Here is a 57,671-nt window from a genome sequence, read left to right on the forward strand (position 1 = left end):
TTCCTGCTGTGCAATGTGCACAATCTCCCCGCCACGGTTAAATAGAATAGCTCGGGAGCTTGTTGTTCCCTGATCCAGAGCCAATATATATTTTTCCATACAGCCAACCTCCTGTTGTGGGTTCTTTTTAAGGTGTAAGCGATTTCTCGAAGTGTCGGATCAGATCTGCGTTGGATGTGGTCACTGCCGTAGCCCCGACGCCAAGCGCAAGTTCAACCTCTTCCGGTGAACGGATCAATCCCCCTGCAATAATGGGTATCCCTGTACGCGCAGATACTTCCGCAATAATATGCGGAATGACGCCAGGTAATACTTCAATATAATCCGGTTGGGTTTTGGCCAGCAGCAGATAACTTTTCTCCAGTGCATGGGTATCGAGCAGAAAAATACGTTGAATCGCTGTAATGCCTTTCTGCTTTGCCTTCTGAATGACACTCGCTCGCGTAGAGATCAGTCCTGCCGGGCGAATATGCTGACACAGATACTCTGCCGCATACTCATCATTCTTCAATCCTTGGACCAAATCTGCATGCAAAAGTATCTTTTTATCATACCGCCGCGCCTCGTTCATTACACTCTGAAGCTGTGCAATATGGGTTTCCAGCATCACCCCATAGGTATAAGGGCCTTCAATCATCGCTTCAAACTGCTTCATGCTCTTTGCAGCCGGCAATATACGTTGTCCCTCAAATGGCACCTTGGTTCCTCCCGCATTCATCAGATGACTATATTGTATAATCCGCACTGCGGGAACGGCAAGCCATTCCGTGAATCAGGAAAACCTGATCGCTACCCTATCATCCATAGCAAAAAGCCGCTGCTGTACTTCTCCATAACGGAGAGTACTACAACGACTAATCCACTAATCGATTACGTCTATTAATAATGATTAAGCCTGCGCATGTGGAAGCAGCGTCTCTGCCCCAGCCCATCCATCACTTTCTGCCAAGTGACCGGAACGATTCACTTTCGTTTGCAGGTACTTCTCGTTGAAAGCAGAGCGATCTCCCCATAGTGGCACACGTCCGCCCACATTCAATCCCGCTTCCTGCAAAGCAGCCAGCTTCCGTGGATTGTTGGTGATCAATGTAACCGGTGCGGAGCGAAGCGCACGCAATACGGCAATCGCATCGTCATAATTGCGGGCATCGTCTGTGAATCCGAGCTGCAAGTTTGCATCTACCGTATCCAGACCTTCTTCTTGCAAAATGTACGCCATGGCTTTGCTGAACAGACCAATGCCACGTCCCTCATGGTTCGCAAGATAGAACAGTGCACCCGCTCCATGAGCGGCAATCATTTTCATGGATTGCTCCAATTGGAAGCCGCAATCACAGCGTTTGCTGCCAAAGATGTCGCCTGTATGACAGATGCTATGCATCCGAATCAGCGCTTCTTGTGCTTCAGCAAAGTCACCATACACCAGAACACTGGATTGTTGGCGCTCTGCCAGTTCAGCCTCAGCAAGAGATTCGATTAACTCGCCGCTCTCCATCGCTTTGTCAGATTTCATCCAGCTATACCACTGGAATGTCTTGGTCTCCCCATCGAGGTTTACCGGGAGTTTTATTGGTCCCACCAGGTATATGAACTCTTTTCCACTCGGAAAAGTCTGAATTTTGGGGGCAAGCAGTTGAATAATATGTGAATTGATCATTGTCGTTCCTCCTGTTTAGGCCAACTTGTATGTTGATTGATTCGCATCCAGCGTGAAATTGGATCACTTGGATGTTATATAGTACGTATCTATATTATTCTCATCATCATTAGTTACTTTATGTAAGTTAGTTTAGAATAAAAATTATAATGTGTCAAGTAACTTTTATTTTTAAAGTAACTACCCAATTTATGTTACGCAATCGACACAAATATGTGTTTCATTTTAGGAATATTGGGTATGAGTTTATAAACTGCTCATACACTAATGTTGTAGTCCAAAGCACTTCATGCCTCGAACTTAATGATGAGGGGGTAATGCACATGATCCGCCGGAAAAGAACATGCTGGACAGCCATACTGATGGTCTGCGTCCTGCTCATAAGCGGATGCTCCATCTGGCCCGGACAGGACGATTCAGCGAACAACAAAAAGGTAGCGCTTACATTATGGTACTGGAATCGTTCCATTGATGATAAGTTGATTGCCAGGGCTAAGGAAAAGTTCCCCAATATCGAACTGACAGCTCAGAAAATCGGCGGTGATTTCAAAGCAAAACTCAAAACAACACTCGCTGCACGCTCAGGTGAACCAGACATTGTGGCATTGAACGACTGGATCATGGAGCTATTCCCCAGTGAGGACCGTTTCTATAATCTGTATGATCTCGGTGCAGGAGATATTGAAGACCAATATCTGCCGTGGAAATGGAAGCAAGGCGTTACGCCAAGCGGACAGATGATCGGTTTCCCGATGGATACGGGCCCAACAGCCCTCTTCTACCGAGAAGATCTGTTCAAGGAGGCCGGATTGCCATCTGATCCCGAAGACGTTACACGCCAGATCAACAGTTGGGATGCATATGCTGCTGCCGGAGAACAGCTCAAGGAAAAATTCGGAGGCAAGGTTTTTCTAACCGACAATATTGCAACCGTTTACAATCAAGTCATATCGCAGTCTGCGGAGCGTTATTTCCGGCCGGACGGCTCCTTTATCGGCATGGATTCCCCTATTGTGGGCAAGAGCTGGGATACGGCCGTTGCTTTCAAAGAGAAGGGACTGCTAGCCAATGCAGATGGCTGGACTCCAAGCTGGAACGCCGCGATGAATAATGGCGAAATCGCCTCTTTCGTGGGCGCTGTCTGGATGAAACAAGTTCTTCAGGAAGCCGCTCCGGATACATCCGGGAAGTGGCGGGTCGCTCGGGCACCAGGGGGAGATGGCAACAACGGAGGATCATTCCTGTCCATCCTGAAGTCGAGTGAACATCCTCAGGAAGCCTTTGAACTGGTTCGCTGGCTGCAAAGTCCCGAAAATCAACTGGAGCAATATCAGACATTGAATCTGTTCCCTTCTGCACCAGGTGTGTTTGATGATCCTGCCATGAAAGAAAAAGAACCTTTCTTCGGTGGACAGGCGACAGGGCCTGTATTTGCCGAATCGGCACAGGATGTGCCGGATGCTTTCTTTGGCGAAAGATATCCATCCGTACACAACATTATCACCCGGCGGCTCAATGATGTCGCGAAGCAAAATGCCGATCCACAGCAGGTCTGGACAGATACGGTACACCGCGTCGAGCGGGAATTGCAGCGTTAACCTGAACAACGTGTGGTTTCGTTATCCGCAAAGGAGGAATTCATATGGCTGTAACTGAACCTCGTCTTACTCCCGATCCCGGAAATGCAAGACCTGATCTGGATCGGCAGAAGTCACTGTGGGCCAGAATGTGGGAGCATCGTGCACTCTATGTTGCGATATCGCCGTTTTACATTCTGTTTGCGGTATTTGGGCTGTTCCCGATCGGATTCTCACTCTATCTGGCTTTTCATAAATGGGATGGCATCGGTGTCATGACGTTTAACGGACTCAACAATTTCAAATACATGCTGACCGATGCCGAGTTTTGGCAAGCCGTGGGCAACACGTTCATGATCTGGATCTATTCGACGATTCCGATGCTCTTCTTCGCCCTGATTATTGCCTTTTTGCTGCATGCACCATTTGTGAAGTTCCGTACCCTGTTTCGGGTCGGTTATTTTCTGCCAAACGTCACATCCATTGTAGCGGTAGCCATTATCTTCGGTGCTTTATTTGCCAACAATTATGGCTTTCTCAATTATCTGTTGCAGTCGGTTGGGCTACCTGTTGTGGAGTGGCTTAATGCACCATGGGGCATTAAAGTCGCAATCTCCTCCATGGTGGTCTGGCGCTGGACCGGATATAACGCCGTCATCTATCTGGCCGGACTTCAGAGTATTCCGCAGACATTATACGAAGCGGCCAAGATTGATGGCGCATCAGCGATACAGTCCTTTTTCCGAATTACAATTCCGATGCTGCGTCCTGTGATCCTTTTCACGGTCATTACGTCAACGATCGGCGGTATGCAGCTGTTCACTGAGCCTCAAGTATTGGTAGGTAATGATGGCGGCGCTGGTGCAGCAGGCATGACGATTGTATTGTACCTCTACCGCGAATCCTTCATTAACAATTACTTCGGATATGGCGCTGCCGTTGGTTGGGGCATGTTCCTCATTATCGCCCTGTTCTCGATTGTGAACTGGAAGCTTGTTCAAGGCAAATCATCCTGATGTGATAAGGGGGAGCGCACATGGCGACCAAACACCTCAAATCGCTGGTGTTGTATACCGGTCTTATCGGGGGCATGCTCATATCCATGTTCCCGTTCTATTGGCTGATTGTAATGTCTACCCGGACAACGTCCGATATCTACAAGTTTCCACCCCAGCTCTGGTTCGGGGGCGAATTGTGGAATAATATTACGCGGGTGTTACAGCAGATTGACTTCTGGGGAGCTTTTCTGAATACGTTGTTTGTGTCGGGCTTAGTCACGATCCTGGTGCTGTTTTTTGACTCACTGGCGGGATTTGCGTTTGCGAAGTTTGAATTTCCCGGCAAAAAGTGGCTCTTCATCCTGCTCCTCGCGACCATGATGGTACCTTCCCAGCTGTCGCTGGTGCCTTCCTTCGTGCTCATGGCTACGTTCGGCTGGGTCGGTTCCTTCAAAGCTCTCATTATTCCGGGCATGGTGAACGCCTTCGGTATCTTCTGGATTCGCCAGTATGCCACAGAGTCGATTCCGAACGATCTGCTGGATGCGGGCCGCATCGACGGCTGTAATTTCTTCCGACTCTATTGGAACGTAGCGCTGCCAATTCTGCGACCTGCCTTTGCTTTCCTCGGCGCGTTCACCTTTATCGGCGTATGGAATGATTATCTGTGGCCTTTGATCGTCCTGACGGATGAACGCAAGTATACGTTGCAGATTGCGTTGTCTCAATTAAACGGACTATATAACACAGACTATGCCATGGTTATCGCTGGTACGTTGCTTGCCGTCATTCCACTCATCGTTATGTTCCTGTTCATCAGCCGTCAGTTTATTTCGGATATTGCCGCAGGAGCAGTGAAGGACTAAGATTGTGGCATTTTGATCCATCCCTCAAGTCTGATATTCTTATCTATAGATGAAATAACAGATGCCATATAAGTTGGATGAATAGCGCCACGTGCACGAAGGGGACAGAAAGGGCCTGAAGAAATGGAATGTTCGCATTTATAACCAAATTTCTCCCTTTGAAGAGGGAATCAAGAAATTTGGGGATAACGGCGATCGGAAGGCTTTCTGTACCCGAAGTGTTAACGTGTAACAGCATTCATTTCACTTATATATTTAAGAAAGAGGGATGACAAAATGGCTTCTTCACCCTATATGATCGGCGTAGATATCGGCACGACCTCCACCAAGGCCGTCTTGTTCGAACAGAACGGAACCATTGTGGCTCAAGGCAGTGCAGACTATCCGCTATACACCCCCACACCTGCGATTGCGGAGCAGGATGCGGAAGATATTTTCAAAGCAGTCATCGAGTCCGTTAAACAGGCCACTTCCAAAGCGGGAGTGAAGCCAGAGGAGATCCTGTTTGTATCGTTCAGTTCGGCCATGCACAGCATTCTGCCAGTCGATCAACACGGCAAACCGCTGATGCGGGCCATGACATGGGCAGATAATCGCAGTGCCGAGTGGACGGAAGTACTCAAATCCGAGATGAATGGTCACGAAATATACCTGAGAACAGGTACGCCGATTCATCCGATGTCCCCTCTCACCAAGATCATGTGGCTCACCCGGGATCAGCCTGAATTGTTCAGACAGACGCACAAATTCATATCCATGAAAGAATATGTTTTCTATAAATTATTTTCTGAATACGTCATTGATCACTCCATGGCCTCCGCCACCGGACTCATGAATCTGGAGAAACTCGACTGGGATGCAGAAGCACTGCATGTGGCGGGCATCACGCCGGAACACTTGTCCCGATTGGTCCCAACCACACATGTGCTGAAACATGGGTTGCACCCGGAGTACGCCAAGGAGATGGGCATTGCGGTCACCACACCATTTGTCATCGGTGCAAGTGATGGTGTGCTCTCCAATCTGGGCGTGAACGCCATTGATCCGGGCGTCGTGGCCGTGACCATTGGTACCAGTGGAGCGATTCGTACAGTCGTAGATAAACCGGTGACCGATCCCAAAGGACGTTTCTTCTGTTATGCGCTCACGGAGGATGCCTGGGTCATTGGCGGACCGGTGAACAATGGCGGTGTTATTTTCCGCTGGATTCGGGACGAGTTTGCAGCTTCCGAGGTGGAGACTGCGAAACGACTTGGCATCGATCCATATGAAGTGCTCACTCGTGTCGCGGAAAATGTACCTCCGGGTTCGGAAGGTCTCTTGTTCCATCCGTATATGACAGGTGAGCGGGCTCCGCTCTGGAATCCCAATGCACGGGGTTCGTTTTTCGGCCTGACGCTGCATCATAAGAAAGAACATATGATTCGCGCCGCGCTCGAAGGTGTGTTGTTTAACCTGTACACGGTCATGCTGGCAATCGAAGAAAAGATTGGCCGTCCGAAAAAAATTCAGGCGACAGGCGGCTTCGCCCGCTCTGAGTTGTGGCGCCAGATGATGGCCGATATTTTCGATCAGGATGTCATCATCCCCGAAAGTATTGAAAGCTCCTGTCTCGGCGCAGCCGTACTGGGCTTGTACGCTCTTGGCCGCATCGATTCCCTGAGTGCCGTCTCCGGCATGATCGGATCAACGCATCGTCACCAGCCTGACCCGGACAGTGTCCGCGTCTACCGGGAGCTGCTCCCGATCTTCATCCGCATCTCCCGTAAGTTTGAAGAAGAGTATGCGGATATCGCTGCCTTTCAGAATAAGACGATGCAAGAGTAGAGAAGGCGTGGGATGGCATGCAAGATAACCGGAGGATGGGGCGGTTTAGGTTCTGAGAGTTGAAGATTTGAGGGTTACTAGCCTAAGATGTTACACGTAGGAGGGTCAAATCGTTGAACATGGAATAGCTAACGAATCGTAGACGTCTTATATGATGTTTATAGCATGTTTTCGAATCTAACGAACCTGAGACACCTTATATCGGATTTTAGCTTTGAAAAACTGCCTGAAAGTGAGAATGAACGGAAATAACGTCTCTACGGTTCGTTAGAATCTGAATTATGCCGATTTTCGGCCAATAGCGCGTCTCAGGTTCGTTAGAATTGACAGACCATTGTCACCATGCAGAAAGTCACCATCTCCTAAGCTGCGTCTGGCTCAGAATAACCTAAGGCTCTAGCGACTACGTCTTATGCACGTTCATGAGGACCGTCCGCCATGTTTAAAACATGTGGGAGGGTCTTTTTCATGAACAGATTTTTATGTACAGATCTTCATGTACAGTTTTTGTGTACCAATTTCCCTGTAGAAACTGTGCTATCAGAGTGATGAAGCCCTCGTCCCCAGCGCCTTTAAAATCACCTAAATATGCGAACAAAAAAAGCCCCACAGCTTGAAAGACTGCGGAGCTTCGTTTCCTAACGTTTCATTATTACCATTTATACTCCGCTATTACTGATTATACTTGCTAAACGCATTCTGGTCGGCCTGTACATTCTCCAGATACACAATCTGTCCCGCATCATTTACACGTGCGATATCGATGCCTGCTTTGGCATATACCGTTCCGTCTGCCGCTTGTCCGCATACCGCCCAGTTCGTTTGGTAACTGCCGTCGGGCTGTTGCACCCACGCATCCCACATATGTTTTACATCCTTATTGTATTCGTAGAAAGCTTTCATAAAACCATCGAATCCTGTTCGGCTGGTGCCGTTAAGCACAATCTCTGCGTCCGGTGTAAACAGGGACAATAAGTCCTGCATGGCGCGCTCGTCTGTACGTGAAGCATCAAATAAACGGAAATAGTTGTTCAACAGTGTAGTGGTACTCATAGTACTCATTTATATTCCTCCTAGAATAAAAAGCCGTTTTCCAATCTTTCAGTTCGAATATTTTCGAACTAATTGAAAAGAAATGTATCATACTTCTTATACTGCCTGCAAGAAATATATAAGTTGAGACCGACTTTTACACTAACACGGAGAGTGCAGAACCAATCTGAAGAAGCGAAGCGTTCGCCTTTATCACCGGATTTTTCCCTTGGACCAAGGGAATAAAGAAAATCTGGGGATAAGAGCGATCGAAAGATGGTACTGCAATCGGAGTAAACAAGTGTAATAGTTACAAGTTCAACTTCTATAGTTCGAAATATTTCAAACATTGAAAGGTGTGGCCGAATATGCTAACGTCATAGATATGAGAACTCCAACGATACCTATGGCTTCGGAATTGAAGCTGACCACGGTCTGCAATGCATTGGGCGATCCGATCCGCATGAAAATTGCACACTGTCTGGCCAGTTCTGGCGAGAAAAACTGCTCCGCCTTCGAAGTTGACCATATTTCCAAATCCACGTTGTCCCATCACATCAAAATTTTACGTGAAGCTGGCGTGATCCAGCCACGCATTGAAGGTAAACAGCACTTTTATTCCCTACGAAAGGAAGAATTAAACGTACGTTTTCCAGGCCTCGTCGACATGATTCTGAATACAAACGAGGAATACGTAAATTAAAGTAAGCAGGTCTAAGATTGAAGAATCACAATGATCATAATCGCAATTCCCATAAAGGAGGCTAACCAATGGACAAAAAGGCAGCAAAGATACTGCTGAGCACCTTCTGGGGAGGTGGTGGCTGGAAAACAACCTCTCTACCCTTCTCCGGGGAGGAATTTGAATATGCCAAAAGCAAAGGTGTCATGTTCGATCCACTCACGATCACGCATGACGAGATTGTCCAGCGTCTATACGACATGCATCAGGATGACTCGTTTAAGGAACGGGTGATTTCGGCATTTCTACATAGTCTGTCCACCAAAAAAGTCTATCTGCGAAGCGCATTATCCAGCTGGGCTTTAACATCGAACATGCCTTTACACACCTATGCGGAGCGCCCTGCCCTTCACCCTAACACCAGTGCCTGTGGAGATTGTAACTTCCTGCGTTTGCAGTCAGACAAGGAATATTCCAATGTAGACTTAAACGTCCTTAATTTTGAACGGATTAAGTGGGGCGGCGTGCGTCACGGCTGGCTTATCTATTGCCTGATGGATCTGGAATTACTGCTTCAGGACAACGATGCAAACTATGAAGTAACCCCTGAAGACCAAGCCATCCTGGTCAACCTGCTTGAAGCAGCTCAGACGGAAGACCCCAAGGACAGTGCTCGCTCACTTGAGAAAAAGTGGAAGGATCTCTTCCCTTCCAGCAAACAGGAGCGGGATGCCCTGCTGGAAATCTGGGCGGCAGCCGGCATACTGGCTCCTGGAGATAAACCGAGAAAACGCAAAGGTGGTTCCAGCGATTTTGTCTTTGCAGCAACCTGGCAAGGTGATGATGGCTATCATGCAGAAGCCGTAAAACATTATTTCTGCTCCTATCTTCCTCAAATACAATAAAACCTGAACTTTTGCTCACCTTTGCGTACGTCTGGTTACAATAATGACATCGACAGATTTCCTGTTTAACTCGTATAATAAGGGGAAATTGGTAGATGGGAGTGAAACAAGCGAGTTTATGGTATACATACTGGCTTTTATAGTGTCTTTTGCTGTCGTGGTTCTGCTTATTCCACCGCTTGGTCGATTGGCTCACCGGCTCGATTTTGTGGACAAGCCTCGGGAAGATGTGGAGCGTAAGCTACACAGGCAACCTATCCCGCTCACGGCGAGTTACGCGATATTTACTGGATTTTTCCTGACATACATTGCTCTTACGAAAGAAATCACATGGGAAACAGCGGCTCTGGTTGCTGGTGGTATGCTTCTGCTAACGATTGGTACCGTCGACGACTGGTACAAAACAAAAGGCAAAGATTTTCCTGCCCTGCCCAAAATGCTCGTACAGGTCTCTGCGGCAGTACTCGTATTTGCTTCTGGCATTGCGTTTACCGGATTCGTGAATCCCTTCAACGCGGAATATGTCATGCTTCCAATCTGGCTGCAATTCATTCTCACGATCCTGTGGATCTTCGGGGTGACAACAGTCATCAACTTCTCGGACGGCATGGATGGACTGGCTGGCGGGTTATCGGCCATCTCGGCAATTACCCTGTTCATCGTGGCGCTTGCCAAAGGTCAAAGTGATTCCGCACTCATGTCGATCATTCTGGTCGGTGTAACGATTGGTTATCTGAAGTACAACAAAGCTCCTGCCAAAGTGTTCATGGGTGATGCAGGCGCTACGTTCCTTGGCTTCATTCTGGCGGTTATCGCTCTGGATGGTGCATTCAAACAAGCAACCATGTTGTCCATCTTCATTCCGATTCTGGCGCTGGGTGTACCGATCTTCGACAACATATTTGTCGTTATCAAACGTTTCATTCAAGGTAAAGCGATCTATCAGGCCGATGCAAGTCAAGCTCATTATCGGTTGCTGCGTGCCGGATTGAATCAAAATCAGGTGGTGGGTGTGCTGTATCTAGTCAGCACATGTCTGTGTCTATCCTCCATTATTCTGATGTTAGTGGAGTTATAAAACCAAAATAACGATGAAAATAATAGAAGCCACCTTCATTGCGTTGAGGGTGGCTTTCTTATGATGTTTTTTTGGGTCGCTTGCCTTTTTTTCTTTTCAGTTAAAGCGGAGTGATTCTAACTTACGATTTAACAGCCCCTGCCATAGCACCTCCAACAATGAAACGTTGCAAAGCAACGTACAGGACAACCAGTGGCAAGGTAACAATCAGAATGCCACACGCGAGCAGCGGCCAGTTGTTCATGTACTGTCCATAAAATGTAAAGAGTCCTTTGGTTACCGGCTGATAATTTGGATCAGATAAATAAATGGTCGGCCCGATAATATCGTTCCATACACCAATCGCGGTAAGAATAATACCTGTTGCCAGGATTGGTTTCATTAACGGAACAAGGATGGTGAACAGATAACGTGTATATCCACTTCCGTCCATGGCCGCCGCCTCATCCAGTTCACGCGATATTGATTTGATATAACCCACAAACATGAGAAAGGCAATACCCGTACCTGTCGTCTTCAATAAGATGTACCCGATTTGGGTGTTGTAAAGACCCAGATTATTGATCAGGGAAAACTGCGGAATGAGCGGGTTGGGAAGGTACATGGAAATCAGAAAGAAAATATAAATGATTGTGCTGAATTTAACATATCTGCGTGCGAGCGGGAATGCAGCAAATATAGATAAAATCAACGTCAGCAGGGTGGACATCCCTGTATAGAGCACACTGTTCCACATATACTGAGAGAAGTTCCCTTTGTTCCATGCTTCGGAAAAGTTCTCAAGCCGGATCCCTTCAGTAAGAGCTACAGGATCGAGCAGATACTCTGTCTGTGTCTTCATGGATACATTGAACAGATAGAATAGAGGGAAAACGTACAACGCAAGCATGAGCAGAACGATAACGTAGCTGACCATTCTGGACGTTTGGCTCTGTTTCATTACGCTTCCACCTCTCTTCTGCGAAGGTAAAATAAAGCGACCATCGATATGGTAAATACAAAGAGGAACTGAATCATCGCCACAGCAGAAGCCAAACCGTAATCAGCCGTTCCTGTGCCAAATGCCGTAGCATAAACATCAAACGCAAGCGTCGTTGTATTGAACTTGCCGCCTGTAAGTACATAGATAATATCAAAGGTTTGCAATGCCCCTATGATAGACAAGAGCATGTTAACGGTGAATGCAGGAGCAATCATGGGGAATGTAATGTTTGTAAATGCTTTCCACCCCGAAGCACCATCCATGTAACCCGCCTCATACAGATCGCTCGGAATAGACTGCAGACCTGCAAGAAAAATCGTCATGGAGTAACCCATGTACATCCAGATTTGAACAAAAATAATCAATTCGAAGGCGATATTATAATCGCCAAAAAAGTTGGAGCTGGTACCCAAGAAATTCAGAAAGGACTGGGCTGGTCCGCCCAGCGGATTTGCAACGAGTTGCCAAATGAGTCCAGACACAGTAACCCCCAGCACCACTGGCAAAAAGAATACCGCGCGATATAATTTATCGCCTCTAAGCTTTTTATTGATCAAAATCGCTATAAACAAACCCACTGCATTTTGTATGATCACAACAGCAAACGCAAAGTATAAGGATCGCCCAATAGCATCCATCCGGTCTCCAGCATTGGATGCACCAAAAAATGTTTTATAGTTTTCAAAGCCGATAAAGCTCCATTCCTGGCCCCGAACACCAGTAGCATCTGTAAACGAAAACAGTATCGTCACAAGTGATGGACCGAAGCCAAACACGACATAAAGTAACAACGGAATGCTCAAATACAGATAAGGAATAAGTCTTGCCTTACCTTTCCCAAACGGATACATCGTCCTCACACCTTTCATGGGGTAAAACTAAGACATAAGAAAACCGGAATAACAGCCTTGTCTGGCCTGAAGGCTCAGACCCGAGCGCTATTCCGGCGCATGCGGCCAACTTGTGCCATGAATATGAATGATTATGAATTACTTTGGAGCAGCAGCATCCCAGTCCGCTTGGGATTTACCTGCAAGCTCTTCCGGTGTTGCAATCGGTCCGGCCGGCTTGAGCATCTCTGCGTGAACGCTGGCCTCCGAAATGTACTGTCCTACATTCTGACGGTTAATGAACAACTGATCCCAAGAAAGTTTAAAGTCCTCCAGGTAAGGCTGAATGCCTTGGATAAACTCACTTGTCATCTCCACATCAGGCTGTGTAGGCAGGAAGCCGGCTGCATTCACAAATTCCGTGTAGTTCTCTTTCTCCGATAACATATCAAGCCATTTCATTGCGTAATCCTTGTTCGGTGAGTTATCCACCACCATCCAGGTCATATCGTATTTACCCGCCAGATTTTTGTTCTTGGCTGCATCATTGCTACCTGGAGTTGGGAAATATCCAAACTTCAGATCAGGGTTGGCCGTTTGAATTGTTGTTGCATCCCAAGTGCCGTCAGCAATCATAGCCACCTTGCCTGTAGCGAACAAACTGGGCAATGTTCCGTAGTCAATACCCATGAAACCAGGCATTGCATTGTTCATCAGATCCTGAGATTTCTGCAAGACTTCAAGTTGAACCGGATCAGTCAGCTTGGTTTCACCAGTCCATAGACCTTTGATATAAGCAAGCTGATCTTCATGAATAGAGGCCTGAAGCCCTTGCACCGCAAGACCTATTGGCCATACATCTTTACCCGCCAGACCCAGCGCTTCGACACCATTGTCTTTGAACACTTTGATAACATGTTGCAATTCATCCCAGGTTGTAGGGATTTCCAGATTATATTTTGCGAAGAGTTCCTTATTGTAAAACAGTCCTGTGAATGCCACCTTGCCCATGTTTACACCGTACACCTTATCGTTATACGTCATTGCGTTCTGTACATCCGCTTCATTGTAGTTTTTGATAAAAGATTGATCCGACAGATCACTGATTAACCCGGCATCGATCCATTGCTTCCACATCGGATCAGCAGCACCACTGGACCATTCCTGCGGAGCGCCTACAAAGCTTGATTTGAGTGGAATGATATCTACGTCCCCATTACTTCCGGCGTTCATCCGTGTTTGCATCAACTGATCGTATGTCGCGTCTGCCGGAACCGTAGTATATTCCACCTTTACGTCCGGATATTTCGCTTCAAATTTCGTATTAAACTCTTTGATGTAGTTGTTAATATTCTCTTGCTGCCAGTGAATGATCTTCAAGGTAACTTTTTTGCTGCTGTCTGTAGCCTGAGTTCCTTCTGATTCCGAAGAGCTGCTACTACAAGCGGCGAGCACACATAATAAAGCGGTTACAAGTAGAATGGCTAAAGTCATTTTCTTCATTTTCGTTGTCCCCCATATTTTTGAATTAAATCTACGAAATTAGTTTCGTTAATTTCACCCTTATTATGACTTCAGATCTTTATTTTGTAAATAGTCATTTTGTTTTTTTGATTTCCATGCTGCAACCCGCTTGATAAAAGCTTTATTTATTGCTGTATACGTTGAAATCAAGGTAACCTTTACGATAGTTACGAAAGTTACGAAACACAGCACATGACATAATTTCATTTACAGCCCCAGATAACCCGGTATTCCTTTAAATGGACTCAAAATCTGTAAAACAATTAAGATTATGAGCTAAAATTCGTCCTTATTTTCGCGACAAACCTCCTTGATCACTTCAAACCTATGGATGCATATCATTTCAAGTGTGAAACCCTCTCTCTGCTGTTGACTCTCCGGTCTATGTAGCATAGAATACTTGCAAGAAAGCGAAAAAACCGATACAGCCCCAGTTTACGAAACCAGTTTAGGAATCCGAGGGATGTTTATGAATATCAAAACGATAGCGAGTTTAGCCGGCGTATCTGTAGCCACGGTGTCCAAGATTATCAATAACTATCCAGATATTAGCGAGGAAACGCGCCAGCGTGTGCTTAAAATTATGGAAGAGACAGGCTATCGTCCATCTTCTTCAGCCAAAACACTGGCAACCAAAAAATCCAGCCTCGTTGGCGTTGTGTTTGCAGGGAAGCTGAACGTGGATTTCAGTCACCCTTTCTTCGTACAGGTTATCAATGCGTTTAAGAAACAAATTGGCTTGCTTGGATACGATCTACTCTTCTTCTCGAATGAGAAGTTTCTGGATCAGGGTGAGGACTACTTGGCGAGATCCAAGTATTTTCAAGTGGATGGCTGTATTATTATTGCGGGGGATGAGGTCGAGAGCAGCATATTCGACCTGGATGCCAGCCTGATTCCTTGTATAGGAATAGATATCGAGCTAACAGGACAAAGCTCCTGTTACATCATGTCCGATAACGATAAGATCTCAACCAAAGTTGTAGAACAATTTTATATGAACGGTTATCGAGATGTTGGTTTTATCGGGCTGGAGCGCGCCTCTCTTGTGATGCAACAGAGAGAGATGGCTTTCAAACGTTCACTAAATCAGTTTAGTCTTGATGAAAAGCCCGAGTGGGTTGTATACAGCAAAGATTATGCCGCAGCGGATGGATACGAAGCGGCCAAGAAAATGCTCGCCTGCAAGACTCTGCCACGTGCCGTGTTTGCAGCCACAGATCTACTTGCCTTTGGAGCTATTCGCGCCTTTAAGGAAGTGGGGTTACGCATTCCAGAAGATATAGCTGTGGCAGGTTGTGACGACATCGAGGCCTGCCGTTATACCGATCCACCGCTCACAACTGTCAAGCAGGATACGGACAAAATTGGACGCCTTGCTGCCATGATTCTGTTTGATCTGATGAACAAACAAATGGATAATCGTTGCATTAAAGTAGAGCCGGAACTGGTTGTACGTCAATCCTGTGGCACAGCCATGCTGCTGGCACAGGAAATCTGAGCGTTAAGCCTTTGGGACTGGCTGCTGCAGATCAATTCACATCATAGACATAGCGATTTTTAATACTATATAAATTGAACTAAACATTTACACGAGAACGTAAAGGACAGAAATAACCTGAAGAAGCGGAGCGTTCGCCTTTATCACCAGATTTTCTCCTTTGTAAAGCCGAATATAAAAAATCTGGGGATAACAGCGATCAGAAGGTTGTTCTGTCATCGGAGTGGCAAGTGTAAATATTCTTTAGTTCAATTTATATAGTCCACACCAGGAAGCGAAAAGGGGATGTCCCATAAGTCATGAATATGACAGGGGACATCCCTTGTTTGTGTTATTTTGTTTTTAATAAACTTGAGACACGCTATTCGCTTCCATTTGCCGAGAAAGTTCCTGCTATCTGGAAGCGGCAGCAGGCAGCTTGCCCTCTACTGTCTGCAAGTCAGACCACCCCGGCCGATCAAGTTCAATGAGACGGCGGTATCGCTCTTCCCCAGCCAGCAATTGTTCGTGAGAACCCTGCATGGCAATCTTTCCATTTTCCATAAAAATAAGTTCATCCATCTGTTCCGCACCAATCAGGTGATGGGTCACCCAGATCATCGTCTTGCCTTGCAAGCTATCCAGAATGGTGCGCATCAACTCTCGTTCCGTCAACGGATCAAGCCCTACGGTTGGTTCATCCAATATAATAACAGGTGTCTCCCGAAGCAGTACCCGGGCCAGAGCGATCCGTTGCCTTTCCCCACCGGAGAAACGCAGGCCCGTCTCCAGCATTGGCGTATCATATCCCTGCGGCAAAGATTCGATTAGACCGGATAACCCTACTTGGGCGGCCACCTGACGAATCTCCTCATCCGTTGCATGTGGACGACCAATCCGCAAATTATTGGCTACCGTGGTGTCGAACAGGTGTGGGCTCTGATTCAGTACTGCGATGACATCAGTGACACTCTCACCCAAGGTCTGCACAGGCATATTATTGATCAGAACTTTCCCCGCAGACGGAAGTAATGCCCCCTGAATCAGCTTCAACAAGGTTGATTTGCCGCCGCCGCTTCGTCCAAGAATAGCTAATCGTTTGCCTTGTGGCAGATGAAGGGATACCTCCTGTACGGCGTAGGAATCATCCGCTGCATAACGATAACTTACGAGATTAATCTCGATGTCTGCTCTGAGTTTGGGTGGAATACGAAGACGAATTCGTCTGTCCGGGATAACATTCGCAGCTGGCAAGGACTCCGATGTCTGTCCGGCCATCACGTTGCCGTTTTTTACTACAGAGATCGATTCGCCCGTTCCATCCGCATCACCAACTCCATTCTGCAACGGAAGATACCCTTTCCCTTCGAGCTGTTTCAAGCGATCCAGCGATTCTCGATACTGGGGAAGATGCTCCACCGCATCCCCTACAGGCAGAATTGATTCCGTGAGCGGAAATAATACCAATACAAAAGCAGCAATCATCACGGCAGGCAATTGCCCGATAGAAGCGGCATTTCCGGCCCATAACGTAACCGATACCACCAGCAGGCCAATGACAGACTGAGCCATCAGATCACGCCAGCGTGTCCAGCGCCGCAACTTGCGACGAATCGCGTCGACCTGTTCCTCCGCTTCTTCCTGCTGCTGAACAAATTCGGCCGCTCGTCCACTTGCAAGCCAATCTCCCAGTCCAAGTACACCGTCGGTCAGACGGGTATACAACCTGCTGTTTTCCTTTTTCAGCCGTACACGCCATTTCCAAGTCACTTTCAGGGAGATCGCAGGTAACACGGCAACGAGAAATAACATATACAAACCCATCCACACCGCAAATCCCAGATCAACACTGCCAAAGGCAATCACAGCCCCACCGTACATCACGAGCGCGGTAACGGCGGGGAAGACTGTACGCAGATAGATATCCTGCAGCCGCTCCACATCATCGGCGAGTGCTCCAAGTACATCCCCGGTCTGCATACGAGAACGCAGGAACAGGGCCTGCGGCTCCAGAATGCGATATAGCTTCACCCGCTGATCGGCCAACGCCCGCAGTACGGCATCATGTCCTGCCAATCGCTCGATATATCGAAACACGGCGCGGAATATCCCAAATGCACGTACACCAACAATAGGTACATACACCATCAAAATATTTTCAGGACGCAGCGCAGACTTGGAGATCAGAAATCCGGAGGTGAACAGCAGCAGTACCGCACACAGTGCAGCGCATGTACCCAGCGCAATAACTGCGATGAATCTCCAGCGGTACTGTGCCACATACGGAGCAATCCAGCTATTTTTTTCTTTTTCGTTACGGACGGTCTCCATATGCTCATATCCGGACTTCATTTTATATCGCCTCCATCTGGGCCTGAATCATCTGATAATATACGCCTTGTCGTGCCAGCAATTCCTGATGTGTTCCCGTCTCTGCCACTGTGCCGCCATCCATGACAATAATTCGATCCATATGCGGCATCCAGTGCAGACGATGGGTAGCCAAAAATACAAGTTTTCCTTCAAACAGCGGCAGCATCGTCTGTTTCAGTTCATACTCTGTTTCCACATCCAGATGTGCTGTCGGTTCATCAAGCAACAGGATGTTTCGTTTACTAAGCAAGGCCCTTGCCAGCGCCACGCGTTGCTCCTGCCCACCACTGAGCTGTCTGCCGCCAGCCCCAATTAGCTCATGCAGCCCACCGGATAACGAAGACAGTAGCTTGGTTAATCCAGCTGCGCTAATGGCCTTGGCCACTTCCGCATCCGAAGCCTCCGGCATGTAAAAACGAACGTTATCAGCCAGACTTCCACTAAAGATATACGGATGCTGCGGGATAGCTGCCGTCTGTTTTTGCCAAGATTCGAGCATATCTGGTGTAACCGGCTGGCCGTTAGCCAGTACTTGACCTGAAGAAGGCAGCTGAAATCCAGCCAATACGTCAATCAACGTGGACTTTCCTGCTCCGCTGGCACCAATAACACCAATTTTGCCAAGACCCGTGATCTGAAATGTGACATCCTTTAGCGAATAAGGACCTTCATCATCATGCCGTACCTGTACATCCGTTAGTGCCAATCTGCTATTCTCATTCCAAGAGAACACCGAGGAAGAGGAAGAAACAAGCTCAGGAGTAGTAGAAGCAGAAGCAGGAGCAAGATGCCCCGCAGCCGCTTTATCATTCAACACGACACGTATGGTCGAAGTAGCGGCTTTCCTTTTACCCAAAGACAATGATGCAGATCCCGTCCCATCCTCTGCCATGTCCACATGCGCAACAACGTTTGCATAAGCTTCTTTCTGTTTCCGTTCAGCAGCTTTCCCCCGTTCAATCACTTGGTTGATAGCCGCTCCAGCTTCCTTACCGTCCAATGTGGCATGATAATCAGCGCCGAGCATACGTACAGGCAGGAAATATTCGGGTGCCAAGATCAGTACCGTCAGCGCAGGGCCAAGCAGCATATGCCCTTCTGTCAGACGTAATCCCAGACCAACTGCTACGGAAGCAACGGACAACATCGTAAAGAAATCGAGTGCAAACGAAGAGAGAAAAGCCATGCGCAGAGTAGACATCGTTGCTTTCCGATACCGCTGACTGACGCGTAGAATGGACCCTTCATGTGTTTTGCTCTGTCCCAATGTTTTTAGCGTTTCCAGCCCCCGCAGGGTATCAACAAAATGGTTAGCGAGTGCTCTGTAGGATCTGAATTGTCCGTCTATCTTACGCTGAGCTGCGAGGCCAATCAGAATCATGAATACGATCAGGATTGGGAGTGTCAGCATCAGAATAACCCCGGACATCAGATCCAGCTTGAACACATACAGCAAAATGACGATGGGTGTGAATCCTATGCCCAGCACGCGAGGAATGAATAGTTCCAGATACGTCTTGTATTGAGCTGTTCCCTCACGTGCCAGTGTGACCAGATGGCCTGTGCCCTCTGTCTTGGCATAACGCGGCCCGAGCCTGAACCACTGCTCCACCATCTGTCTGCGCAGATCAGTCCCTGTCTTCTCCGCATATCGTGAAGTCACGAGTTGTAACCAGAAGGATAGGGCGTAGCGGGCGGCAAAAGCAGCCAGGAACAGCAGCAGTATCGGGTACTGCTCCGTTACGGATGAACCTTCAAACAATGCCGTGATGGCCTGTGCCAGCCATTTGGCTTGCATAATGATCGTCATCGCCTGTAGCAGCACCAGCGCTGATGCCAGCGCAAGTACCGGCCGGATGCCCGGCAGCTTCATTAGCCCCCGTCCCATATCAGTACTCCAGGTGGTGCTGCTCGTTCAGACGTTTGCGGAAGATATAATAACTCCAGATCTGATAGCCAAGAACAAACGGCAGCAATGTGCAAGCTACAATGGTCATTACTTTCAATGAATACGCACCCGATGCGGCATTGTATACAGTCAGGTCATACGCCGCTCCAAAGGAACTCACCATCACTCTTGGGAAAAGTCCGATAAAGACCGAGGCAAAGGCAATTGCAATCACTGCCCCAGTCATACCAAAAGCCCAGCCTTCACGCTTCTGACGAACAAAGTAGGCCGCAAGTGCAAGCGAGACTGCACCAAGTACAACCATAATCCAAAGAGCCCAACCGCGTACGGTGAATACATCGGTCATGAAATACGTCATTAATGCGTAAACAGCGAGCAGTGCAGCCAGCGGCAGCATCAATTTTTGAGCTGTCTTCAAGGCACGCTCTCTGAGATCACCTACTGTTCGTAGTGATGCAAACAGCAATCCATGAACCAGACACAGCAGGGTTACACTCAAGCCACCAATCACGGTGTACGGATTAACAATATCGAGGAATCCTGCACGCAACTGCATCTCCCCATCAATGGGCAGACCCTTCATCAGCGTGGCAAAAACCACGCCGAACAGGAAAGGCAACAGCGCGCTGGAGACAACAATGATGATGTCCCATGTTTTGCGCCAGCGCTGCTGTTTCATTTTACTGCGGAATTCGAACGCAACTCCGCGGCCAATCAAGGCGAGTAACACCACCACAAGTGGCAGGTAAAAACCACTGAACAACGTGGCATACCAGTGCGGGAAGGCAGCAAACATCGCGCCCCCTGCCGTAATCAGCCATACTTCATTACCATCCCAGAACGGACCGATTGAGTTAATCAGGGTCCGGCGTTCACGATCTGTTTTGGCAATAATGCCTGTAGACATCCCCACACCAAAATCAAAACCTTCCAAAAAGAAGAAACCAACAAACAATACGGCAATCAGCAAAAACCACAACTCACTTAGTGACAACGGAATAACCTCCATCCACGCCGAACGGATCGGCCGATTCATCGTGATCTTCTGGCTTCTCGACCGCAAACGGTCCTGCTTTGATCTCACGTACGAACAGGTATACCATCACGATTCCGAGAACCGTATACGCAGCGGTAAAAGCGATGGTCGAGAACAGGATCATGCCTGCGGATACGTTCGGCGAGACCCCGGCTTCGGTTGTCATATAGCCAAATACTGTCCATGGCTGTCTTCCTACCTCGGTCATAATCCAACCTGACGTATTGGCGATAAACGGCAGGGAGATGGCGAACACCATCAGACGCATAAACCACTTTCCAGCGACCTCCAGCTTCTTACGCATGGCTAGGAACGTACCGTATAGCGCCAATGCAATCATTAAACCACCCGCTGCGATCATAATGCGGAAACTCCAGAATGTTGTCCGTACCGGCGGGATGTAGTCCCCCGGTCCATACGTCTGTTCATACTCAGCTTGAAGCTCCTTCATGCCTTTGACACTACCGGAGAACTTGCTGTAGGACAGATAACTGAGCAATCCAGGGATTTTGATCTCACCCGTACTCTCCTGTTTATCCGGGTCAATAAAAGCGACCACCGTCCATGGCGCCGGATCTTCTGTCGTTGTCCATGTGCCCTCACTGGCTGCCATCTTCATCGGCTGTGTCTCCACCAGATATTGCGCCTGGAAGTGACCCGAGAATGCGACGCCGAATGAAGAAACAAGAGCGATAATGATCGCAATATTAAACGATTTGCGGAAGATCTCCACATCCTGCTTTTTCATCAATTTGTAGGCACTGATCCCGGTTACGACGAAGGCCCCTGTCATCAATGCCCCAAAGATTGTATGTGGGAACTCAACGAGAAGCTGACCATTTGTGATGAGTGCAAAAAAATCATTCATCTCGGCTCGGCCGTTGTTAATCTCAAACCCAACAGGATGTTGCATAAATGAATTGGCTGCCAGAATCCACAGCGCGGACAGGAATGTGCCGACAAACACCAGCCAGATGCAGGCCAGATGCACTTTTTTGGACAAACGATCCCATCCAAATATCCACAATCCAATAAATGTAGACTCCATAAAAAACGCCAGTAGCGCTTCAATAGCCAGTGGCGCACCGAACACGTCCCCGACAAATCGGGAGTACTCGGACCAGTTCATACCAAACTGGAACTCTTGCAAAATACCTGTGACTACCCCGACGGCAAAGTTAATCAGGAACAGCTTGCCCCAGAACTTGGCCATCGTTTTGTAGATCTCCTTACCCTTAACAACGTACAACGTCTCCATGATTGCAACCAACAGTACAAGACCGATGGATAGCGGGACAAAAAAGAAATGGAAAATCGTTGTAAGTGCATATTGGATACGCGATAACATAATCGGATCCATACCGTTACCCCTTCTTTCTGTTCACTTCGCAGTATGCGTATTTGGCATTGAAGCTGCACCTTCGCTGTCTGTCCGCCAAATACGTTGATGAACGTATTGTGCCAGATTACCTATTTTATACATGTGAGAATTATCACAATCTTCGTCTCTAGAGCAAAAAAAAGTGATCCTGGTCACACAAAAGATAAAATTCAGCCTATTATCACAGCATGCCAACTGCATCTATTCATGGAAGATACTCATGTTTGGGACGGAATGCCCATATGTTAGTCTCAGGCATATCATGCGAAGTACCGTGAGGGCTTTACATATGAAGTGAAAGCATGAAGCACATGCAGAGTGAAGACGCTCCATATTACAGTCAAGGTGAGGTGAACTATTCATGGAAAAACCTGCACCACTACCAGGTGAAGACGCCGAAGCCAGCCTGGATAAGGCCAGTACAACACAGCCCCCTGTCCGGTATGTTCTCTTCCCTCGCAAAGGAGGCTGGTCATCCTTTCCCTATCCCGATATTGCTGCACTGCTGTCGATCGAGGGAGAGGTCTACTATGTCAGCAGCCTGACGCAAACAGAAGATGTACCTCCGGTCATTACCGCCATCTCCCTCCCTGAGGCTGAGCAGCTATTGCTGGAACCTCGCACCGTAGCCGTGGTCGCCCATCCCTACTGGCTAATAGCTACGGCTTCGCTGGAGCCTGAGCTATGTATTGCCCTGCTCCCTGAGCCTGCTGGAAACGAAGCAGAATCTCCGCTATGGGAGAGCAGTATTTCCAAACTGGTCGGCATCGCCGATCTGGTAGGCACATCCTCCGAAACACGTTATATGAAGCTGTTATTCCAAGGCGTACGTGCCATCTGGCTGGGCGGAGAAGACCCTGCACCTGCGGGTACGATGCAAAAGGATGATCTCGAAGTCCCTCTCCGGGACTACGAACTGCTCTTCTTGCATGCGCTACGGCAGATCCTGTCAGGCACTCCAGATAGCGTCACCCTGCTTCAATGCAGTGTACGTGCCGACTTCTACCGTCAGCTCCGTGCCAAAGCAGGTGCACATGAGACGATATCCTTTTTGCTGGCAGCCTATGAGTACTTGCTTGAAGATCCGCGGGCCGTCCATTCGTTGCAAGAGGCCTTCACCCATGCGGTCATGAATGGTCGCAGTGATTGTGTGGTCTCCCATTATCGATTCCTGTCTGCCATCCATGCCCGGGCTGGACAGTTGGAGGACGCCCTGCGGGTATATGGAATTAGTGCAGCAGATGAACAAGAACGGCATCATTATGAACAGCTCTGTCGCTGGTTTGAGGCAGGAGAAGATCAACTTGTACGAGCGGAACTACTCCGTATGAACGATGATTACGGAAACGCCCTGCGTATCCTGGACGAACTTGGCGGAGAAACGGCGAGACATTGGAAATTCCGCATCTACCAGGAGACTGGACGTGTGGAAGAAGCACTGGCTCTGGTGCATGCAGTCGATATTCAGGATGATGCCAGTCGCCGGGATTACCAGCAATTATCCGGCAGTGCGCTGGCACTGCGAGGGGAACGACACGGGGCAGTCCGACATTTCCTTGAGACAGCACTGGAGGATGAAGATGCGCTGGCCCGGATTGTGGAGCTGGAGCTGTTGGATCATGCTGTACAGCAATTGCTTGGGGAGGTGCCATGATGCTGGACCCGAAGAAGCGTAGACAACAGTTGAATGGGCCAATGGTGCACAGGGATATCCGAACCGAAACCACTTACACGCCAACCGAAACAGTCGATCGAACACATACAGACGCATTGGGAAATGGCGATCACACCCCGGTTCATGCACAACCAACGCAGGACATCCGAAGCCAAGTGCATCACTGGAATGATTCACAAGGTCAGGCAGAACAGAATGCTGCTGTAACACATGAGGAAACAAGTATATTCAAAGAACCCTTCTCCATTCGTCGGGTTCGCAAAAACAAAGGCAACAAGCTGACCGCCGTGCTCCAGGTTCGCAATGAACGTGGCCGATACCTTGAAGAAGTATTGCATGATCTGAGTGAGTTCGTGGATGAGATCGTCATTGTGGACGATGCCAGCACAGACGGAACACCGGACATATGCAAAGCCTATCCAAAGGTGGTCCGTCTGGAGGTATTGGAGAAACCGCTGTTCGCCGAGGAATGGCGACTTCGCAATACCTTGTGGCAAGCGGCTGCGGGAACATGTCCCGACTGGTTGCTCTCAGTTGATGCGGATGAGCTGTACAGCTCAGAGGCCAAGAAAGCCATACGCACTCTGATTAATCAGGAGTATGCGGACTGGTTTGCATTCCGATTCTACGATATGTGGGGTGGCCGGACCCACTACCGGGAAGATGATCTCTGGTCTCTGCACAAACGTCATACCGCTTCACTTGTACGATATATGCCTGGATATCCTTATTTTTATCCACAACAGAATCATCATGTTCCCCGTCTTCCCTTGTCCTGCACGGTATTGCCTGGAGTCAGCACGGAATTGAAGGTTCAGCACCTCGGCTGGGCAGGCAGTCTGGAGGACCGGGTTCGTAAATATTTGCGTTACAAGCGCATTGATCCTGGCGGTGAGTGGGGCAATCTTGCACACTACGAGTCTATTCTCGATCCGGAACCTCGGCTGATTCCCTGGAAGGAGGGACCGTGAGATGGGCGTGGTGAGTATTCTGACGCATAGTTTCACCGACGGGTACAACCGGGAATTCGGTCGTGTATTTGGTGGTGGACTGGAGCGATATATTCTGGATCTGTGCAGTGTCATCCGAGGACTCGGGCATATTCCCGAAGTTCATCAACTGTCCTATTTTGAAGCATTCCAGACTCGGACGGAGCAGATTGACGTATTTGGTTATTCGTACGACATGGATAATGTACCGGAAGCCTTTGACCGGATGGCAGCAGCAGCGCGCGGCCCCGTGATCTATGCCAGCTGTCTGTGGCAACCCATCACCTACAAACCCGGCAGTCTTGGCATCTGTCACGGCATTAACTGGGATCGTCCCGGACTGCCACTGGAGACCAAACAACAAGTCGCGGAACATATTCAACTGGCTCTGGATGGACTCGTGCGCATTGTATCCGTGGATTCTCATTTCCAGACCTTTTGCCGGGCTGCGTGCACCTATACCGATCCAAGGCAGGTTGTCCTGATTCCCAATGCGGTGGATACGTCTTATTTCACACCAGCCCCACCAACACGAACCTTCGAGCAGAATCAGGAAGACGAATGGCTTGTCGCATGGAAGAATGATCTGGCGAGTCATGAAGAAAATGTTGGTGCAGTTATATCAGGGGTGCAAGCTGTAGAAGGCAAGGGTGGAATGAGTCGTGATGGAGCGGACAGTGGTAAGGCTAACAGAGATGGAGGTGGGGATACAGATAGCGATCAAGAACGAGAGGAGAAAGAAACGGTAGATTTCCATTTGAATTTATCGAAACTGGAAGAAGTCGAGGCAGATGGCGAAACGTATAGGTTTGCTCATAACCACCGGAATTCAAAGGATTGGGCTACGGAGATTCTGGTAGAAGCAGATGCTGAGTATCAGGTTAATGTCACCATTCAGGGACAGGCTGAAAAGAAAACTGTGGATGCCCGTGTGACCTCTCCCCGCCCAATTCGCATTATCTATCCACGCCGCATCAGCATGGAACGGGGTATTATTCCAATGATGCTGGCGGCGGATAAACTACTTGGAGCCTTTCCAGATCTGGAGGTTGAATTTGCCGGGGAACTGGTCGAAGGCAGTACAGTCGGGAGAGTCTTTCGTTACTGGCATCGTACTCATCCACATGCGGAGCGAATTAACCAGCGCACGTATGATTTCCGGGATATTCGGGAGGCCTACCATCAGGCAGATATCGCTGTGATTCCAACTGTGTTCTCGGAAGGCACCTCCTATGCCTGTCTGGAAGCGATGAGCTGTGGACTTCCGGTAATTGCCTCCAATGTTGGCGGATTGAATGATCTGATTCAGGATGGTTTTAATGGGCTACTGGTACCTCCTGGTGAGCAGGAACTAACCGCTGCACTGGTACGTCTTGTACAGGATCGGGCCGAGCGAGAACGACTGGGAATCTATGCGCGCGAGACTGCACTGTCCTATGATCTTGCCAGGTGGCGGAGCCGGTGGAGCACGGTGTTGGAATCTTTTTTGGCAGAGACAGGATTAAAGGAGGGAATTCGGGGATGATGGATACGCCCAAGGCAACGGAATTCATGGAATCAAGATACATTCGGCAAAGTGACCCTAAAACGGACACATTGGTCTTCCCGCTGCATCCGGCATGGTGGAGCCGTCCCTACGAATATGAATGGGCCCGGCGGTTTGCACGTCCAGATGATGTGGTCCTTGATGCAGCCTGCGGCATCTCCCATCCATTCAAATTCTGGCTTGCAGAGAACTGCCGCGAGGTTCACGCCTGTGACTGGGATGAACGTATTTTGTCTGAAGAGGCGATAAGACTGGATATCGTTTCTGACTTTGGCGAGCAAGCCGCTCAGGATCTGCCGGAATCAACTCTCGTCCGATTGCACCGTGCAAAAGCCAATCTGGCCCAGCTTCCGTACGAGTCGGGTAAGTTCGACCGGGTGTTCTGTATCTCTGTACTGGAGCATCTGGATACAGGCACAATGCTGCGGGCGTTTCGGGAATTCGCCCGGGTACTGAAGCCAAATGGACAGTTAATCGCTACCTTCGATGTGCCCGAGATGCGGCCGGATCTGCTGGAGACGATCATGGCTGTCACCGGATTAACCATTGAAGATAAGCTGAATGTGAAAGAGCCAGACGATGCCATCTGGTCTGATATGTACGGCACGCCGATCCGCTGTTTTCGAGCGGTGATATGCAAAGGTTGAGACAAATTGGGTTACGTTGATTTAAGTGCAGAGTGGAAAATTGAGGGCTTAAGGGCTCGACCCATTAGCAACGGAACAATACACGGTTCGGGCAATGCTCCGATTACCGGTAGCTCCGTTGCTTTTGCAATTTCAATCGGATGGGCTATTGCGGGAATATGTGGGGATGGAGGTTGGGGACTAGAGACTAGGAATAAGAGATTAGGAATTAGGAATTAGGAATTAGGGATTAAAGATTAAAGATTAAAGATTAAAGATTAAAGATTAAAGGAAATTATAGGTGTACCAGTAACATGTTGCACTGGTTGGTGTATTCATCAGCAGAGGCTGCGCCGGGTGCTGTCAGGCGCAGCAGGGTGTGCAGGCCCGGTGGGATTGTTTTCGCCGGGCGACCTGTGGCGGCAGGTTGCCGCGCAGTGAGTTGGGCCGATTCGGCCCATTCACGCGCCAGGCTCTGCCGCCCAGCGAGCAGCGCGAGCGTGCCCGCGAGGAGCGCGTGAGCGGTGCGCTCCGAGGCGGGCACTTCGTCCGCGTGGGGCTGCTGCGCGCCGTCAGGCGTGCCGCATAGCGCAAGCAGCCCTTCGCGGACGCTCGCGGGTGCGCGCAGCATCCCGCAGCGTGCCGCAGGCGGAAGCGCTGCAAGCAACGCCAGCGCGCCGCGAGGCGGCAGGGCTTGCAGCAGGCGCAGCCATGCGGCCCAGGCGCCTACGCCGGCGAGCGCTTGCGCAGACGCGAGCACGCCGCCCGGCGCAGGCGCGGTCGGGCCGCCTGGCGCTGCGCCGCGGGGCGGGCTGCACGCCAGGCCGCTGCTGCGGGCCGTGGCCCCGCGCAGCAGCAGCGCCTCGGCGGCGTGGGCCGCGGCGGGCAGCGCTGCCGCATGGCGAGCCGCCGCTCGGGCGTTGCGCCTGCCGGGCTGCTTGTGACCCAGCGCCCACAGCGCTAGGGCCGCCTCTGGCCCGTGCTGCGCATGTGCCGCCCAGGGCTGCAAAGCCGCCCGAGCCGCGGCATCCTGGCCCAGCTGGGCCAGTGCAAGCCCGGCGGCCAGCGGCTGTGCCCGCAGCGGGCCAGCAAGCGCCGCCGCATGGCGTAGCAGCCACTCCGGCCGATGCGCGGCAAGCGCGGCCGGGATCAACGCTTGCCATGCCGCAGGTGGCAAGCTTACCCGGGCTGCGACGCTGGCGATGGCATGCGGCCGCCCTGTGGCTGCGGCCAGCAACAACAGCCGCTGCCATGCAGCCATGCTGCCGGGTTGCATGCCCAGCGCCGCTATGTACGCGGCTTCTGCCTCTGCCCAGCGGCCAGCCCGCTCATATGCCATGCCTTCCAGCGTCAGGCTACGGTAGGTTCCAGCACCAGAGACTGATGTATACCTGTTGGCTGTGGAAGCAGCTGATTTAGCCTGTTTTAACCAATTCAAGGCCACGTCCTCTCTCCCTTGATCCAGTTCAAGTACAGCACCAAACTCCAACAAATCCGGAAAATCCTCATACACGGGCGCCCATGCTTCCACTACAGCAAGCGCCCGTTCCGGGCTGCCAATCTCTCGCCAGGCGTAAGCCGTTTTCAGCACCAGATCCGAGTGATATCCACACTCCGGCTTAAGCTGTGCCAATAATGGCTGTAACAAACGGAGTGCTTCATCATACTTCGCTTGCTGAAACCATTCTGCGGCCAGAGCATATAACAACTCCGGTTGATCGCCCTCCTGATTCAACGCGAAACGAATCAACTGCATGTTCCGTGCGCCTTTATTTTTGTCGGTAATCACCTGCTCCAGATATCCGTAATGAATGACTTCAAGTCCAGAATGAAGCACACCTTGCGGAGCCAGTGCCATGATGGAAGAAGCAATCTCTTCATGAATTCTGCCCTGAAAAGCAATTCGGGGATCATTTCGGAACAAACGACACACCGCATCCGTCACATGCTCTTCACCGGACACACCCAGCAGACTTGTGACCTGTATCCAGTATCCCCACACGTCATCCCTACTTGCCGCTAACAACCGCATGAGTTCTGTCTTCATCTGAGGGGTCTGTACCCATACCTCATCCGCATCAAGCACCAGAATCCACGGTTTCGTAGCAGCGGCCAGCGACAGATTACGGGCTTCACTGAAATCTCCGTTCCATTCCGTACGAATTACAACGGCACCATGGAGACGGGCAATTTCGATTGTATTATCTACCGATCCGGTATCCACAATTATGATCTCATCCACAACATCCCTGACTGCATTCAAACACCGCTGGAGTGAACCGGCTTCATCCTTCACGATCATACACAAACTAATCCCTATACCCATATTCATCACCACCCCTCACCAACGGAGTTCAGCCCCACCCATTAGCCCGCTGAATTAAGTTGAACCCCCGGACCTGCCTGATCCCCTCTCAGCTCTCAAACCCGTCCGCTCCCGGCAACTCCAGCCGAATATGCTGAACGACAGGCCAACAACGGTGCCGCTGTCCATCTGCATGCTGAGCGAACACCTCCAGATGATGATCCGCAGCACTGACCAATCCTTTCACCAGCCAGCTTGTTCCCGTCAGGGTATCCGAAGCCCCAGGGAACGACTCAATGTCACTCACCTTCCCGTTTTCCTTTTTCCCTTCCATCTCTTTCTCCTTCTCTCCCACTCGAACGCTCTGTCGCACCGATAATCCTTCTCCCGCCAATTGCTGTCGACACATCTGAATCAGGCTATGCAGCTCTTTCCATCTCCCTGACTGTACACATCCTTCCATCATCAGTCCGAGCGCCTGCCAGCCATCATACTCTGCTCCCGCAACCGTTACGCCCATGCTGGAGTTCATATCCTTCTTCTTTGTCGCTCTCAGACCAGCAATTCGCCCTGTCTGCACAGCCGATTCCTCATTCGTTCCTTCACCCACCTGCGAACTACGCTTCAACCACAACGTTAGTGGATCATCTCCGTTGAATTCCTTCCCTTCTATCCACTCCAAACGTTCGAGCCATCGGGCAGACGAGATCGCGAGCAGCCCTTTTTTCCGCTGCACAGGTTCCAGTTTCAGACGCGCCTTGTTCCATCTTCCCTGTTGGATTTGGAGCATCGCCTCCGCCACAGATAAACGCTCCCTCATCTCTGCGGAAGGTTGTGAGGATATACCCGATAACAATTGCAGAGCCGCATCATAACAACGAGATTGCTCCAGAATACCCAATACTTTGTGTGTGGCCTCTTCCGAACTGAGTGCAAAGCGCTCCCTCACCAGCTCTGGAATCTGATGTTCCTGCCCGGAGACTCGCATAATTCGGAATATCCGATAGAGCGGCGGTAACAGACTCGATTTGGCACGTACCGCTTCCACGTAAGCATCTACCGCACCCTCCAGATCTGCCCTTCCTTCCAGTAATCGTCCTAACGTATACCACGTCTGATAGGTGCCGATGCCTTCTTCCGTATGGTATATGGGTGGAGGTGGTCCCATACGGACAGCTTCACGCAGCGAATATTCTGCCCGATCTGCATCACCCAATGCGTCTGCACATACCCCGCGATGGTGCATCAGATCCGTGTACTCTGGAAAGAGTTCAAGCGCAGCATCGATGCGATCTAATGCCTCCTGCCAGCGATTCAGATGCTGGAGACAACGAACTTCATATTTGAACAGCAAATGCGCGTAACTGGTCACCGCAGGATCAATCCCCATCCGAGCCACACCAAACGTCTCCAACGCCCGCTCCGCTTCCCCCACACGCAGATACTCGACACCCAGATTATAGTGATGGAACGGCTGATCCGGTTCTTCCTCCACTGCCTGTTGCAGCAGGCGGACATTGCGGTTCACCTTATCTTTGCGCTCCACAATCGCCGTCTGATACCCATAATGATGGATGACCATGTCCGTCACATGAAATGCAGCCTCTGGATTCCCACGACAGATCGCCGCCGCAATCTGCTCATGAATTCGACCTTCGAACCGATGCTCCGGGGCATTACGGAAGAGACGCAAAACCGGATTCACGGTAACCCCCTGCTGACCCGTACCTGTATAGTTATGAATGTTTAAAAACAATCCGTCACATCCGCTGACCGACGTCCAGCTCCTGATCTGCTCCCGCGCAGCCCTATCGAGCGCCTCGTCCGCATCAAGAAAGAGAATCCAGTCGCCGGAAGCGCGCTCCAGGCCAGCATTCCGTGCTGCGGCAAAATCTTCGCACCACTCAAACCCCACAACCAACGCGCCATATTGCTGCGCAATCTCTGCGCTTCGGTCCGATGAACCGGTGTCCACCACAATAATTTCGTCCACCGCTCCCTGGACACTGGCAAGACAATGAGGCAGCAACTCTTCCTCATCCTTCACGATCATGCATAGGGAAATTCGTTCCGCTCGCAAGCTGATTCCTCCTTTCCTTGGCATGGAAAAGCGTACGCCACGGCATACCCTCGGTCGTTCGCAGCCTTTGTTCCAGTGCATTATGTTGTGCGGCGAGTACACCTGAAGAAGGAGATCGAACCAATTCCTGCCGAATCGCCTCCATTGCCAATCGCATGTAACATACAGCCGCTCCAACTCGGGCCTGCCACATATCAGGCTCCCGCTCCAGAGCCTGCTCGAACAGAGACAGCGCTTGATCGTTGTGGCCTTTTGCATACAGCGTTTCACCCAGCCAGAATAACCCTTCGGCATCCAGCTCACTCTCGGTCATGCACTGAATCAGGATGTTCGCGGCTACCATGGTATACCCCTGACGATACAGCAGACTTGCAAACTCCCGTCGTAAAGTTACAGCCGTTCCCCAATGGTCACGCATCATCATGGCCCGCAACTCATGCAGTTGCTCAGCAAGTGTAAGCTGACCTGTCTTTACGGCTTGCTGCACAACCTTTTCTGCTACCATCTCTGCCTGCGGACCCCATTGCATAAGCTTTTGTTCTTGTGAAGCAGGTTTCATGCTTCGCGGCTCTTTGGTTAACTGATCCAGCAGTCGATCCATGACCTTCCACACGTTCTTTTCTTGTGGAAGCGTAGTTGCGAGGAATGCCTCGGATAATCGTAATCCGTTGGTCCAACAAGCCAGTGCCCAATCCATTCTGTGCTCAGCCGGCAGATTGACTTCATGCACACACCCCACGCTCCAGTGTTCTTCTGCCAGTTGCAGCGCTTCGGAAACCCTATTCGCACATAACATCCAATGTATTTGATCCGCTACATGGATACGAGCAGTACACGAATCTGCATTCAGCATTTTCAATGCCTGTTCATATGCTCCACAGCCTGTTAGAACATAAATCATTTGCACCAGATGATCCTCATTTGTCACTGCATATGAATGGGGCATTTCACCACGAATCAAATCACCGTGATCTGACTCTCCGATTCCTCTGCTTCTGGTAAGTAATGTTTCTGCTATGTTCTCATCCGTTTCACCGGATAGTTGCAGCACGTCTGCCAACCCGGCCCATGCCGGAGCATATGTGAACATGCTGTCCAGAGCCAGCCCGTACAGATGCGCAGACTCTTTATAGAATCCCCGTTTCTGTGCAAGTCTTGCCATCGCAGTATAGGCTCTGTAACTGTTAGAACCCGCTTCCGTTACATATGACGCGTCTAACGTGCTACCGCCATCACTGTGTCCAACACGGTCTATTCCCTCCCGACAGTCCGTTGCTCGAGCATACGATTGATATGCACGCTCCTCCAAACCTTGCAGCTCCAACGTCTCCCCATACAACAGGTGCAGATCAGCATAAGATGGATAACGCTGTCTTTCCACAGCCAGAATTGCATGCGCCTCGTCGTAACGTTCCGATCCCACAAGGGTCTTTGCATAATCTCTAACCAGTGTAGGTCGATATGGTGCGAGCAACTCTGTCAGGTGTAATGATTCACTGAACGCTTCAATTGCCTTTTCAACCTCACCAAGCTGGCAATACGTTACTCCCAGATTGTACAGGTGAAAAGGCTGCGCAGGCTCATCCTGTAACTCACGCTCAATCAGTTTCAAATTACGTCTTGGTTTATGTTCTTTCGCAATTGTAGAGGCCAGATATCCATCATGAATCAGACATAATAGAGCAAGCGGTTCAGTCTCGATCAATTGGCTTTGTTCATCGGTATAGGTCTCGCTCTTATCCATATCAGTAGCCTGATCTAGGACAAGCTTGCTTGGGATACAACGAACCAACTGCTCATGGACGCGTCCCGCATATCGATACCCCTGATGAGCACGGAACAGCCTCACCGGCCGAGAGATAACGCTCTCTTCTACCCCTTCGCCGTATCGATTTTCTATGGTAATACGTAATCTTGAAATGCTTTTATGGACTTTAGGTAAATAATTCAGCAGTTCTTCCAATCCCTGCGTAACGTACTCATCGGCATCCAAACACAGGACCCATTCCGTGCTCGCCAGAGGCAGGCTGATATTTCGTGCATGGGCAAAGTCATCTTCCCAACAGGCGTGCAACACCGTTGCTCCATACGTTCTGGCGATCTCGGGTGTACGGTCAGATGAGCCAGTATCGGTGATAAAACATTCCGTGCTGATATGCTTTAAGCTGTCGAGACAGCGGGGCAGTTGATGTTCTTCATTTTGCACAATCATATGAATTCCAAGTAAACGGTTCTTCAAATGCAACCACCTCCAATACAAAAAAGTACATGAAGTCCACCAAAGGAACTCCATGTACCTATATGACAAATAAATGGGTTATGTGCCTTGTCCATTGAAGAACACATCAATCGTGCTTGGTGCGCCGATTAGGCTGGAGCGGTAGGAAAGACGCGTGTACTTGAGAAAACGCTGCGGTACCAATACATCGACTGACCCGGACAAAATACCCGTTACCGTCGTCACATCCGTGTACCAGTTCGTTCCGTTGGCGCTAATCTCAACAAGAGCATCTACCCGGTTTACACCCGGCCCCCGGTTATATACAAAGAAAGAATACGTGCCAAATACACTGGTCGTAACCGCCGGGAGCGCTGTGAAGGTGTTTGCGGTCGGGGTGCTTATGAGTTGGGACTCCTGAAAACTCTTCTGTGAAATGGACGTCACACTGCTAAGTGTTCCCGCGGTAATTGTAGCACCCAGCACGCTGGTAATTGTACCATTCAGCAGATTTGTCAACGTCCCTGCAGTTACAGTTGCGCCAAGTACGCTTGTGATGGTTCCGTTCAATAAGTTTGTAAGTGTTCCGGCGGTAATCGTTGCTCCCAATACACTCGTGATCGTACCATTCAGCAAGTTCGTCAACGTACCCGCTGTTACCGTTGCACCGAGTACGCTGGTAATGGTTCCGTTCAACAGGTTCGTGAGTGTTCCTGCGGTTATTGTCGCTCCGAGTATACCTGTGATGGTACCCGCTGTAATCGTGGCCCCGAGCACACTCGTGATCGTTCCGGCGGTAATCGTCGCTCCCAATACACTTGTGATCGTACCATTCAGCAAGTTCGTCAATGTTCCCGCTGTCACCGTAGCCCCGAGCACACTCGTAATCGTTCCGGCGGTAATCGTTGCTCCCAGTACACTTGTGATCGTACCATTCAGCAAGTTCGTCAATGTTCCTGCGGTCACCGTGGCCCCAAGCACACTGGTAATCGTTCCCGCCGTGATAGTTGCTCCTAATACACTTGTGATCGTACCATTCAGCAAATTCGTCAATGTACCTGCTGTTACTGTGGCTCCAAGCACACTGTTGATCGTACCTGCTGTGATCGTCGCTCCAAGTACACTCGTGATCGTTCCGTTCAGAATGTTGGTAATGGTTCCGGCGTTAATTGTAACCGTGGTCAGACCTGAGATGTTACTGATCGTTCCGTCCAAAATAATGCCAACCACGTTCCCGCTCGTATCCGTTCTGACAGGCTGGGCTGTGCCTGTACTATCCTGGCCAAAAATCAACGTTCTCAGATTATCCGGATTCGTATTAAACGTTGTAAAGTTAGGCATGTGCCTCGTCCTCCTCCCTGGTCAAATCTGTGAGATCATACTCCCTTATGGCATACGCTGCGCCTGAAAGTAAACATCGAGCCGGGTCGGCTGATCCGGTTCAACGGATCGAATTGCAAGCCGGGTATAGTGCAAAAATCGCAATGGTACCAGCGCTTTGGTCTGGCCTCCCGCGACCACCTCCTGGCTGTCCACAGCATAATCCACGGCATTGGGGCTGATCTGGATCTGTACAATAGCCGGATGTTTGCCCCGATTCACAACGCCATAGGTATACATGCTGAGTGATGAGGTGTCTTGTGCCGGGAGTGAATCCATGCTGCTACTGGTTTCGGCTCCGACATACGTATGCTCTGTAAAACAATGAATAGCACCAGGGAGTTTCGTACGTGAGGAAGCACCCTGCTTGAACCGGGGACGAGTAATCCGGGAACAAGGGGGTTTCAGCAATTTAGCGCGGCAGGAATGACGGGAGCGACGGCGACTGACATATTTAGTTGGTTGCTTCGTTCTCTTCTTGCTTTGCTTTGCTGTTCGACTCATCTCGATTTCCCCTTAAAAAATGTGCTTACGCATCGTATGCCCGGATTGGATATACGGGCACGGCAACCGCCGTTATTTCCAGATATACGGCTCAGTCCCCAATCCATTTGCTTCTTTTCACATACACTGCAAGTACAATGAAATGCGAATCAAGAGGCACCCTTCGTAATCATAAGCGGACTTTTTGAACAACCTCTATAAGTTAATCTGGTCTATGGGAGGTGGATGAGATGACCAACTATAATGTATTCAACCAATCTAATCGTCCCCTGTTTACTCAACTGACCAATACCTTCTCAGCCCCGGGCATTGAAGCGTCACCAGACAGCGGTGCAGCTGCTGCAGGCAGTTTTTTTGCCCTAACGACCAACAATACCTTAATTCCTTCCAACCAGAATCTTCTTCTACAGATCTTGAATGCGGCTGGCAGCGGCCGAACAATACGTATATCCAGCCTCACAGGAGGCACAACAGCGGCAGCTACTCTTGTTATCTATTCAGGAGGAACCGTGACTGTTGGTAGCACACCAGTGCCCGTCAATACGTTACTTGGAAATACCAACGCCAGTGTAGTTACCACAAGACAAAATACAGGTACCCTGGGGGGAACCTTCACGAGCATTGCAAGTATTCCGCTCACTGCAGGAATGTATTCACTGGGTCTGAATGGCTCCATTATTGTTCCACCGGGACAAACATTATCCATTAGCGTAGGCACGGGGAATCAGACCGCAGCCATTAATCTGTTCTGGTGGGAATTCTGAGTTTGATCCTGATAAAAGGAGGTGCACACTGTGCCAAATAATAATGTATTCAATCCGTTAAGCCAGCCCGTCTATACGTCCAACACCAACACGTATATTTCTCCCGGCATTGTTGCACCTCCGGAGAATAATGCTGGCAGTACAGGCAATCTGTACAACGCAGGTTCCACCAACTCCACAACACTGGGGTTGCTGGGAGGAACGGTGATCGCCACCGTACAATTGGCCAATCCCGCAGGGAGCGGGAAAACCCTATACGTATCGCGGCTCTCTGGTGGAATTACGGTCTCACTCAATCTGTTATCTTCCTTCAGTGGTTCCATGAGTCTGAGCGCTAATGGAACACTGACATCGCCCACCACACTCACATCGGTAAACAGCAATCTTTCCAGCAGCAATACCAGCGTAGCCACGGTACGGTTCTCTGCTGCTACACCTTCAGGAGCGGCGCCATTGATGGCTATGCCCCTTCAAGCAGGGCCGTTTCTGTCCAATGAATTTGGCCGTTACGTGGTTCCTCCGGGTCAAGCTATTAACCTCTCTGTCAACGGATCACTTTCGGTTGGTGGACTGATGGCCTCCACTGCTTATTTTGCTTGGTGGGAAGTATGATTCGTTCAACGATGTATAACAAAGGCAACGTGCAAACAGCCGCCTTCGGATGAGTACCGAAAGCGGCTGTTCTTTATATTGTAGATGGATGATTAAAAATGGTCCGGACAAGGCTGTCAGGCCGATTCCTGCGGAATGATCTCTTTTGCTTCAGACACGAGAGGCTGCTTCCCTTCCCACAAAATGCGCTGTAGAAGAATGCCGGCAAGACCAATTACCAGCGTAGCGAGACCGATATATTGAAAGGTGGGGCTCGGCCCTGCAACTCGAATGAGCGCTCCACCTGCAAGTGGAGCTACAACCAGTACAACACTGGATAGTGAATTTTGAATGCCAAAGACGCGCCCTACATAGGCAGGAGGGGTCTCCTTTTGCAGCAAATAATTCAGAGTTACCATAAAGAGCCCATTACCCAGCCCAATGCAGAGGCCCCAGATAATGACCCAAATTTCGGGTGTTTGTGGGCCGATCCACCCCAGCGCAGCGATTCCGGCACCCACGAACAGATATCCTCCACCCAGTCCCCACCCATACTCAATTCTAGGCAAGCGATTTAACAACAAAATGATGAAAACTGCCCCGGCTCCTGCCGACGACCCCAACCATCCGAGCAGTGATTCATTACCTGGCTTGATCTCCCGAAACAGAGTCGTAAACTGATAATCAATCATCAGAATGGCCATGAGTCCAAAACAGCCGAACAAAATCGTACTCAGCACGGTGCGACTGCTCTGTATAAAACGCCAGCCTTGCTTCCACTGGGAGAACAAAGATTCCGATCCATCTTTTTCACTAGTAGCACTCCCGTCTGATTCAACCGATTCCGACTTCTCCACCAAACGCCGCAAGGGCCATAATACCGCACCTGACAACAGGCGGGTACAGGCATTAATGACAATACAGATTTGTGGTGAAAAGAAGGCCAAAATGACTGCACCCAGAAGTGGTCCCGCCACTTTCGAACACTGGCTCACAAAACCGTTTAGGGACGATGCCTGAAACAGATGCTCCTCTGCCACCACCTGGCGGGTTAACGCCTGCTGAGCTGGAACGTGAAAAACTCCCATCATGGCCCGCAGGGCAAGAAGTGGAAGCAGCCAAGCCGGGCTTGGTGCGAATAAAATAGCAACGGTTAATCCCACGGTGATCACATCACACAGGATCATGATCTTTACTTTGTGCAGTCGATCAGCCAGGGCACCTGCAAAGGAGCCAAGCAGTATACCCGGGACAGCCATACATACAGGAATAAGTGCAATGATCAGTGGATCGGCGCCCCAGCGGTAGGCCACCATCACCTGGATGGCGAGTGCATCGAACCAATCTCCAAACGTAGCCAGAGAGTATGCGATAAACATGCGGACAAACCGGAGGTTGGTCCATAAGCTTTTGGAAGATTCCGCAGATGAGGCGGGTGATTCGGTGGATTCATTGGATGTGGGTTCATTTGAAATGACGGTCATACATGTACTTCCTCCCTTGATTACAGCCGCTTGTGGTCTGTATGTTCCTTGGCTGTAATCATAAAGGAGTTATATCAGAGGAAGATCAGAGGATGGGGAAGTAGGAGATAAAAAGTTACGTATTTCATCTACAATTTGTTGTCCATATGCGGGTACACCATAACTTTTGCCGATCTCTCCATACACTTGACGATATTTACTGCGAATTCTGCCTTCAATTCGATGATGACCCAGGAATAGGAGAATCTGAAATGCCGCATTCAGATACAGCGGTGCATTCAGCGACATTTTCAATACATCCAGACCGTCATCCATTCTTAACTCTGCCTCACGAATCCGTCCCTGCCGAAGTAACCATAATCCTTCCATCACCTGAAAACGTCCGATCTCTCGCAGATAGGGTGCATCCTTCAATCCCGCTCGCAGGACTGCCATCTGAGCCTCAACAGCTTCGCCGTTGCCACCCCACAGTTCCACATACAACGCTGCAAGTGCTACAGGCAGTCTGAAATTCTTGAGCTCATCTGTGTCTATTACACGATATGTTTCTTCCAGCTGCTCTTTGGCACGTTGATATTGGCCCACCTCTACATAGACTTCAACGATGTTCAGAATACGGAGTTCGCGAAGCTGATCGGCAGACAATGCAGCTGAATTCAGCGCCTGTTCATACAACTGAATACTATCCGCTGGCTCGATCAGGGGGTGCACGAAAATCAGTAGCCAATATAGTCGCTCCTCAAAGGGAATTTCCTTTGTTGTAATCAGCCATTCCAGATCCCCCTGTATAAAACGGATATACAACTGATAATAAGGGGCAATCTGAATGCCAAGTGCCTCCTGTTGTTGAACCAGGGTCTGTATGGCGTTTCCCTGCCCAAACAAGTGATATTTACGAAGTAATCCGTGAATGACCTCCTGCATTTCTGGGTCCTGAGCAGATGGGCTAGCGGGTAGAGCGGACTTGTTCTCATGCACAGCAAGTCGATATCCGTAGCCCCGTACTGTATCCAGACGGATCTCGTCCCAGCGTTTCAGCTTCTTGCGCAGGCGATAGATATGATCGTCCACAGTGCGTTCAACCGGATATTCAAGCGGCCATACCCGATCCAGCAATTGACTGCGGGTGAAGGCTTTCTCCTTGTTTTCATACAGAAAATGCAGCAGTGCAAATTCCTTGGCGAGCAGGCGAATGGACTCTGTACGCCGCGTGACCGTATATGTCCCTTCATCCAATTGCAAAGACATGCCTGGTTCCTCCTACTATGTATAATTCGCTGATCCGAAATCGTATAGATTCATTCCATTTTTTCAACGTGTTCAACATACCATAAAAACCCTTTGCGAGAACGCAAAAGGTTTTTATCGTCTAACTTATAGATGGCTTAGATTGTGGATTACGGTACGTATAGCTGTTCTTCCAACAAGTGTTCCCTTGTCTTAACCCAGCACGACACGATCATCTGCCATTTTTTTGCCGCTAATCCGTTCGAATTCACCAAGCAACTCAGAGACAGTCAACGTACGCTTGCGCTCTTCGCTGACATCCAGAATTATTCGGCCTTTGTCCATCATGATCAGACGGTTACCCAGACGAATGGCCTGCTCCATATTGTGCGTCACCATCAATGTAGTAAGTCTCATCTCACGCACAAGTGTCTCCGTTAGTTCCGTTATCAGTTCGGCACGTGATGGGTCAAGGGCTGCCGTATGCTCATCCAATAGCAAAATTTGCGGCTGGGTAAACGTAGCCATTAACAGGCTAAGTGCCTGGCGCTCCCCGCCAGACAAGAGACCCACTTTTGCATTCGGCCGCTTTTCCAGTCCAATTCCCAGCTTCTCCAGTTGCGTGTTGAAAATCTCCCGTCTGGCACGGGTAACTCCGAAGCCCAGTCCGCGTCCTTTGCCACGTTTGTATGCCATCGCCATGTTTTCTTCAATGGACATATGTGGTGCTGTTCCTGCCATCGGGTCCTGAAATACCCTGCCAATCCAGCTGCTACGTTTATGCTCCGGCAGGTTTTTAATGGAGCGGTCATTGATCAGCACATCACCCATGTCCGGCTTCATCACACCCGAAATGATGTTCATCAGCGTGGATTTACCCGCTCCGTTACTGCCAATCACCGTCACAAAGTCTCCCGGATTCATCGTCAGATTCACACCGACCAGCGCGGTCTTCTCATCCGTTGTACCTGGGTTGAACAGCTTGGTTACTTGCGTAATCTCCAGCATGATCACATACCTCCCTTCGCCTGTTGACCCCCGGATCGCATCAACTCTTCCGTTCGTTTGCGAGCCAGACTACGCTGCTTCATGGAGCGTTGCATCGTTGGGAATACAAGAGCAATAATAACGATCACCGCGGTGATCAACTTCAGATCAGATGTATCAAACCATTCGACTTGAAGGGCAAGCGCAACCACAATCCGATAAATGATTGAACCAACGATCGCTGCAAGTGTAGCCCAGAATACCGTTCTTGCTCCAAGAATGGCCTCACCGATAATCACGGAAGCCAGTCCGATAACGATCATACCGATGCCCATCGTGATGTCTGCAAAACCTGATTGCTGTGCAATAAATGCACCGGACAGGGCAACCAATCCATTGGATAAGCTGACCCCTACAATCGTAGTCACATCCGTATTTGCACCAAAGCTGCGAATCATACGTTTGTTATCACCTGTCGCGCGGAGTGCCAGTCCAACATCTGTTTTCATGAACAGATCAAGCATGATTTTAAACACCAGCACCACGATGATAATTAACACCATGACATGCTCACCTGAGAATGGATTATCCATACCCATAATGGATTTATTCGGTGCGCCAAGAATACGCATATTAATGGAGTAGAGCGCGATCATCATCAAAATCCCGGATAATAATCCGTTGATTTTGCCTTTGGTATGAAGCAGACCTGTACAAGCCCCAGCCACCATGCCGCCAGCCATTGCCGCCAAACAGGCTAGCCAAGGAGAGAAGTCATTGGAGATCATAACCGCCGCGATTGCGCCTCCTGTTGTAAAACTTCCGTCTACGGTAAGGTCAGGAAAATCGAGTATGCGGAACGTAATATATACACCAAGTGCCATCAGTGCATATAAAAGCCCCAGCTCGATCGCCCCTTCAATTGAATTCCAGCTTATACTCACACTACTTCCTCCCTGTCTATCGAAAAGAATGAGGCGAACCCGTTGCACGTTCGCCTCGCATCCATACTGCCGGATTACATTCCGGTCAGATTATTGAATCAATCTCATAACTCATTATATTAATTCTATTGAATAATGTTGTTTTCCTGGTCTTTTACTTCCGCTTTCATCTCATCCGTAACCGTGATACCTTGGGCTTCAGCTGCTTTCAGGTTCAGGATCAGATCCAGTTTGTCCGGAACGGTGACTTTCATATCACCAGGTTTTGTACCATTTTTCAGAATGTCCGCGGCCATCTCACCCACCTGATATCCATGGTCATAATATTTGAAGCCAACGGTTGCGAAAGCTCCTTTTTCAACGGTATCCCGATCACTGGAGAAGAACGGAATTTTATTACTGTTGGCCGTTTGGATGATCGTATCCACCGCACTCACGACAGAATTATCCAGCGTGATGTAGAAGGCGTCTACTTTGCCAACCAGAGAATCCGTTGCCTGTTTTACTTCAGATGTATTCGTAACTGGTGCTTTCACCAGCTTGATATTATGTGTTGCGAGCGCTTTTTCAGCGTTATCTGCCATAACCACCGCATTTGGTTCACCTTCGTTAATGACCAAGCCTACCGTTTTCACATCCGGCAGATTTTTAGCGATAAAGTCAGCCAATTGTACGATAGCCTCCGGATTCGTATCCGATGCACCTGTAACATTGCCGCCCGGCTTGTCCATATCGGTCACCAGCTTGGCACCCAACGGGTCCGTTACCGCTGCGAACAGCAATGGCTTGTCCTTCACTTGTTGAGCCAGCGCCAGAGCAGATGGTGTTGCGATTCCGAGTACGAGGTCATTTTTGGAATCACCCGAGATTTTCTGTGCAATGGACAAGTTGTTCGTCGAATCACCTTGCGCGTTATTGTAATCGATTTTGAGGTTCTTGTTCTCTTCAATGCCTGCTTCCTTCAGGGCTGCGATGAAACCTTCGCGTGTAGCATCCAAGGATGGATGTTCAACAATCTGTGAGATGGCAATCTGATATGATTTTTCCTCACTGCCTCCACCTGTTGTAGTCCCCGATCCTTCGGATTCCGAGCCTGTACCGCTGTTATTTCCGCAACCTGCTGCAACGATCATTGAAGCAACCATCATCAGTGACATCCAAAATTTCTTTTTCATGTGTGAGAACCCCTCTCCATCTTATAAAATGTGGTTACCCTTATCTAGATTCCATTGACACGATAGGGCGGGACAAAACAAACGCTTCAACGCATTGTTGCTTTGATCGACAAAAGCAGACAAATATAGACTTTTCTCATGCGACTGAAGTCCATGACCCGTGTTGGTGTTTTATTGTTCCCCTAATATTAAGGGGCGTCCCGATATCCGTCAATGGTTGAACCGCTTCCAATTTACTTTCATCATATGGTTGTGATAGAAAACATTACATAACGAAAAAAAAGCAACCCGCAAGTTATGCGAATGGCTCGTCAAGAAGCTGTAATGTGCTTAGCGCTTCACGTTGACCAGCTGCACCAAGCCAACGTGTTAGCGCCAAACAATAAAATTGCCCTTTCTCCAATGCTAACGAACCCGAGACATCTTATTGGGGGAATAATCACGATATGCAAATCCTAACGAACCTCACACTTGTTATTCATTCTAATATTAGAATTCGATACCGAGAATCGGCCAAATTAAGCAAAATAGCGCCTTTACGATTCGTTAAATTTTGAAAAGATCTTTGGAGAGGAAAATAGCGTCTACAGGGTTCGTTAGAGAAATTTCTTTCATACAGTTTCACGTAACGCAGGATATAAAAAAAGAGATGGCCTCGACGAAACTCGATACCATCTCTTCTTCTTTACACTTTGAATATCTTTTATTATCTTTTTTTTCAAACTCTCACCCAGTTAATTCCCCGACGCTTCGCGAATCTCATACTTGCACCTTTTGCCGCCATCGGCGTAACATTCTGTGCGCTCTACCTCAGCTTGAAGTAGCGAGCGAAACAGTTCCAGTTCACAGCGGCAAGCCTGCTTGTAGACACTCGCGACTTGTACAATCGGGCAGTTCATTTCCGTAATGACGTAGGTTCCATCGTCTTCTCTGGACGCATCCGCCATATATCCGTTGGCATTCTGGATTCGAGCGAGTTCCTCCACCCGTCCAGCCAGATCCTGGCCCTCCATCTGTGGCAATCCGCTGCGAAGCAGCTTGTCCCGGCGACTCTCGAACAATGCATCTACCACACCGCTCCCGGCTGAGTCAGACAATTCTTCAAGCAGTTCCAGCGTAAGGGAGGAATATGATTTTGGAAAAAAGCTGTCCCCGCGTACCGTCAATTGGTACACCGAGGACGGACGTCCGGCCGTAGCCCGGGCCTCCCGAACCTCAATCCAGCCGTCCTGCTCCAGTGCCGTCAGATGACGGCGAATGGCCATGCCGGTCAGACCCAGATCAGCTGTCATTTCCCTCGCGGTCAATGTACCTTGCTGCTTCAGCATGAACAAAATCCGTTCACGCGTCGTTCGTTCCTCTTCGCGCTTCACGATCAGCACCTGCTCTCCTGCTTATGCGTGTACCGGTGCTGCCTCCCGGCAGGCATCCGAGCAAAAGCGGTTATGCGTCTCTTCGCAATCCTCACAGCTTACGTGCTGCAGGTTGCAGGTTGGACAATTAATATATCGGTCATGTGTCGTTCCACAGTGATAACAGCTAGCAATGACAATATCCTCTTCTGTCCGGTTAATCGGTACAGAGATGCGCTCGTCAAACACGTAACACTTGCCATCGAACAGATGGCCTTGTACTTCCGGATCTTTACCGTACGTGACAATACCGCCGTCCAATTGAGCCACATCCTGGAATCCTTCATTGATCATGAACCCGGTCAGCTTCTCGCAGCGAATGCCGCCAGTACAGTAGGTAATAATCGTTTTGTCTTTCATGTCACCCAGGTTCTCCCGAATCCACTCCGGAAACTCACGGAACGACTCCACATCTGGACGGATGGCCCCGCGGAAATGACCAATTTCGTATTCATAATCATTGCGACCATCGATAACGATAACGTCATCACGTTGTAGATGTTCATGGAACTCTTTCGGCGAAAGGCGTTTGCCGCTAGTCACATTTGGGTCAAGTTCATCTTCCACACGGAAGGTTACCAGCTCTGCTTTGTGACGAACAAAGATTTTTTTGAACGCATGCTCCTCGACATCATCAATCTTGAACACCATGTCGCTGAACAGCGGATTAGCCAGCATATCTTTCATGTACTGTTCCGTCTGTTCTGGCGTTCCGGATACCGTACCGTTAATGCCTTCGGATGCGATCAGAATACGGCCTTTCACACCAAGGTCCTTACAGTATTGCAGATGCTCTTGTGTAAACGTCTCGGGGTCTTCAATCTTCACGAACTTATAATATAAAAGCACGCGGTACGCGCTGTTACACATGTATATCACCTGTTCCTATTCCATGTTGTTATTAGCCGGATCATCCGGCAAGACGACTACGTTGCACCCTTACTGTTAAAAAGAAAATAAACAGCCGTCCGAAACATCGTCTCGAACTGCTGCCTGACATTCGACTTTTATTCCTGCATTCTAGTTTATCGGAAGCGGAACAGCTTAGTCAATATAAATGTATAGAAAGGCATGAAAGATATGGAACATATCTTTCTGCACCATTCACCCTATTCCGAGATCGTAATGACCGAGGTTACAAAGTGATACGATTCATTCTCCAATACCGCCTGTGATAACAGGATTTTATTTCCTTTCGGGCTCCAGGCGAGTGGGTCAGAAGCGTTGTCCATATCGGCCGAGATCTGGAACTGTTCTGCCGACTCTGTGTTGGAGACAAATAGCCCTTTCTCATTATCATTCTCAGAATTGATGGTGTATGCAATCTTGGAATCATCACCCGACCAACTGGTACCGAAGATCTGCGTGCCTCTGGCGAGCGTGGCCTTCTCATTACCTTCCAGATCGGTGAGTACCAGCGCCCGTTTGGTATCCGCTGTTCTTTTCACAATCGCAAGCCTTGTTCCATCATTAGATGGGATGACCCACTCCACACTTTTCAGCACCTGTTTCACTTCACCCGTCTTCGCATCGTATGCATTCAACTGGCCATCTTCGCCCGTAATATAATAGAGCATATCGCCTGACACCTTGATACTCCGTACATTGAAATTACCTGTTTCCACCAGTACCTTTGTTGTACCGTCCACACTTGCCGAGATCAGATCACCCTTCATATTGGGGAAAACGGCATGTTCATTATCCAGCCATGCGCCCTCTTGGATAAATCCATCCTCCTTGCCCGCAGGGGTTGTCTCCCCGTTATGCAGGTTCAGGAAGTAGCCTTTGCCCGTATTTTCCTCCGGCTCGCGGTAGAACAGGTACTGACCATCCGGTGATACCAGCGGTGCACCCAGACTGGCTTCACTTTCTTTGAGCGGCGTGTCTGTACCTTTCGTCAGATCATACATATATAAGTTATGCGGGTATCTTTCCTGACCTTCAACCGTGACGGGTTTCAAGGACTTGTTCTCTTTGTCGGATACAATCCAATCATCACTTAGCCATGCGATCCCGCGCATATTCGGCAATTTATCAATTTTCTCCAGCTTGAAGCTCTGGTACACGGACGTGTTGGTATTATCTTTTACCGTAATATCCGTGCCCGTTTTCCCGCCTTGTGCGTTGCCCCCCGGCTCCGTTGTTCCCCCGCATGCCGCTGTCGTTAACAGGGCAATGGCTCCGAACGTGCCCATAGCTGCTTGTTTCCAATTCATGATGGTCCCCCCTGGTTTCTCTTGCTATAGACCAAGCATATACATCGCATACTTCCAAAGTTATTCAGACTTGTTTCGAACTTGTAAACTTGAATCAGCCAAAGGGAACATGAGCTGGAACGTCACACCTTCCCCATCTTCTGGATCACTCGACAGCAGGGTGATTGTACCGCCCTGTTTTTCAACAAACTGCTTCACGAGAGATAGCCCCAGTCCGGTTCCACCAGTTTTTCTGGCTCTGTCTTTGTTCACGGTGTAAAAGGGTTCAAAAATCTTCTCCCGCGCCTCTGCCGGAATTGGCGTACCCGAGTTATAGATGCGAATGATCGCTTGACGCTCCTGCATCCGCAGTTCACTCTTCACCCGGATCACACCATCCGGAACGTTATATTTGATGGCATTATCCAGCATGTTGATGAAAATATGCATAAGACTCTCCCGATCGCTGCGGATCACCGCCGGTTCAAGATCCAGTTCCATGTTCAGCGCAAACTTCTCCGCTTTCCCACGCATCCGGCCACAGGCATCCTTCAGCAGAGCGCTGACCTCTACATCTTCGGCCTGGTTCTCAAAGTCATACTTCTCCAGGGCAGATAAATGTAGTACTTTTTCCACCATCTCGTACAGCCGCTCCGTTTCTTTGCCAATGTTACTTGTGGCATCATCAAGCAATTGCGGATCATCCTTATACATGTCGAGCAGCTCCACATAAGCTTTGATCGATGTCAGCGGTGTCTTGAACTCATGGCTAATGTTACCGATATATTGTTTCTGCTGCTGTTCTAGCGCCTGAAGTTTCTCAATCGCCAGTTGCAGCTTCTGCTGCTCTGCATGCATGGCTGTGATATTTTGCTGAATGGATGTACTCATATAATAAATGCCCTGCCCCAGCTCCCCCAACTCATCCTTGCGCTTTAAAGGAGACTCCGTAATGTAGTGTCCTTCGCGAATGGAATCTGCGGACTTTTTCAGTCGGGTAATCGCAACGGCAAACCGATTGTAGAACAGATAACCCAATATGAAGCTCAGCGCAACAACGGTAATTCCTGCCCATATGAACAATTGAAGGATGCGAGTATAGAATTCATGGTAGCTTTGGACCGGATATTGCATCCATACAGCCCCCATCTGTCCATCCGGACCGTCCAGTGGTGCGGCGTAGAGCAAGGTATCCCCTTGTTCATGATAGGCAATTTTATTTTGCAGTGCATAGTTGAGCGTATCCTGAACAATTGCACTCTCCCCAGAGCTGATCGATGAACCGACTTGTTGGCCTTTCATATCATAGAGCGCTATCGGCAATCCGGTAGAGTTGGCCAGTTCCTGTGCAAGCCTACGGCCGTTTTGTTGTAAAAAAACGTCCTGTTCCAGATGAACGGACTCCGTGTAGTAGGACTGTCGCACATTCAGATTCACCAGCCGTGTCTGCTGTGATAAAATACCTTCAATTTGTGACTGCTGATTGCGTTCAATACCGCGCAGGACCAGTGAACTAAGCACCACCACGGTAAGGATAAGCAATGCTGCCAGAAAAACACTGAACTTCAGCTTGATGCTGACTCTCATATGGCCCCGCCTGTTTCAGGTGCAGATGCTTTGTAGCCAATCCCGTATACAGTCTGTAATTTTTGCTGATCCGTATCTCCAATTTTTTTGCGCAAACGCTGGATGTGAATGTCTACGGTTCGTGTACCACCCGCATACTCCATGCCCCACACTCGATCTAGTAGATCGTCTCGTGTGTACACCCGCTCGGGATTGGACATGAGAATGGTCAGCAGGTCGAACTCTTTTGGTGTCAGATCCAGCTTCTCCTCATTCACGGTCACTGTGCGGTGAGCAACATGAATACGCAGTGTGCCATTCACGATGGCCTGATTCTTCGAATCGTCAGGTGGTGGACTGCTTTTCTCGACACGGCGCATGAGCGCTTTCACCCTTGCGAGCAGTTCACGGATCTCGAATGGTTTGGTCATGTAATCATCGGCGCCCATTTCCAGGCCAACGATTTTGTCCACGATATCATTTTTGACAGTCAGCAAAATAATGCCGATATCCTCGCGGTCCTCCAACCTGCGGCATACGCCGTATCCATCAAGCCTTGGCATCATCACGTCCAGAATCAGGACCTGTGGGTGAAACGATGCGACCTTAACCAAGGCCTCTTCGCCGTCACTCGCAGTATCTACTTCATATCCTTCGCGCCGCAGCGCGTAAGCAATGGCACTGACGATGCTTGATTCGTCATCTACCACGAGCACTTTTTTATTCATGGGATTCATCCTCTACGTTACACGAGATAACTTCAAGTGCAGTACCGTCTTCTGATCGCTGTTATCCCCAGATTTCTTTAATCCCCTTCTTCCAAAGGGGAAATCCGGTGATAAAGGGCGTAGCATATGCTTCCGAAGTAGCTTTCTGACAGAAAGCTTTGAACTTCGTTTCTTCAGACTGGTTCTGCACTCTTCGTTTTCGTGTAAATATTCAGTTCTTTTTTATTTATGTTAGCAAGGTCTTTGCGATTTAGCTATGGATGAGTTTGCAATTTGTATGAGAAGCTTTCATCCTCTCAGCTTGGACTTGGCTCTACTTTCTTTATACCCCAATGACGACAAAAAGAGCCAACCCGTGATTGGATTAGCCCTTGGTCTGTAGATTCCTAATTTATGTTACTGCTTAGGCAATAACTTCTTAATTTCATCTTCGGAGAGTCCTGATGCTTTAACTATAGCAGAGAGATCTACACCAAGTGTAAGTAATTCACGGGCCATTTCTCTCTTACCTTCCAACTTACCCTTGGCTGCACCTTCAGCTCGTGCGCCTTCAATCATTGATTTTTCGTCACTCAATGCTTTCATCCGAGCATCGTAGGCCATTCTGGTGGACGCATCCTGACTCAGAAATTCCAGCGTATCCATCGCCTTTTTCAACATCGGTTCATTCATGGCCAGCACCTCCCAGTTTGATGTATCTATTCCTTTAAGGAATAATAACCAATTCACGAGTCCGCCTTTTTCCATCGGAACAGAATACTCATCCAATTTGGTTAGTTCCATCACATGTATTTCGATATCATCCGTCAAACCAATACCTGTATGATCTTCTCGTAAATGAAAAACATTGTGATATCGCTCATTATCCAGACAGGAGTAGTTGAGTATATTAATAGTCACGCATTTTTTGAGTAGACTATAGTTTTCACCCTTTTTTATCTGATGAAAGTACATCTCACTCCAATAAAACAACGTCCTTTTCTCCATGTTATACGGGTTAAACAGCTGCATTTCAATGTTAATTAGTTTGCCTTCTAACGTCTTTGCTTTAATATCCAGAATGGATTGTTTATCCTCTGGACTATCCTTATCTGTATACGTGTTAACCACAGTGATCTCCGTAAGAGGAGATTCGCCGGTCTCTATAAACGTGCTGTTCAGAAAAGCTAACAAAACATCTTTGTTTTGCTCACTTCCAAAAATGCGTTTGAACACAAAATCTACTCGTGGATCGAGTAATTCCGTCACTCAGCATCAGCTCCATTCTCACCAGCATTATATCATAATTCCCATATAGCCTCAGCTTGATAATGGATCTGCACTTAAATTGCATTTACTCCTCAAATGACAGATTGAGAGGCTCGTCCGACATCTCGTACTCTGTCTCCATATGTGTCAGCGGTGTGTTCGGATCAACCTCCTCGAAGCGGAAGCTGTCGACCCACACTTTTCCTTTACCGTTCAAAATAACCCCAAACGAAATGACCGCACTGCCCTCCGGTACATCAAGCACAATACTATACTGATTCCATGGCTGCGTACCCGTAATTGGCCGATCATGCATGTTATCAAATTGAAGTACATCATGCACGTTATTATCCACACGCATCCATAATCCGCAGAACGCATCCACATGCTCGGTCTTCACGAATCCCGATAACTTCATCCGCTTGCCCACATAGTTGTCCGCTCTGAACTGTTGCATCATTGTTGCGAACTCGTTAGGCTCCATCGGCGTAACGGCCTTCAAATATCCTGATGCTTTTCCCTGATGCACTTCGGCCGGATCAATGCCCATCTCATAATTCTGCGGATGACTTCCGGTTAACATCCAACCTGTAATTGTTGACGTCTGATTCATCTGTAATTCTCCTCCTCTGGTTCTTCCTTCGAATAATTTCAGATCAAACAATTTGCGAAAACGTCCTGGTGGCATGCCATATAATTTGCGGAATGCACGGGTGAAGGCTTCCTGACTCTCAAAACCACATGCCAGGGCGATGTCCAAAATGCCCGCATCCGTCGATCGGAGGGTGGTGGACGCCAGACTCATCCGACGGTTTCGGATATAATCCACCACGGTCATGCCCACCTCATTACGGAAAATTCGATGGTAGTGATATGGCGACAACAACGCCTCAGATGCCACTTCTTCCAGCCCAATCTGCTCATGCAGATGAGTCTCAATATAGAACAAACTTTGCTGAATCATTGCACGGTAACGGCTCAACTGAGGTAAAGCCCCCTTCCATATCCTTACTATACGTGAAGGATGTCATCGTCGTTTTGATCATTTTTGCTATCTTCACTTTGGTTGGCCTCTATCCCGAACGACAAAAAGAGCCAATCACGGATGGAATCCTTTCCGTAATTGACTCTTCTGGGAACCCGCCGCCCTGTCGCTACTCTAGAGCCACTTCATTGATTTACAACAGGTTCATTTATCTATTTGCTTTATCTATTTGCTTTATCTATTTGCACAACATTCTTCGTCAGACAGCTGGTACCGGCTGTGCACCAACCTCTTCGTCATCATGCTCCACCAGTTCATGTTTCTCCCAAGCTCTACTCTTCCAGCGGAAGTACATAATGACCGCGCGGGTCCACTCATCCGCCGCAATGGCAAGCCATACACCAGCGAGCCCCAGATGAAGCTTGAATATGAGCAGGTATCCCAGCGGCAGACTCATGCAGACCATGGAGATCAGACCCATGTATACCGGGAACTTTGCATCCCCTGCCGCACGCAGGGAACCAATGATCACAATATTGCAGGTACGACCGGTTTCGAGCAACAGACTGAGTAGAATCACTTGAGCCCCCAGCTTGATAATTTCCGGATTATCCGTAAAGATGCTCATCAGCGGTACACGGAAAAAAATGATGATTACATCAATGATAACCGTAGCCAGAAGTGCCCATTTTACACTGTCAAAAACACGTTTGTACGCATCGTCTTTGCGCCGCGCACCCACAAGCCGACCTACAATGATCGATGTCCCCATACCAATCGCCATGCTGAACAAGTAGATATAGCTGGAGATGTTACCCGCATACTGCTTGGTTGCCATAGCTTCTGCGCCCAGATAGGTCACATACAGCGTGAACACGAGCTGGCAGGAATGATATACCATGGATTCCATCGCAGACGGAATGCCAATCCGCAGAATTTTGCCAATGAATTTCTTAGACAACTTAATGTAGTATTCAAAATCCACCCGCACCTCGCTCACACGATACAACAACCAGAAGAAGATCAGCAGGCAGATAAAACGGCTTCCCACCGTGGAGATCGCTGCCCCTTCCACCCCAAGCTTTGGCAGGCCGAAGTGTCCAAAGATCAATGCATAGTTACCAACAACGTGAATCACGTTCATGAATACAGCAACATACATCGTTTCTTTGGTGTAACCATGTGTACGAATCGTCGCAGCCAGCGCATTAATGAGCGCCTGAAGGAAGATACCGCCACCAACGATATTTATATACGAACGGGCAAAATCATAAATTTCGCCTTGAATGTTCAAGAGTGATAACAAATGTCCTCCGAACAGAAGGAAGATTCCGCTCAGGACCAGACCTACGATAAGATTCAGTGTGATCGCATTACCTGTAACCTGCGCTGCTTCACTTAACTTTTTGGATCCGATATATTGTGCGACTACAATCGCAGCACCATGTCCAATGACTTCCAATACAAGGATAGCGATAGAAATAATCTGATTGGCTGCTCCAACGCCGGAGACCGCATTATCGGACACCGAGCTGAGCATGAGCGTATCCACGCTCCCCATCAACATAAATAAGAAGAGTTCCAAGAAAATAGGCCATGTAAGTCGAATCAGATTCAGATCCTTGGCATCAGAACGAAGGGACTCTTTGGTTGAGGATATTGCTGTCATTTTCTCACCTTTCCCATGTGGGCTTTAATTCTTAGGGTATGTTAGCACAGGTGGTTTGAAAATGCAGTAGTTTTGCGAAAATAGTTGAAAGTTTTTTGCAATTCCATAAATAGGTATTTTCACTGCTTTCATATAGCCCATCTTCCGTACGCTTGCCAGAGGTTTTAGAAGACAAAAAAGGCCCCTCCCAACTCGCCTTTTAAGCAAGTAATGGAAGGACCTTGGAACCTCAAACTTTTAACCTTTAACAGAACCCGCAGCAATGCCCTCCACGATTCGGTTACTCAGGATGAGAAAAGCAATCAGGATTGGCATAATGCTAATCATCAGCGTTGCACCAATGGCTCCCCAATCCGTTGTATATTGACCGATAAAGTTCTGTACACCAACAGTCAGGGTTTTGTACGAATCTGTACTGATGAACGTATTAACAAAGATGAATTCATTCCAGTTATAGATCATGTTAATGATCGCCGTTGTGGAAATGACCGAAGACGTCATCGGCAGCACAATCCGAAAGAAAATCCGATGCACGGAGCAACCATCCATCACTGCGGCTTCTTCCACTTCCCGGGGGAGCGCGTAGTAGAATCCAAGTAGAATCATAATGGTAATTGGCATATTAAAGGCAATATAAGACAGGATGACTGACAAAGGATGATCTGTGAGATGAAGCTTCAGGAACAAGCTGAACAGCGGGATCAACGTGGAGTGTACAGGGATCATCAGACCCACCATAAATAGCCCCAGCACCAGCGAACGACCCTTCCAGCGCATACGTGTAATGGCAAAGGTCACCAGACTGGCAAACAGCACGGTGACCACCACCGAGACCACCGTAATCCATACACTGTTGAAGAAGTACAAGCTGATATTTCCCTCTGTCCATACCTTGACATAGTTTTCCCAACGCGGAGTAGCAGGAAGGGAAAAAGGCGCCATGTCGAATACTTCCTGATTATTTTTAAGCGAGAACAACAGCAGCCATACCAAGGGTAAAATTTGAAGCAAAGCTACCAGGGACAAGAGGAAATACAGCAGAATATATCCGAATCTCCTTAACCATGCCGAACCTCGGCTTGTCCCCGGGTAAGTTGGCAATCTAACGGCCGTATCCGTCTTCACCGGGATGGACCTCCTTTCATTTCACTTACGTCAGGAATACTGGATCGTATCTTTGGATGCTGTCGCTTTTCGAAGCAGCCAGGTAACCAGCAGACAGATCAAGAGCAGGAAGAACCCTACAGCACTGCCGTAACCAAAGTCGAAGCTACGAAACGCCTGACGATACATATAGGAGGCCATCACTTCGCTGGAGCCATTTGGTCCGCCATCGGTCATCACGTAGATGAGATCAAAATACTTGAGTGAGCCTACCACAGCCAGTACCACAGTCACCTTGATGACTTCTGTAATAAGGGGCAGCTTGATTCGAAAAGCGATCTGCCAAGGGCTTGCTCCATCAATCCGGGCTGCTTCCACCAGAGATTCCGGAATATTTTTGAGGGCCGCATAATAGATCAAAATATAGAAGCCTGCATACTGCCATAGAATCGGCACGAACAGTGCATACAACACCAGGGATGGCTCCGCCAGCCAGGCTGGCGGATTGCTGAAGCCGATCGCTTCCAGAAAGGTGTTTAGCACACCATTGCTGGGATGATAGATCTTCAGCCATAACTGGGCGATCGCGACCGAAGACAGCAGCATCGGGATCAAATATATTTTGCGGAACAGATTGGCCCCCTTGATCTTGCCTGACAGCACCAAAGCGATCATCAGATAACCGATCAGACTCAGCGCAGAGAACAAAGCAAGTAAAAAAGTATGGTTCGCACTCTGCCAGAATGTTCCGTCTTGAAGAAGTCTGGCGTAATTATCCAATCCAATAAAGGTCATTGCACCGATCCCGTCCCATTGCATCAACCCATAATACCCGGTGAGCACGATCGGGATGTAGACCAAGACCAGCAGCAGAAGCAGTGCAGGAAGCACGTACAACGCAGCAACGAGACGGTTGGACATGACTTTGTCCATCACATTATCCTCCCTTCAAGCGTTCAAACGTGTGTACGTCAATTGCCTTTATCAATTGCAGCCTGATGATTCTTCACAAAGTCCTCCGGTGTTACCGCTTTGCCAAACAACGCCTGAATCATGTCCAGATGTGCCTGAGCGGCTGCCGGTTTCATCTGTACGTCTGCAAAGAGTGTAAGGCTGCTGGCCTGATTCAATTCGTTGAGAAGGTCAATATAGAGCTGTGGCAGCTGTACTGCCGCCGTATCCACTTTGGTTGCCGGGATGACGCCTGCTTCAGTTACCGAACTTTCACCCCATTTTTCCACAAAGTATTGCACAAACTTCTGCGCTTCTTCCTTCACTTTGGAGTTCTGGGCCACGAACAGTCCTACGCCTGGACCACCTACCCAGCTGTTAATATCGCTCTTGCCATCTTCCATCGTTGGGAATTTGAAAAATCCGATCTTGTCTTTAAATTCCTGCGGGATGTCCGGGTTGGTCGTAAAGTTTGGCAGTTCCCAGGTACCCATCAGATACATAGCAGCTTTTTCGTTCATGAATTCGGATTTACCCTCATCGTTAGACAACCCGTTGAAACCTTTGTTGAAAGCATTCATATCCACCAGTTTTTGTACCTCGGCAGCAGCTTGAGTCAGCGCAGGATCATCAAACTTGCCAGAGCCATTGATCGCCTTTTCCAGTGCATCTCCACCTAACCGATTCGCCAGATACATATACCAGAGCGAGCCAGTCCAGCGGTCTTTATTGCCCAGTGCGATCGGAACCTCACCGTTCTCTGTCAGTGTCTTCAGCACACTCAGGAATTCATCGTACGTTGCTGGCGGCTGCAAGTTATATTTTGCAAAAATGGCTTTGTTATAATAAATGGGGGAGATATTCAACTCGATTGGTAGCGCATATGTTTTACCGTCTATCGCATAAGCTTCTGTTGTTCCGGCTATGAATTTCTCGCCCAGCGAGTCACTCAACAGATCATCGACCGGTGCGAACAGGTTCCCCTTCACATAAGGCTCCAGAAATCCAGCAGCCCAAGTTACACCAACATCGGGAAGTTCATTGGATGCCGACAGGATTTTCAATTTGTTCTTATATTGTTCATTCTCCAGCACTTCCTGCTTAATGGTTACATTCGGATGATCCGTTTGATACTGCTTGATGATATCGTTGACCAGTTTGTTTTGCTGTGCGGAACTGCCTGCTGGCCAGAGGTGCATGAATTTGAGGGTTACTTTCCCATCTGTGCCGTTGCTGCCTGTTTCACCCTCTTCATCCGAACTTGAACTGTTACATCCGGATAAAATTACGGCGAGAACCAGCGTCCATGACAGAAGAATGGCCATCGTCTTTTTGCTCATTATTCCAACCCCCTTGGTTTTTTCGGTTAATGTAACCGCTTTAACCAAATTGTAGCACGGGCCTATCACACCTATAAGACCAGAGTAATTTGGAAAAACTCCACTTTTTTGAGGTTATTTGTTATTTCGTTCAGATAGGGAATGCCGATATTTGCTTGGACTAAGCCCCTCAAGACTTTTAAATACTGTGATAAAATACTTATCCGTCTGATAACCCACCTGTTCCGCAATCTCTGAGATTGGCATCGTTGTCTGCACAAGCAACTCCTTCGCGCGCTGAATGCGTTTGCGGGTAAGGTATTCACTAAAATTGATGCCGATCTGTTCCTTGAACAATACGCTGAAGTAACTGGAGTTGAGATGGAGTAGATCAGCAATTTCACGCATGGTCACATGTTCACCCAGATGAGCATCCACATAGGTCAAAGCTTCACTGATCTGGCTATTGAGCCTTTGTTCTCCGCGCTCCTTAACATCCAGCAGCTTGGGGTCAACCATTTCTTGCATCGTTTGAATACGTCGCTGTTGCTCGCTGAACTTTAGGGCTTTTTCGACGGTCTGCAGCAATTGTTCCTTATCAATCGGTTTCAACATATACTCCACAACACCCAGCTTAATGGCCTGCTGGGCGTACTGAAAATCGGCATGCCCCGACATAATAAGGACAACAGGCTTGTTCGAAAAATGCTGAATGGCTTCAATCAGAGACAAGCCAGAGAATTCCGGCATGCGAACATCCGTTATTAACAGATCTGCCGGCTTTTTCTTGAGCCATTCCACAGCCTCGACGCCACTTTCTGCAGTCTGAATGTGATTTCGTCCTGCCGACCATCCTTCCAGTGTTTTGCGAATACCCTCTCTTGTACGCGGCTCATCATCCACGATAAGAATCGTTTTGTCATGAATCATATGCACCCTCCGTTCCCATGGGAATCTCAAAGCAAATGACAGTTCCTTCCCCAACCTTACTTGTTATGGAAAGCTTGCAACGTTCGCCAAGTTGGCTGCCAAAGTAAAGCATCAGTCGCCGATGTACGTTGATTAGACCTACACCTGTCCCCTTCTTGGACACAGCCGGCCCGCCATGTAAAGCATGAATGACAGATTGAAGCCGTAATTCATCCATACCGGGACCATCATCCCGAACCTTAATGCGAACCAGATTTTTCTCGGTCGAAGCATCCACATGGATGCTTATTTTTCCCGGTCCCAGTTTACTTTCAATCCCATGAAGAATCGCATTTTCGACCAAGGGCTGTATAAGAAGTTTCGGTATTGCGACCTTACGCACCGTATCACTCAGCTGAATCTCCCATTGCATTCTCTCTCCCAACCGCATCTGCATAATTTGAAGATAACGCTCAGCGTGTTCCAGCTCGTCAGCAATCGTAACCCATTCATCCTGCTGCGAACTGGAGATGATGTAGCGAAATAATCGGGACATCGCCACAACCATACGTGCCATCTCCTCGTCTCCCTTCTCCTCAAGGGACCAATAGAAGGCTTCTAGGGTGTTGAATAGAAAATGGGGATTAATCTGAGACTGCAACGCCTTCAGCTCGGCCCGGGACTGCATGATTTCCTTCTCATGAACCACACGGGTCAATTCATTCTGCCTGTAGACCATCTGGTTATATACGTCGTTGAGTTCATTGATCTCCATCGTAGAGCTAACCATTAGATTAGGTCTCATTGCTCCCGGCTGTGCACTGCGCATGGCCCTCATCAGACGTATGAGCGGACGTGTAATCATTGTGGACAGAAAGAAGGACATGATAAGGAACAGAACAACACCAATCATTCCCGAAACGAGCAGCGCCGTTCTCAAGATGGATACACCT

General features: G+C 48.9%; 48 protein-coding genes (2 of these 48 running past the window's edge). 14 read left to right on the forward strand and 34 right to left on the reverse strand.

Going from position 1 to position 57,671, the window contains the following annotated elements:
- From glpK to EL84_RS04195, 3 genes are all read right to left on the reverse strand, one after another.
- A protein-coding gene (glpK, locus tag EL84_RS04185; RefSeq protein ID WP_047840824.1) for a glycerol kinase GlpK crosses the window boundary here: on the reverse strand, positions 1–99 show its beginning. Its footprint begins 1,389 nt before the window's first position; 99 of the gene's 1,488 nt are visible here — the first part of the coding sequence; it begins with the start codon at positions 97–99; its stop codon lies beyond the left edge, outside the window.
- Between the two features lie 28 nt (positions 100–127).
- Positions 128–697: a glycerol-3-phosphate responsive antiterminator gene (locus tag EL84_RS04190; RefSeq protein ID WP_047840825.1), complete on the reverse strand. Its 570-nt coding sequence runs from the start codon at positions 695–697 to the stop codon at positions 128–130.
- Between the two features lie 192 nt (positions 698–889).
- Entirely contained in the window at positions 890–1,657 is a 768-nt protein-coding gene (locus EL84_RS04195; RefSeq protein ID WP_047840826.1) for a GTP cyclohydrolase II, read from the reverse strand.
- 323 nt (positions 1,658–1,980) lie between these two features.
- Between EL84_RS04195 and EL84_RS04200 the strand changes: the two genes are divergently transcribed.
- The 4 genes from EL84_RS04200 to gntK all read left to right on the forward strand — a co-directional run bounded on the left by EL84_RS04200 (position 1,981) and on the right by gntK (position 6,925).
- Positions 1,981–3,255 carry an ABC transporter substrate-binding protein gene (locus EL84_RS04200; RefSeq protein ID WP_053061379.1) on the forward strand — a complete coding sequence of 425 codons (1,275 nt, stop codon included), beginning with the start codon at positions 1,981–1,983 and terminating at the stop codon, positions 3,253–3,255.
- A 128-nt stretch (positions 3,256–3,383) separates the two neighbouring features.
- Positions 3,384–4,250, forward strand: coding sequence for a carbohydrate ABC transporter permease (locus EL84_RS04205; RefSeq protein ID WP_036613110.1), 867 nt, complete (start codon positions 3,384–3,386; stop codon positions 4,248–4,250).
- A 20-nt stretch (positions 4,251–4,270) separates the two neighbouring features.
- Entirely contained in the window at positions 4,271–5,098 is an 828-nt protein-coding gene (locus tag EL84_RS04210) for a carbohydrate ABC transporter permease (protein WP_036612996.1), read from the forward strand.
- A gap of 276 nt (positions 5,099–5,374) precedes the next feature.
- Positions 5,375–6,925 (forward strand): gluconokinase, encoded by a 1,551-nt coding sequence (gene gntK / locus EL84_RS04215; RefSeq protein WP_047840827.1) that lies wholly within the window; start codon positions 5,375–5,377, stop codon positions 6,923–6,925.
- 672 nt (positions 6,926–7,597) lie between these two features.
- Here gntK and EL84_RS04220 read toward each other — a convergent pair.
- On the reverse strand, positions 7,598–7,987 hold the full coding sequence (locus tag EL84_RS04220) for a nuclear transport factor 2 family protein (protein ID WP_047840828.1): 390 nt from the start codon (positions 7,985–7,987) through the stop codon (positions 7,598–7,600).
- 355 nt (positions 7,988–8,342) lie between these two features.
- Here EL84_RS04220 and EL84_RS04225 point away from each other — a divergent pair, with 355 nt between their 5' ends.
- From EL84_RS04225 to EL84_RS04235, 3 genes are all read left to right on the forward strand, one after another.
- The gene (locus tag EL84_RS04225; RefSeq protein WP_047840829.1) at positions 8,343–8,660 is read left to right on the forward strand and encodes an ArsR/SmtB family transcription factor; all 318 of its coding nucleotides are present in this window, start codon (positions 8,343–8,345) and stop codon (positions 8,658–8,660) included.
- Positions 8,661–8,728: 68 nt separating this feature from the next.
- Complete coding sequence (locus tag EL84_RS04230; RefSeq protein ID WP_047840830.1) at positions 8,729–9,544, forward strand: hypothetical protein; 816 nt, start codon at positions 8,729–8,731, stop codon at positions 9,542–9,544.
- A 118-nt stretch (positions 9,545–9,662) separates the two neighbouring features.
- Positions 9,663–10,622, forward strand: coding sequence for an MraY family glycosyltransferase (locus tag EL84_RS04235; protein WP_036613004.1), 960 nt, complete (start codon positions 9,663–9,665; stop codon positions 10,620–10,622).
- Between the two features lie 121 nt (positions 10,623–10,743).
- Here the strand turns inward: EL84_RS04235 and EL84_RS04240 are convergent, their stop codons facing one another.
- From EL84_RS04240 to EL84_RS04250, 3 genes are all read right to left on the reverse strand, one after another.
- Positions 10,744–11,562 (reverse strand): carbohydrate ABC transporter permease, encoded by an 819-nt coding sequence (locus EL84_RS04240; protein WP_036667927.1) that lies wholly within the window; start codon positions 11,560–11,562, stop codon positions 10,744–10,746.
- Complete coding sequence (locus tag EL84_RS04245; protein WP_036613007.1) at positions 11,562–12,455, reverse strand: carbohydrate ABC transporter permease; 894 nt, start codon at positions 12,453–12,455, stop codon at positions 11,562–11,564. The genes EL84_RS04240 and EL84_RS04245 overlap by 1 nt, the downstream gene beginning before the upstream one ends.
- Positions 12,456–12,593: 138 nt before the next feature.
- Positions 12,594–13,937 carry an ABC transporter substrate-binding protein gene (locus EL84_RS04250; protein WP_047840831.1) on the reverse strand — a complete coding sequence of 448 codons (1,344 nt, stop codon included), beginning with the start codon at positions 13,935–13,937 and terminating at the stop codon, positions 12,594–12,596.
- A gap of 490 nt (positions 13,938–14,427) precedes the next feature.
- On the opposite strand from EL84_RS04250, the gene EL84_RS04255 reads away from it, so the two are divergent.
- Complete coding sequence (locus EL84_RS04255; protein WP_047841064.1) at positions 14,428–15,459, forward strand: LacI family DNA-binding transcriptional regulator; 1,032 nt, start codon at positions 14,428–14,430, stop codon at positions 15,457–15,459.
- Between the two features lie 393 nt (positions 15,460–15,852).
- On the opposite strand, the gene cydC is transcribed toward EL84_RS04255, so the two are convergent.
- From cydC to EL84_RS04275, 4 genes are read right to left on the reverse strand one after another with little or no spacing between them, the layout of a single operon-like run.
- A complete protein-coding gene (gene cydC, locus EL84_RS04260) occupies positions 15,853–17,790 on the reverse strand; it encodes a thiol reductant ABC exporter subunit CydC (RefSeq protein ID WP_082218833.1) in 1,938 nt (645 codons plus the stop codon).
- Position 17,791: 1 nt separating this feature from the next.
- Positions 17,792–19,699: a thiol reductant ABC exporter subunit CydD gene (gene cydD, locus EL84_RS04265; RefSeq protein ID WP_047840832.1), complete on the reverse strand. Its 1,908-nt coding sequence runs from the start codon at positions 19,697–19,699 to the stop codon at positions 17,792–17,794.
- 1 nt (position 19,700) lies between these two features.
- Positions 19,701–20,756: a cytochrome d ubiquinol oxidase subunit II gene (gene cydB, locus EL84_RS04270; RefSeq protein ID WP_235431483.1), complete on the reverse strand. Its 1,056-nt coding sequence runs from the start codon at positions 20,754–20,756 to the stop codon at positions 19,701–19,703.
- Positions 20,701–22,116 carry a cytochrome ubiquinol oxidase subunit I gene (locus EL84_RS04275; protein ID WP_047840834.1) on the reverse strand — a complete coding sequence of 472 codons (1,416 nt, stop codon included), beginning with the start codon at positions 22,114–22,116 and terminating at the stop codon, positions 20,701–20,703. The genes cydB and EL84_RS04275 overlap by 56 nt, the downstream gene beginning before the upstream one ends.
- 382 nt (positions 22,117–22,498) lie before the next feature.
- Between EL84_RS04275 and EL84_RS04280 the strand changes: the two genes are divergently transcribed.
- Genes EL84_RS04280 through EL84_RS04300 form a run of 4 tightly spaced genes read left to right on the forward strand, consistent with a single transcriptional unit; the run spans position 22,499 to position 26,994 of the window.
- Positions 22,499–23,791 (forward strand): tetratricopeptide repeat protein, encoded by a 1,293-nt coding sequence (locus EL84_RS04280; RefSeq protein WP_047840835.1) that lies wholly within the window; start codon positions 22,499–22,501, stop codon positions 23,789–23,791.
- Entirely contained in the window at positions 23,788–24,783 is a 996-nt protein-coding gene (locus EL84_RS04285) for a glycosyltransferase (protein ID WP_235431484.1), read from the forward strand. The genes EL84_RS04280 and EL84_RS04285 overlap by 4 nt, the downstream gene beginning before the upstream one ends.
- Position 24,784: 1 nt before the next feature.
- A complete protein-coding gene (locus EL84_RS32445; protein WP_235431485.1) occupies positions 24,785–26,326 on the forward strand; it encodes a glycosyltransferase family 4 protein in 1,542 nt (513 codons plus the stop codon).
- Positions 26,323–26,994: a class I SAM-dependent methyltransferase gene (locus tag EL84_RS04300; RefSeq protein ID WP_047840836.1), complete on the forward strand. Its 672-nt coding sequence runs from the start codon at positions 26,323–26,325 to the stop codon at positions 26,992–26,994. The genes EL84_RS32445 and EL84_RS04300 overlap by 4 nt, the downstream gene beginning before the upstream one ends.
- A gap of 274 nt (positions 26,995–27,268) precedes the next feature.
- On the opposite strand, the gene EL84_RS30695 is transcribed toward EL84_RS04300, so the two are convergent.
- From EL84_RS30695 to EL84_RS04325, 5 genes are all read right to left on the reverse strand, one after another.
- Positions 27,269–29,305 (reverse strand): glycosyltransferase, encoded by a 2,037-nt coding sequence (locus EL84_RS30695; RefSeq protein ID WP_082218837.1) that lies wholly within the window; start codon positions 29,303–29,305, stop codon positions 27,269–27,271.
- 82 nt (positions 29,306–29,387) lie between these two features.
- Positions 29,388–31,358, reverse strand: a complete 1,971-nt coding sequence (locus tag EL84_RS30700) for a glycosyltransferase (RefSeq protein ID WP_161799404.1) — start codon at positions 31,356–31,358, stop codon at positions 29,388–29,390.
- Entirely contained in the window at positions 31,315–33,597 is a 2,283-nt protein-coding gene (locus EL84_RS04315) for a glycosyltransferase (protein WP_047840837.1), read from the reverse strand. Before EL84_RS04315 ends, EL84_RS30700 begins: the two co-directional genes overlap by 44 nt.
- A 78-nt stretch (positions 33,598–33,675) precedes the next feature.
- Entirely contained in the window at positions 33,676–34,917 is a 1,242-nt protein-coding gene (locus EL84_RS04320; protein WP_047840838.1) for a DUF6385 domain-containing protein, read from the reverse strand.
- 45 nt (positions 34,918–34,962) lie between these two features.
- A complete protein-coding gene (locus EL84_RS04325) occupies positions 34,963–35,460 on the reverse strand; it encodes a DUF6385 domain-containing protein (RefSeq protein WP_036606672.1) in 498 nt (165 codons plus the stop codon).
- 230 nt (positions 35,461–35,690) lie between these two features.
- Here EL84_RS04325 and EL84_RS04330 point away from each other — a divergent pair, with 230 nt between their 5' ends.
- Both EL84_RS04330 and EL84_RS04335 read left to right on the forward strand, forming a co-directional pair.
- Positions 35,691–36,224, forward strand: coding sequence for a hypothetical protein (locus tag EL84_RS04330; protein ID WP_047840839.1), 534 nt, complete (start codon positions 35,691–35,693; stop codon positions 36,222–36,224).
- A gap of 30 nt (positions 36,225–36,254) precedes the next feature.
- Positions 36,255–36,836 carry a hypothetical protein gene (locus EL84_RS04335; RefSeq protein WP_047840840.1) on the forward strand — a complete coding sequence of 194 codons (582 nt, stop codon included), beginning with the start codon at positions 36,255–36,257 and terminating at the stop codon, positions 36,834–36,836.
- Between the two features lie 116 nt (positions 36,837–36,952).
- Here the strand turns inward: EL84_RS04335 and EL84_RS04340 are convergent, their stop codons facing one another.
- From EL84_RS04340 to EL84_RS04425, 18 genes are all read right to left on the reverse strand, one after another.
- The gene (locus EL84_RS04340; RefSeq protein ID WP_082218841.1) at positions 36,953–38,299 is read right to left on the reverse strand and encodes an MFS transporter; all 1,347 of its coding nucleotides are present in this window, start codon (positions 38,297–38,299) and stop codon (positions 36,953–36,955) included.
- 69 nt (positions 38,300–38,368) lie between these two features.
- Positions 38,369–39,547, reverse strand: coding sequence for a winged helix-turn-helix domain-containing protein (locus tag EL84_RS04345; RefSeq protein ID WP_047840841.1), 1,179 nt, complete (start codon positions 39,545–39,547; stop codon positions 38,369–38,371).
- Between the two features lie 192 nt (positions 39,548–39,739).
- Positions 39,740–40,534 (reverse strand): ABC transporter ATP-binding protein, encoded by a 795-nt coding sequence (locus tag EL84_RS04350; RefSeq protein WP_047840842.1) that lies wholly within the window; start codon positions 40,532–40,534, stop codon positions 39,740–39,742.
- A gap of 2 nt (positions 40,535–40,536) precedes the next feature.
- Positions 40,537–41,397, reverse strand: a complete 861-nt coding sequence (locus tag EL84_RS04355; RefSeq protein ID WP_047841071.1) for an ABC transporter permease — start codon at positions 41,395–41,397, stop codon at positions 40,537–40,539.
- A 185-nt stretch (positions 41,398–41,582) separates the two neighbouring features.
- A complete protein-coding gene (locus EL84_RS04360; protein WP_047840843.1) occupies positions 41,583–42,632 on the reverse strand; it encodes an ABC transporter substrate-binding protein in 1,050 nt (349 codons plus the stop codon).
- Positions 42,633–43,366: 734 nt separating this feature from the next.
- Positions 43,367–44,014 carry a helix-turn-helix transcriptional regulator gene (locus EL84_RS04365; protein ID WP_081745846.1) on the reverse strand — a complete coding sequence of 216 codons (648 nt, stop codon included), beginning with the start codon at positions 44,012–44,014 and terminating at the stop codon, positions 43,367–43,369.
- Positions 44,015–44,026: 12 nt separating this feature from the next.
- Positions 44,027–44,914: a rhodanese-related sulfurtransferase gene (locus EL84_RS04370; protein WP_036606654.1), complete on the reverse strand. Its 888-nt coding sequence runs from the start codon at positions 44,912–44,914 to the stop codon at positions 44,027–44,029.
- 239 nt (positions 44,915–45,153) lie between these two features.
- Positions 45,154–46,260, reverse strand: coding sequence for a hypothetical protein (locus EL84_RS04375; RefSeq protein ID WP_053061382.1), 1,107 nt, complete (start codon positions 46,258–46,260; stop codon positions 45,154–45,156).
- A gap of 60 nt (positions 46,261–46,320) precedes the next feature.
- Positions 46,321–47,826, reverse strand: a complete 1,506-nt coding sequence (locus EL84_RS04380) for a sensor histidine kinase (protein ID WP_047840844.1) — start codon at positions 47,824–47,826, stop codon at positions 46,321–46,323.
- The gene (locus EL84_RS04385) at positions 47,823–48,533 is read right to left on the reverse strand and encodes a response regulator transcription factor (RefSeq protein WP_047840845.1); all 711 of its coding nucleotides are present in this window, start codon (positions 48,531–48,533) and stop codon (positions 47,823–47,825) included. Before EL84_RS04385 ends, EL84_RS04380 begins: the two co-directional genes overlap by 4 nt.
- A gap of 396 nt (positions 48,534–48,929) precedes the next feature.
- Positions 48,930–49,781, reverse strand: coding sequence for an Rpn family recombination-promoting nuclease/putative transposase (locus EL84_RS04390; protein ID WP_047840846.1), 852 nt, complete (start codon positions 49,779–49,781; stop codon positions 48,930–48,932).
- Between the two features lie 85 nt (positions 49,782–49,866).
- Positions 49,867–50,763 carry a helix-turn-helix transcriptional regulator gene (locus EL84_RS04395; protein ID WP_082218843.1) on the reverse strand — a complete coding sequence of 299 codons (897 nt, stop codon included), beginning with the start codon at positions 50,761–50,763 and terminating at the stop codon, positions 49,867–49,869.
- A gap of 262 nt (positions 50,764–51,025) precedes the next feature.
- The gene (locus tag EL84_RS04400) at positions 51,026–52,435 is read right to left on the reverse strand and encodes an MATE family efflux transporter (RefSeq protein WP_036671595.1); all 1,410 of its coding nucleotides are present in this window, start codon (positions 52,433–52,435) and stop codon (positions 51,026–51,028) included.
- A gap of 237 nt (positions 52,436–52,672) precedes the next feature.
- Positions 52,673–53,536, reverse strand: a complete 864-nt coding sequence (locus EL84_RS04405) for a carbohydrate ABC transporter permease (protein ID WP_047841074.1) — start codon at positions 53,534–53,536, stop codon at positions 52,673–52,675.
- A 54-nt stretch (positions 53,537–53,590) separates the two neighbouring features.
- Positions 53,591–54,472, reverse strand: coding sequence for a carbohydrate ABC transporter permease (locus tag EL84_RS04410; RefSeq protein ID WP_036606643.1), 882 nt, complete (start codon positions 54,470–54,472; stop codon positions 53,591–53,593).
- Positions 54,473–54,510: 38 nt separating this feature from the next.
- The gene (locus EL84_RS04415; RefSeq protein ID WP_036671596.1) at positions 54,511–55,830 is read right to left on the reverse strand and encodes an extracellular solute-binding protein; all 1,320 of its coding nucleotides are present in this window, start codon (positions 55,828–55,830) and stop codon (positions 54,511–54,513) included.
- Positions 55,831–55,944: 114 nt separating this feature from the next.
- Positions 55,945–56,739 (reverse strand): response regulator, encoded by a 795-nt coding sequence (locus EL84_RS04420; protein ID WP_036671597.1) that lies wholly within the window; start codon positions 56,737–56,739, stop codon positions 55,945–55,947.
- A protein-coding gene (locus EL84_RS04425) for a sensor histidine kinase (RefSeq protein ID WP_082218845.1) crosses the window boundary here: on the reverse strand, positions 56,729–57,671 show its 3' portion. Its footprint extends 821 nt past the window's final position; only the last 943 of its 1,764 coding nucleotides appear in the window; its start codon lies beyond the right edge, outside the window — the gene reads right to left on this strand; it ends in the stop codon at positions 56,729–56,731. Before EL84_RS04425 ends, EL84_RS04420 begins: the two co-directional genes overlap by 11 nt.

The organism is Paenibacillus sp. VT-400 (genome assembly GCF_001029205.1).
GTDB classification, from domain to species: domain Bacteria; phylum Bacillota; class Bacilli; order Paenibacillales; family Paenibacillaceae; genus Paenibacillus; species Paenibacillus amylolyticus.

Excerpts from the sequence above, each read along its gene's own strand:
- EL84_RS04195 (WP_047840826.1), bottom strand. The coding sequence starts at position 1,657 with ATGATCAATTCACATATTATTCAACTGCTTGCCCCCAAAATTCAGACT.
- EL84_RS04200 (WP_053061379.1), top strand. The coding sequence starts at position 1,981 with ATGATCCGCCGGAAAAGAACATGCTGGACAGCCATACTGATGGTCTGC.
- EL84_RS04205 (WP_036613110.1), top strand. The coding sequence starts at position 3,384 with ATGTGGGAGCATCGTGCACTCTATGTTGCGATATCGCCGTTTTACATT.
- EL84_RS04210 (WP_036612996.1), top strand. The coding sequence starts at position 4,271 with ATGGCGACCAAACACCTCAAATCGCTGGTGTTGTATACCGGTCTTATC.
- gntK (WP_047840827.1), top strand. The coding sequence starts at position 5,375 with ATGGCTTCTTCACCCTATATGATCGGCGTAGATATCGGCACGACCTCC.
- EL84_RS04220 (WP_047840828.1), bottom strand. The coding sequence starts at position 7,987 with ATGAGTACTATGAGTACCACTACACTGTTGAACAACTATTTCCGTTTA.
- EL84_RS04225 (WP_047840829.1), top strand. The coding sequence starts at position 8,343 with ATGAGAACTCCAACGATACCTATGGCTTCGGAATTGAAGCTGACCACG.
- EL84_RS04230 (WP_047840830.1), top strand. The coding sequence starts at position 8,729 with ATGGACAAAAAGGCAGCAAAGATACTGCTGAGCACCTTCTGGGGAGGT.
- EL84_RS04235 (WP_036613004.1), top strand. The coding sequence starts at position 9,663 with ATGGTATACATACTGGCTTTTATAGTGTCTTTTGCTGTCGTGGTTCTG.
- EL84_RS04240 (WP_036667927.1), bottom strand. The coding sequence starts at position 11,562 with ATGAAACAGAGCCAAACGTCCAGAATGGTCAGCTACGTTATCGTTCTG.
- EL84_RS04245 (WP_036613007.1), bottom strand. The coding sequence starts at position 12,455 with ATGTATCCGTTTGGGAAAGGTAAGGCAAGACTTATTCCTTATCTGTAT.
- EL84_RS04250 (WP_047840831.1), bottom strand. The coding sequence starts at position 13,937 with ATGAAGAAAATGACTTTAGCCATTCTACTTGTAACCGCTTTATTATGT.
- EL84_RS04255 (WP_047841064.1), top strand. The coding sequence starts at position 14,428 with ATGAATATCAAAACGATAGCGAGTTTAGCCGGCGTATCTGTAGCCACG.
- cydC (WP_082218833.1), bottom strand. The coding sequence starts at position 17,790 with ATGAAGTCCGGATATGAGCATATGGAGACCGTCCGTAACGAAAAAGAA.
- cydD (WP_047840832.1), bottom strand. The coding sequence starts at position 19,699 with ATGGGACGGGGGCTAATGAAGCTGCCGGGCATCCGGCCGGTACTTGCG.
- cydB (WP_235431483.1), bottom strand. The coding sequence starts at position 20,756 with ATGAATCGGCCGATCCGTTCGGCGTGGATGGAGGTTATTCCGTTGTCA.
- EL84_RS04275 (WP_047840834.1), bottom strand. The coding sequence starts at position 22,116 with ATGGATCCGATTATGTTATCGCGTATCCAATATGCACTTACAACGATT.
- EL84_RS04280 (WP_047840835.1), top strand. The coding sequence starts at position 22,499 with ATGGAAAAACCTGCACCACTACCAGGTGAAGACGCCGAAGCCAGCCTG.
- EL84_RS04285 (WP_235431484.1), top strand. The coding sequence starts at position 23,788 with ATGATGCTGGACCCGAAGAAGCGTAGACAACAGTTGAATGGGCCAATG.
- EL84_RS32445 (WP_235431485.1), top strand. The coding sequence starts at position 24,785 with ATGGGCGTGGTGAGTATTCTGACGCATAGTTTCACCGACGGGTACAAC.
- EL84_RS04300 (WP_047840836.1), top strand. The coding sequence starts at position 26,323 with ATGATGGATACGCCCAAGGCAACGGAATTCATGGAATCAAGATACATT.
- EL84_RS30695 (WP_082218837.1), bottom strand. The coding sequence starts at position 29,305 with ATGAATATGGGTATAGGGATTAGTTTGTGTATGATCGTGAAGGATGAA.
- EL84_RS04320 (WP_047840838.1), bottom strand. The coding sequence starts at position 34,917 with ATGCCTAACTTTACAACGTTTAATACGAATCCGGATAATCTGAGAACG.
- EL84_RS04325 (WP_036606672.1), bottom strand. The coding sequence starts at position 35,460 with ATGAGTCGAACAGCAAAGCAAAGCAAGAAGAGAACGAAGCAACCAACT.
- EL84_RS04330 (WP_047840839.1), top strand. The coding sequence starts at position 35,691 with ATGACCAACTATAATGTATTCAACCAATCTAATCGTCCCCTGTTTACT.
- EL84_RS04340 (WP_082218841.1), bottom strand. The coding sequence starts at position 38,299 with ATGACCGTCATTTCAAATGAACCCACATCCAATGAATCCACCGAATCA.
- EL84_RS04345 (WP_047840841.1), bottom strand. The coding sequence starts at position 39,547 with ATGTCTTTGCAATTGGATGAAGGGACATATACGGTCACGCGGCGTACA.
- EL84_RS04350 (WP_047840842.1), bottom strand. The coding sequence starts at position 40,534 with ATGCTGGAGATTACGCAAGTAACCAAGCTGTTCAACCCAGGTACAACG.
- EL84_RS04355 (WP_047841071.1), bottom strand. The coding sequence starts at position 41,397 with ATGGCACTTGGTGTATATATTACGTTCCGCATACTCGATTTTCCTGAC.
- EL84_RS04360 (WP_047840843.1), bottom strand. The coding sequence starts at position 42,632 with ATGAAAAAGAAATTTTGGATGTCACTGATGATGGTTGCTTCAATGATC.
- EL84_RS04370 (WP_036606654.1), bottom strand. The coding sequence starts at position 44,914 with ATGTGTAACAGCGCGTACCGCGTGCTTTTATATTATAAGTTCGTGAAG.
- EL84_RS04375 (WP_053061382.1), bottom strand. The coding sequence starts at position 46,260 with ATGAATTGGAAACAAGCAGCTATGGGCACGTTCGGAGCCATTGCCCTG.
- EL84_RS04380 (WP_047840844.1), bottom strand. The coding sequence starts at position 47,826 with ATGAGAGTCAGCATCAAGCTGAAGTTCAGTGTTTTTCTGGCAGCATTG.
- EL84_RS04385 (WP_047840845.1), bottom strand. The coding sequence starts at position 48,533 with ATGAATAAAAAAGTGCTCGTGGTAGATGACGAATCAAGCATCGTCAGT.
- EL84_RS04400 (WP_036671595.1), bottom strand. The coding sequence starts at position 52,435 with ATGACAGCAATATCCTCAACCAAAGAGTCCCTTCGTTCTGATGCCAAG.
- EL84_RS04410 (WP_036606643.1), bottom strand. The coding sequence starts at position 54,472 with ATGGACAAAGTCATGTCCAACCGTCTCGTTGCTGCGTTGTACGTGCTT.
- EL84_RS04415 (WP_036671596.1), bottom strand. The coding sequence starts at position 55,830 with ATGAGCAAAAAGACGATGGCCATTCTTCTGTCATGGACGCTGGTTCTC.
- EL84_RS04420 (WP_036671597.1), bottom strand. The coding sequence starts at position 56,739 with ATGATTCATGACAAAACGATTCTTATCGTGGATGATGAGCCGCGTACA.